Genomic DNA, 57671 nt, shown 5'->3' with positions numbered 1-57671 from the left:
AGATAGAAAAACCATGTCATAAATGACATGCATGATTGTCAAAGATAAACGGCGAGATTAGGTGGGATTTGATAGCTAAATAATTAATTAAGAATAGAAAAGTAAAAAGGCTTAAAAGGATTTTTATTTTAAAATTGACTTGGCTGACATTTGAGTCAGCCAAGTCTTGAAGTGTGCATTGAGTGATTATTGATATTTTTGAATCATACGACGAACATTGGTTTTCGCTTCAATGACGGTCATAAAGGTATATGCACCGATAAATTTACGGCTGATAAACATAAACTCTTTAGGTGGAACTGAGAAGTAGCGAGATGCCATCGATTTTGAAGCTTGTTGCATTACACGGCTATGTAATTGGCTTTTTTTCCAGTCATAGCGTTGTTGTTCGTCCATAACACCAGCAGGGATGTTTGGGTTATTTTCAGTGCTACTAAATGCCTCTGTTGCTAACAGAAAGACTTTGGCCATATCGGGTTTAATACTTTGTGGAATACCATCAAAGAACTCATAACCTGTCATCGCTTTGACCATTTGCTCAGCGCTATGGTGATAACCCGCGGTAATCAAATTACGTGCAACGCCTAATAGATGCTCATCGAACTGACGGATTGCACCAAAGTCGAGGAGTACGATTTTATCTGGTACATCCGCACCATTGCCCAAACGCACCAAATAGTTTCCGAAGTTAGGGTCGGTTTGCATTTCACCCCATTCAAAAATTTCACGTACGGCAATCTCAAGTGATGCTTCACCTAAGGCATTGCGACGCTCTTGAGGAAGTGACAGCATTACTGGGCTGTTAATCGGTACACCACGTTCAAAAGTCATACACAGCACTTGAGGTGTTGAATAACCATCAATGATTTGCGGCACGATATAGCGCGGGTCTTCTTTTAAGCGTGCAGCAAAACGGCGAGTGGTATCTGCTTCGATTTTATAATTTACTTCACGATGCATCATTTCACGAACTTCATCAAACCACTGATCAAATTCACGCGTTTGAGGAACCATTCGTGTCAGTTTGAGCATGTTTTTGAATAGATTCATATCCGAATCGATTGCATCTGCCACACCCGGATACTGGATTTTTAAAACCAGTTCTAAACCATCAGATTTGCGTTTTGCACGGTGAACCTGTGCCAGAGATGCTGTGCCAAGTGGCTCATGATCAATCACGAGATCATCAAGCTTTGAGCCAAGTTGATTTTGTAATTGGACTTTGATGGCTGGCCATGCCAATGCAACTGTTTGATTGTTCAGCGTGTTGAGGGCTTGGGTGATTTCTTCAGGCAGAAAATGTTCACCATACAACGCCATCATTTGCCCAATTTTTACAATTGAACCTTTTAATTTACCAATTTCTGCGACGAGATATTCAGCCTGATCTTTCATGGCTTTTTTACGCTTTTTCTCTTTTTCTTCTTCACTCGAAAAAATAGAAGTGGCGTTTGATGCTGCCCAACGAGTTCCCGCAAGTAGCGATGCCTTTGCGATAGATAAGCGTCGATCCATAGAAGACGTTTTCAAGTGTTTGAGCTTATCGTTCTGATCTGACATGTAAATTAAATCCTTTAATCAGCAATTCGCAGAAAAATACATTGTAGCTAATTTTAACGTTTCTTAACGTATTAAAATAGTTCAACTTACTGAATATGCAGTAAGCATTTGCAAACTTAAGCAAGATGCCACGTAGACAGGCACATTGGAAAAGAAAACTATAAACGATATTTGATTTTTACCGTATCGTTTTGCATCAATGCCGCTTTATGTTCTTCAATATGTTGATGAATAAGGTGTTGGACAGATTCGTCTTTAAATCCGGCAGCATAACCTTTGACAATAATAATGCTCGGTAAGCTAAAAAATAGGGTACGAGCGTTTTCTAAACTCGGATCAGGGAAAACTTGATGTTCGATCAGTAGTTGCTGAAAAAATGCCTTTTCATTTTGCACGTTTAAAGACTGAGTGTCTTCCCAATAGCTTTGACGCATAGCCATGAGGTTATTGTGCTTATAGCTCATTGGAGCCCCGCATTTAAAATTTAACTGTTTGTATGGGGATGATTTTAAGAAATTAAAGCTTAGGATCAAGTACAAATTGCTAAACAATTGAGCTTGAATTGGTTTTTATTCGTAATTTTTATCTATTAGGTTTTATAGCATGCTGAAGAAAAGCCTAAATTACACATTTCATTTCAGCGAATGTATCAGACCTCATATATACGGTTATGAAATGCTTTCAAGCGGTGAATAATGCCGTATTTTTATTATAAATAGCATTAAAACAAGGTATCATAGGGCGTTTAAAAAATTATGAACTGGAGACGCCTTAAGTGGATCGACCGACTATTAGCCCTGAACATTTACAGGAAGCAGCTGAAAACCTATCTACAATTCGTGATTATATCCGCTTTGGGGTAACAGCTTTACGTCAATATGATGCCCACTTAGGACAAGGTACAGAAGACTATTTTGCTGAAAGCTCAGCATTGGTTTTACAAACGTTATCTTTAGATTGGAATGCAGATGCAGAAATCTTAGATGCAAAATTATTGCCAAGTGAAGTTGCAGAATTTTTAGCATTGTTAGAACGTCGTATTAATGAAAAAGTGCCGACGTCTTATTTACTAAACTTGTCATATTTCTTTGGTAAGCCATTTTATGTCGATGAACGTGTACTGATTCCACGTTCTCCAATTGCAGAATTGATTGAAAACCGTTTTGCGCCGTATTGCTTAGGTGAAAATGGCGAAATGGGTGCTGCGGTTAATAATCTACCTGAAAATGCCAATCCAAAAACTCCTCAGCGCATTTTAGATATGTGTACGGGTTCGGGTTGTATCGCGATTGCCTTAGCTTATGCATTCCCAGACGCTGAAGTTGATGCAACAGATTTGTCTAAAGATGCACTTGAAGTGGCGCAAATTAACTGTGAACACCACAATAAACAATATCAAGTGGCATTACTCGAGTCTGATTTATTCGCCAAAATTCCAGCAGAAAATCAATATGATTTGATCGTGTCGAATCCGCCATATGTGGATGCTGAAGACATGGCAGATTTACCAGAAGAATTCCACCATGAACCTGAAATGGCGCTTGCTGCGGGTCAAGATGGTTTGGATCTTGTGCGTAAAATGTTGGCACAAGCTGCAGATTACCTGACAGAAGACGGCTTAATTGTGATCGAAGTGGGTAACTCTGAATGGGCAATGCGTCAAAACTTCAATACCGTTGATTTTTACTGGTTACAGTTCCAAAAAGGCGGTACAGGTATCTTTGCATTGACTGCTGCTCAATGCCGCGAATACCGAGATTTATTCATTCAATCTGTTCAAGCATAAGGAGTCGTTTGACATGGCAGGTAATAGTATAGGGCAACTCTTCCGTGTAACGACTTGTGGTGAATCTCATGGCGTTGGTTTGATGGCCATTGTGGATGGGGTTCCACCGGGTATTGAACTGACTGAAGCCGATTTGCAAAAGGATCTGGATCGTCGTAAGCCGGGCACATCTAAGTTTGCAACTCAGCGTAAAGAACCCGATGAAGTTGAAATTATTTCAGGCGTATTTGAAGGCAAAACGACCGGTACATCGATTGGTCTATTGATCCGTAACACAGATCAAAAATCAAAAGATTATGGCAACATCGCGCAAACCTTCCGTCCGGGTCATGCAGACTATACTTATACACATAAGTATGGTTTCCGTGATTATCGTGGTGGTGGTCGCTCGAGTGCTCGTGAAACTGCGATGCGTGTTGCTGCGGGTGCGATTGCTAAAAAATTCTTGTTTGAGAAATTCGGCATAGAAATTCGTGGTCATGTAACCCAAATTGGTACCGAAAAAGCAGAGAAATTGGACTGGAATGAAGTTCCGAATAACCCATTTTTCTGTGGTGATGCAGATGCCGTCCCACGTTTCGAAGCTCTCGTAACGTCACTTCGTGAACAAGGAACGAGCTGTGGCGCCAAACTGGAAATTATTGCGACGCAAGTGCCAGTCGGTTGGGGCGAGCCTGTATTTGATCGTTTAGATGCAGATATTGCACATGCCATGATGTCCATTAATGCTGTAAAAGGTGTGGAAATTGGTGATGGCTTTGGCGTTGCTGAGCAGTTTGGTCATGAAACCCGTGATGAGTTAACTACGGATGGTTTCTTGGCAAACCATGCTGGGGGCATCTTGGGTGGTATTTCGAGTGGTCAGGATATTCGTGTTGCGATCGCCTTGAAACCAACAGCTTCCATTACTACGCCGGGTAAAACCATTACGATTAATCGTGAAGATACTGATGTGTTGACCAAAGGTCGCCATGATCCTTGTGTTGGTGTTCGTGCAACACCAATTGCAGAGGCGATGTTGGCAATTGTGCTCATGGATCACTTCATGCGTAACCGTGCACAAAATGCAGACGTTGTTGCACCATTTGCCCCAATTGAACCCAAGTGAGGAAACAAAGCGCTGCTTTGTTTCGAACGCGGTTGGTGAGTAGCGTTAGCGAGTCACAGTGGATAAATAACAAAGCGCTGCTTTGTTCCGAACGCGGTTGGTGAGTAGCGTTAGCGAGTCACAGTGGATAAATAACAAAGCGTTGCTTTGTTTCGAACGCGGTTAGTGAATAGCTTTAGCAAGTCACAGTGGATAAATAACAAAGCGCTGCTTTGTTCCGAACGCGATTTGGTGAGTAACGTTAGCGAGTCACAGAGGATAAATAACAAAGCACTGCTTTTTGTTCCGATGCGGTTGGTGAATAGCGCTAGCGAGCTACACTGATGAGCAAATTGCATAAAAAAAGCCAGACAATTGTCTGGCTTTTTTATTTCAGTAAAATAAGCCTATGAAAATAAATAGCTAAAAAATATGAATATAAGACATGCTTTACTTGGTGATATTCAGCAGCTTGAAAGCTTAATGAATAAAGCCTATCGGGAGAATCATCCCAAGAGTTGGACCACGGAACATCATATCGTTCGAGGAAATCGAATAAATGTGTCTCAACTCAGCCAACTTTTACAAAAAAAAGATTTTCATCTATATGTGATGGAATCGGAAAATACACAGATCATGGGGTGTATTGGTATTCAAATACAGGGGATGAGCTGTGAAATTGGTCATTTTGCAATTCATCCAGATGAGCAAACTCAGGGCTTAGGAAAAAAATTATTGCAATTTGCAGAACAGCAAGCGACGTTGATTGAACCCAATGTTGAAGAATTTGTCTTGTATGTGATTGATCAGCGTTTAGAATTAATAAAATATTATCAACGACGTGGCTATAAGCTAACAGATGAAAATCAAGCCTATCCTCTTCATCTAGAGGTAGGTCAACCGATTTGTGAACTCACAATTAAGCAATTAATTAAACGAATAAAATAAAGACCATGTGATGCATTTGATCAATTAATAAAGCGAAATGAATAAAAAATCCCAAAAGAAAACATACACTAACTTTTGGGATTTTTATTTTAGACTATTTGGGTTTAAGAGTAAGCACGTAAAAATAGTCGATAGGCATCTGAAGATTTTTGGTTTTTTAACATATAGTGTGCGATTTCACCTTGGTTGGTATTCATAATCACAGCAATATTTTTTGCGTCACGGAATTGTTTAAGTACAGTATCTGGAACCATGATGGTATTGGACGAATCAATCACATTTGAATTATCTAAGCGACGATAATTTGTTTGACCTATTGCAGGATAAGACAATACTTTGCCGTCGATCACAAAAGATATTTCATTCATATCAAGCTGCTGTTGATCATAAGAATGCAGTGAAAGTGCATACTCACCTTTATTCTTTTGCTAATCAATTGCAAGTTCAGGACATTTTTGTCCAGTACAGTAATTGACCTCGAGTAATGGTTCGTTGGATTACGTTACTGTTTTCAACGGTATTCACACCTTTTAGCTTCAAGGTTCTTGTTTCAGGTTTATTTTTAGGTACGGTAATACAACCTGTGAGTAGTAGGAGTGTAAATCCTAGAACTAAATAATTTTTCATGTGTTTTTCCATGTTAGCGTTATTTTTATAAGCAATATTTATTTTGGCGCATATTCACACAGAAAAAACAAAAAAGTAAAATACATCACACTTTTCTAGTTTTGTTTGAGCACTGCTTTGATATAAGTGGTCGATATTCAAATAAAAAATATTATTAAGTGATGTAAATCTTATTTCATTGAAATTTAGATAACTTAAGTAAGATCTGTGATTTTGCGCTATCAATCTGCTCGGGATTGGTTTGTCGAGACAATTGGTCACGTGGTTTTTCGCCTAAAAAATATTTGATCCGTTCAGCATTCGCACCCGATGGATGGGGAAGTCCTGCTAAAATCTGCTGATCTTTTAAATAGCCTAAGCTGCTTACATAATTTAAAACCTCATCTACACCTTTGCCTAGCGGAATATAAATTGCGTTCGGAAGCTGTTGAATCATAGGAATAAAATAATCATCAATATGTTGTTTTAATAATTCATTTTTCAACATTGCGGGCGTTGAGCCTGCATAATTTTTTCCATTGACCAAAATACATTGCTGTAAAACCGAACACATTTGCACCATATCTTGATGATTGCTAAATAGCTCTGCAGTGGTCTGTATGCCTAATTGATTCTGTAATCCAATATGATCTAGCAGTTGAGTTAAATTTTTACGAATAGGACCACTAAAAGCACCACTATTCTTGGCAAGTTTAAGTATGTTTTCCTCAGATAATTGCTGCTCTACGCCGTCCTTCGCTGCAATTAATGCATTACGCCATTGTTGTTGGCCTGGGCAGATGCCGACGATGACCACTTTTGTATCATGATTTATGGCCTCGAATGGTGCATAAAAGCTTTGAATAGTTCCCAGAGTTTTAAGACGGAGTAAATCACTTTGAGTTAATTCTTCAATAGAATGTGTTTTGATCACAGATGCAAAGCAAGAGAAAAGGGTAGAATCCGACATAAAACTTCAATCTTTCTAGATATAAATTTCATTCAGTATTTTAAACCTTTATTTTAAAGATGAAGTATTTAGGTATAAAAAAATTGATTTTAAATTTATAACCTAATAACTTAAATCGATATAAAAATATTATTTAACAATATTGACCCAAATAGGACTTGAGATTTGGTACAAATATTGCTCATATCTAACTAAGGCAATACCAAGATGAATGCCGAATAAAAAAACGAATGGATGATTGCAGGAGAGAAGCACAGATCGTGCTCGCCGAAGGAGCAAGTTCCCCCAGGAAACTCTCAGGCAAAAGGACTGTAATCATATAAAAATCTGGAGAGAAGTAGGCTAGACCTACTCACCGAAGGGGAAGGTTCACATTGCTTCGCAAGGAACCAAAGCTCTCAGGTAACAATGACAGATGGGGCGAACATAGGAAATATAATTTCCAAGGAGCCTATATGTGTCATATTGTTGTGATTGGTGCAGGTATTACTGGGGTAACGACAGCTTACGAACTCGGATTACTCGGTTATCGTGTCACTGTGGTCGATAAACATCTTTATCCTGCGATGGAAACGTCGTTTGCCAATGGTGGACAATTATCAGCGTGTAATGCTGAAGTCTGGAACCAAAAAGCAACGGTGGTGAAAGGCATTAAATGGATGTCACAAAAAACCGCGCCATTATTATTAAATCCAAGTTTTAATCTACACAAATATTCATGGCTCTTTGAGTTTATGGGGCATATTAAAGATTACCGTGAAAATACTCACGAGACCGTCCGTCTCGCCTTGATGGCACGTCAGCGTTTATTTGAAATAGCTGAGCATGAAAACTTACAGTTTGATTTAGAAAAACGCGGCATTTTACATTTCTTTCATAATCAACATGATTATGAGGTGGCGACTCAAGTTAATCATATGCTCTGTGAGGGTGGCTTAGAGCGTCATCCTGTGACATTAGCTGAAATCCGTGACATTGAGCCTAGTCTGACAGGTGAATACTATGGTGGATTTTATTGCCCAGGGGATGCCACGGGCGACATCCATAAATTTACGACGCAGCTTGCCAAAGCAACAGAACGCTTTGATGTGAAATATATGTGGGGTTTTGAGGTGACTGACTTTGAGCATCATACAAAAGGTGTCAATGTTCGATTAAAAGCCAGTGATGAAAATATGGAAAATCCTGATGCAGATAGCATACTTGAGGCAGATGCTGTAGTGGTCTGTGGTGGCGTAGGTAGTTATGAACTTGCACATAAACTCGGTGATCGCGTAAATGTCTATCCAGTCAAAGGATATTCAATCACCATTAATTTAAATGATGAACAAAGTCAGGCCAATGCGCCTTGGGTAAGTCTGTTGGATGAAAGTGCCAAAATTGTGACTTCACGCTTAGGTGCAAATCGACTCCGTGTTGCAGGTACGGCAGAGTTTAATGGCTATAACCGAGATATTCGTGCCGATCGCATTCAGCCTTTAATTGATTGGTCAAATCGTAACTTTAATCTCTCTACAGAACATGTGGTGCCATGGGCGGGTTTACGACCAATGATGCCCAATATGATGCCTGTAGTGCATGCAGGTAAGCGTGATCATATATTCTATAATACAGGGCATGGTCACCTTGGATGGACTTTATCTGCGGCAACAGCTGCAATGATCAGCCAGCAAGTGCAGCAAACACATCCGATTTTAACTGACATATTGTAGACATCAAAAAAGCCTCAATGTTGAGGCTTTTTTGTATTTTTCTAAGTCATTCGAATTTGATCTTAATCATATAAACGATAAATCCCTGCAAAACGTTCACAGCCTTTTTGTTCGGTTTTTACTGAGAGTAAGGCCTTACTGTAATTGAACTGATATTTGCAGTCGTGTTCATTATCGGTGATTTGATTTTTTTGTTCGGGTGTTGTGTAAGCTAAAAATGGAATGGTTTGTGTTTCAACTCGATTGTTCGGATTACGATAGGCAATGCCTTCGATTTTGATGCTGTCTTTGCCCAGTTGATGCACTTTTAAATGTACAGGTGATGTCGCAAAATGGCCATTTTCAAATTTAAGATAATGCTGCGTTAAACTTTGGTTCATTGAGGTATAAATATTCAAATCTTCATAGCGAAGCTCGAATTGTTGTTTAAAACACTCCAAGTTTTTGCATTGCTGAACTCGGCTGTACCATAATTTTTGCGTATCTATCAGCAAGCGTATTGGGGCATCGGTAATCAACTGCGCTGTTAAAAAAAGCCCATCTAGCTTTTCACGTTGTTCTTCAAAACCGTTAGAACAGTAATTTTTTTTTGCATGAGTATTGGCATGATCACAGTCTATCTTTTCTGCATGCGTAAACGTCGCTAGGCCAGAACCTATTAGCAGAACCAGTCCGAATTTTTTAATGATATTTATTTCAGTTTTCAACAGCATGATCGCTTATACTTTCACTATGTTGCGCTTGCCCACACTATAGCGAAATAGAAAGCGTGAATACAAGATTTCAATCATTATTTTCTCAAGGAACTCAAGCATGATAGCTCAAATTCGTATCGGTCAGGGCATGGATGTGCATGCATTTGAAGAAGGTGATTTTGTAACGCTTGCTGGTGTTCAAATTCCACACACACATGGACTCAAAGCACATTCAGATGGTGATGTGGTATTGCATGCGCTTTGTGATGCATTATTAGGAGCTTTGGCACTTGGAGATATTGGTCAGCATTTTCCAGATACAGATCCAAAATTTAAAGGTGCCGATAGTCGAGTACTTTTAAAACACGTCTACCAAATGATTTTAGATCGTGGATATGTACTTAATAATGCTGATATTACCGTGGCTTGTGAGCGCCCTAAACTAGCAAAACATAATTTAGAAATGCGTCAAAGTATCGCAAATGTTATGGATGTTGAAGTTACACAAATTAGCATCAAAGCGACCACCACCGAAAAATTAGGGTTTACTGGTCGCCAAGAAGGAATTCTTTCTACCGCAACTGTACTGATTTCTCACGCAAAATGATCTGGATGGATCAGCGCATGTTGTAAATCTTGAGTTGCTTTACGGCCTTGGAGTTGTAAGGCAACCGCATGGATTAAACCTGTCCATGTTTCATTGGGTTCCCAAATTTGATGCATAAATTCTTGAGCCTTTGGCATATCAACATCCATATAGTATTGACGATATAAATACATCAAACTGCTGACACGGAAGTTTTTCGCACAGTGTAGCCAAACCGTTTGACCTTGAACCAAATGGTCAATCATATCAAGTACTAATAGGCATTGATCATCTGAAGGGGTATCCCAAGAGATTGGAACTTGGATATAGTTCAGGCCTAGATCTAGGCAAATGCGGTCTTCATGCTCGATATGATTGGATGCATCAGTCAATGCTAAATTGATAACTGTTGAAACACCATATTCTTTAATCGTTTGAAGCTCAGAAGGAGATGGTTGTCCTGACGTTAATAAGTGTTCATGTATATATTGGAAGTTTTCAATGTGACTTAACGCATTTTCGATTTCATTCATCTGACAAATAATCCTTCAAAGTAAAACGCCATCTCGAAGATGGCGTTTTTCATTCACTTAGCGTGTCGGTAACACGTCTTTAAGTGCTTCATGCATCTCTAACAAGACTTTTTCAGTCGTATCCCAATCGATACAGCCATCAGTCACTGATTTACCATATTCGAGGTCACATAGGTTGGCAGGAATATCCTGACGACCACCTTTTAAGTGACTTTCTACCATAATACCCACGATTGACTTGTTTCCGTCAAGGATTTGTTCAGTAATATTTTTCAGAACAAGGGGTTGTAGGTACGGGTCTTTGTTTGAGTTTGCATGACTGGTATCAATCATGATTTTGCCACTAACTTTTGCTTTGGCTAATGCCGCTTCGGCATCTGCAACTGAACCTGCGTCGTAGTTTGGTTTACCGTTACCGCCACGAAGTACAACGTGTGCATATGGGTTACCACTGGTACGAATAACAGAAACTTGACCTTGGTCGCTTAAGCCCAAGAAGCTATGACCATGTTTAACAGATTGCATGGCATTGGTCGCAACGGTTAAACCGCCATCTGTACCATTTTTAAAGCCCACAGGTGAAGACAGGCCAGAAGACATTTCACGATGTGTTTGGCTTTCAGTGGTGCGCGCACCAATTGCTGACCAAGAGATAAGATCTTGGTAGTACTGTGGTGAGTTTGGATCGAGCGCTTCGGTTGCACAAGGCAAACCTTTTTCATTCAATTCAAGTAAAAGTTTACGACCAATACGTAAGCCTTTTTCGATGTTGAAAGAATCGTTCATGTCAGGGTCATTAATTAGACCTTTCCAACCCACAGTGGTACGTGGTTTTTCAAAATACACACGCATCACGACATAAATCGTATCTTGGATTTTGTCACTTAAAACTTTTAAACGGTCAGCATAATCATGTGCAGCGACTGTGTCGTGAATTGAACATGGACCAATGACAACAAAAAGACGTTTGTCATTTCCATCTAAAATATTACGTACAGTTTCACGGCCCTTAAGGACTGTTTGATAGGCAGTTTCAGTCAGAGGTAGCTCTTTTTTTAGTTCTGCAGGAGTAACAAGAGGCTGAATGCTTTTTACATTCACGTCATCAATGTCGTTTTGGGTAATAGAATTTGACTGTAAAGTATTCATTGCCGTCACTGGTTTGATTATACAAAAGGTTGTTTCGTGAGCCGAATATAACATGAATATAGCATTCAAATGTTATAAAAAAGATCAATAAGTCTCTGAAAAAAAAGTGATGAATCGGGCAGTTAATTTAAACCTGCTGACTATTCACCGTCGGTGCGATCAACATTGCAGTTGTTGGTTTTTCAACAGGTTTTGATTTTACTGGATTAATGATGAAATTCATGCCTAAAACAAACAAGGTAATGCCTAAGACTTTACGAATCACTTTTTCTGGTAAACGTGAGCTGATCAAAGTTCCGACAACAATCGCTGGAATAGAACCCACCAATAACCAACCCAATAAATGAAAATCGACATTACCTGAGCTCATATGACCCAAGCCTGCAACCAGTGTAAGAAGCACGGCATGTACGACGTCAGAGCCGATAATACGAATCATCGGTAAGTTCGGGAACATAAGCACCAAAGCCATAATACCGAAGGCACCTGCACCAACAGACGATAGGGTAACGAATACGCCTAAAATAATCCCCATGATGATGATATATGCACGCTTATTTTTAGCTTGGAAATTGATACGTTCAAGATCCGCACTCATATCATCCAACTGATCAGTTTTTCGAAATTTATTAAAGAATTTTTCGATATGACCACGGAAAATAATTGAGATCCCAGTAATCGTCAGCATAAAACCCAAAAACATGGTTAATACGGTTTTGTAATGTGTCGATTGGCTTAAATAGTTTTCAAGTACCCAATGGGTCGCAAAAGACGCAGGGATACTGCCGACTGCAAGCCAAATGACAATGGTCCAAACGATATTCATTTTACGGGCATGGACTAAAGAACCACAAAATTTTGAAATTGCGGCATACAGTAGATCTGTACCGATCGCAATGTGGGGTTCAATTTTATATAGGCTAATCAGGATCGGGGTCATCAATGAACCACCACCAACACCGGTAATACCTACGCAGAAACCTACAATTACACCTGCCAGAATGAACTCTAAAGGACCGACCATCGCTGAATGCCAAATATCAAAAAACGTGCATATCTTATGACTAATTAATATAAGTCGTTGTCTCGATTAGTGATTTACTTGTGAAAAAAATAGATAAAGAATGATTTTAATTTGGAAATTAATGGATTTTATATAACTGATGTTACGCACGTAAAAGTAATTTTGCATTTTTAGAATGATTTTTAAGCCTATTCGACGGAGTCTTGCATCTAGGGTTTAAATAAAGGGATTAGCCTTCGGCTGGAGGTACTCTTACGAAACGTTGTTTCTCATTTGGCAAAATGAGAAGCATGCTTCGTAAGGAAACAATCTTGCGGAGCAATGCTCCTCACCGCAAAACTCGTTCACTCGCGTCTACTTATTCAAAGTATCGCAAAAACATTTTTGATTAGACGTAGTCCTGTCTCAAACACTTGCGGATGACGTTACCGCGTATCGTCCTTTTATTTGAATCAAATTGCACTTCTGGTGTTACTGAGTAACATCAGTTAAAAAGATAAAGTTTCGCCATCTAAAGGAATCAACACTTTATCCTGAATATTTTGGGCTTTTACATAGGCTGCCAGTTGTTCACGCGTTAACGACATGTGGTTTATGGCGTCCATATGTACAGCAATAATTTTAGCTTTTGGCGCCTGTTGTACAGCACGTAAGGTGTCTTCTTTGCCCATAATAATGGATTCTTTAAACCCAGCGACTAAGGCATTGCCTGTATTCAAAATAATGACATCAGGTTGGGAGCTTTGAATGGCTTGCTCCACTTCAGGGCGCCAAATCGTGTCACCCGCCAAATAAATGGTTTCATGTCCTGAGGCTTCAAAAATGATCCCCATGGCTTCACCCAAGCTTTTTTTAGTTCAGGGACTCGATACATGGCATCCGTACCGTGTTGTCCACCGGTTTTGGTTAACTTCACGCCTTCAAATGTGGTCTGCGTTAATACACGTACATCTTTAAAGCCTTGGGATTGGATAGTCTTTTGATCTTGACTGTTTTGGACAAAGATCGGCAGTGTTTTAGGGATCGCTGCTTGCGCAGCATCATCCCAATGGTCGAGATGAGTATGGGTAATGATCACGGCATCGACATTCGCCAAAATGGTTTCAGTTTTAAGCGGTAAATCCACCAATGGATTGCGTAAATAACTCCGATGTGTATTTGGAAACCCTTCATAGAACCCTTTGGGTGCAAACATCGGGTCTATTAAAAAGGTCGTGTCTGCATAGCTGATTTTGACCGTCGCATTGCGTATTTCTTGAACTTGAGTGATTTTAGAAATATCACGGACTTTGTCTTGATTTGCCCATGCCGAAGCAGAGCCGATAACCAAAGCGGTCGCTAAAACCGTATAGCCTAAAAATGTTTTCATAAAAAGCATTCGTATAAAAAGATGACTTTATTATTGGGAAATAAGCACTTTAAATATATTGTCCTCAAAGACATAAATAGAAACTATTAGGCCAAATGTTATAATGGATTTATTTATGAATAGCCGCGTGATGTCTATACCTAAAATTGCGTTGTTTATATATCCAAATATTCCGCTGTTTCATTTTTCAGTCCCGCAAACCATATTTAATATTGAAATAGAGGGACAGAAATTATTTGAAGTAACGACGTTTTCGGTTGATGGAATGCCCGTCCGTACTGAAAAGACGGTCATGATTCAGGCTGATGGCGGCTTAGAGCAGATGCTTGATGCTGACCTTGTAATTATTCCGGGGTGGAATGATATCCATCAAAAGCCAGATCATGAGCTGATAACAGCCTTACAAAAGGTACATGAAAAAGGAATCAAGATCGCAGGCCTGTGCTATGGCGCATATCCATTGGCGTATGCTGGGTTACTTGATCACAAACAGGTCACGACACATTGGGCTGGCAGTGCCGATTTTAAGCAAAAATTTCCATGTGTGAACTTAGATAAAGATGCTTTATATATTGAAGATACAGGCCTCATTACTTCCGCAGGTACGGGGGCTGCTTTAGATTGTTGTTTATACATTGTCGGGGAAATCTACGGGGCAAAAATTGCCAATAAAATATCGAGATTGATGGTAATTCCAACCCATCGTGAAGGCGGACAGGCGCAATTTATTGAGCAGCCAATTTCTACGATGACTTACGATACGGAGATCAATCGTTTACTCGATTATTTACGGCATAACCTGTCGAAACCGCACACTATTGAAGAACTTGCCGATTATTCCAATATGAGTAGAAGGACACTGACCAGACATTTTAAACATGCGACAGGACTACCTATTGTCACTTGGTTAAACAATGAAAGACTGCGATATGCGGCTGAATTGCTTGAAGTGACAGATTATTCGATTGATAAAATTGCGGAAAGCGCAGGTTTTAATACCGCAGTGCTATTTCGTAAATTGTTTAAGAATAAATACGGTACAAATCCGAATCATTGGCGGAAAAATTTTAATCAGCAGCTAAATAGCAGTGATGAATATTCCTAAAATGTTGAATTAAAGACGTGCAGCTTTTTTTTGGAAATCTATTAACTTTGTGAAGGACTCGTATAGAATCTATAGCTAAAGAACATTGAGTTAAAAGGACAGACTTTTGCAAAATCGGAAACTGAAAATTGGCATCGTGGTTGGGGAAGTATCCGGGGATACATTAGGCGCCAAGCTTATCCGCAGTTTTCGAGAGCAAGGGATTGATGCGGAATTTGAAGGCATCGGCGGTCCGCAAATGATTGCAGAAGGTTTTAATAGCTATTATCCGATGGATATTTTATCGGTAATGGGGATTGTTGAGGTCTTAAAAGATATTAAAAAACTCTTTGCTGTACGCGATGGTCTGGTTGAAAAATGGACTGAAAATCCTGTCGATGTTTTTGTGGGGATTGATGCGCCGGATTTTAATTTGCGTTTATCTAAGAGCTTAAAGCAAAAACAGCTACCAATTAAAACAGTACAATATGTTAGCCCTTCAGTGTGGGCGTGGCGTCAAGGGCGTGTACATGGCATTAAAGCAAGTATTGATTTAGTCCTTTGCTTATTTCCATTTGAAAAAGCGTTTTTCCAAAAATGGCAAGTTCCGGCTGCATTTGTCGGACACCCATTGGCAAGTCAGTTGCCTTTAGATAATCCACTCGTTGCGGCTAAACACGAGTTAGGCTTAGATGAGCATCAAAAACACATTGCATTACTTCCGGGCAGCCGTCGCGGGGAAATTGAGCGCTTAGGGCCTTTGGTGCTGTCTGCCGCACAGATTTTGACGGAGCAGCATCCAGACTATGTATTCCTGATTCCTGCAATTAATGATGCACGTAAACAGCAAATCGAAGTGTTGCTCAAGCAGTTTCCTGAAGCATTACAAGCCAAAGTTCGCTTGATGGAAAACACCGATACCGAATCTAAAATTGGCCGTCTGGTGATGAACGCATCGAATATTGTCGCTTTGGCTTCGGGTACAGCGACTTTAGAAGCGATGCTTTTACACCGTCCAATGGTGACCTTTTATAAGTTAAATTGGCTGACCTATCATGTGGTGAAATTGTTGATCAAAATTCCGTATTATTCATTGCCAAATATTATTGCGGGCAAAAAGGTGATTCAGGAACTCATCCAACATGATGCAACGCCTGAAAAATTAGCAGCAGAAATTGAAAGCTTGATGGATGTTGAAAAATCGCAAATTCAAGTGATGCAGCACATCACCATGCATAAACAACTGCTTTCAGGCAACAGTGAAAATCCTGTGGAAGCGATTTTAAAGCTTTTAAATTAAATAAAAGTATGATACACGGTAACGTCATCCGCAACTGTTCGACGCAGGACTACTTCTAATCAAAAAAGTTTTTGCGATACTTTGAGTAATTTGACGCTATTGAACGAGTTTTGTCGGTGAGGTGCATTGCACCGTAAGATGGTTTCCTTGCGAGGCTTCGCTTCTCATTTTGCCGAATGAGAAACAACGTTTCGTAAGAGTACCTCCAGCCGAAGGCTAATCCCTTTATTCAATCCCTAGATGTAAGACTCCGTCGAATAAAATTAAAAATCATTTTAAAAATGCAAAATTACTTTTATGTGCGTAACGTCAGTTAAATAAACCTCTAAGGTGACTCAGCTTTTGAGAGCTGATGATGCTGTCGATACTGGCTCGGTGTTTGATCATAAAACTTTTTAAAAGTTTGGCTAAATGCTGTTTCAGATGAGTAACCGATACGATGGGCAATTTGCTGAATAGTCAGTTGCCCCATTTGTAAGTGCTGTGTCGCCAGTCGCAAACGATGTTGCTGCAAATAGGCGAGTGGAGATTCACCGAGCATTTGAGTGAATAAACTGGCAAATTTAGAACGTGACATGCAACATTGTTCTGCCAAGCTTTCGACGGTCCAAGCATGCTGTGGTTGTTCATGAATCGCGGCCAAAGCGTTGGATAATTCAGGATGACTCAAGGCATGCAACCAACTGCTTGAATCTGACAAGGCTGCAATATAATCACGCACACATTCGATAAATAAAATACTCACCAAATGATCCAAAATTTTGTCGCGGCCTGGACGGATCTGATGCGCTTCAACGGCCAGAAAATGTAAGCCAATTTGCAACCATTCCGGTGCGGTACTGCTCATAATGTGTGGTGTATGTAACAGCGTGGGGAGGGCATTCACTAAAGGCTTTGCCATAATGCTGTCGACATGTCCACGGATCGCTAGTACAAATAATTCTTCTGCTTCATGAGATTCGGCAGAATTTAATTCAATGGTTTTATTTCGTTGCTCTTGAAACAGTGGTGTGATGTTCACTGATTCGACCAAGATATCAGACTGTATAGATTTGCAGTGGTGGTTTTGCCCTGACGGAATAAGGCAAAGATCGCCAGCTTCAAGTAAGACCTGCTCTTGATCTATATGTACAACACACTGACCTTGAATCACTACATACGCAACCATGGCATTGTGATCTTGAAAATGAAAAGCCCAAGGATGCTGTGATTTCAAATAAATATATTCAGATCGATGGAGATGAATATCATCAAAAATTTTACTTAAAGCATCCATATTTCAAATATTTACTCATATTAATTTTGTATTTATAGATGGTCACTATGTGCTTAAAGGTCAACATTTATCCTTAAATGCCAAAGACGATAGCATAGTTTTTTTGGACGCTTAAAACTGTTCTGGCTGCCCATATTTTACGAATATAAACACAGAAGAAGTAATTAAGGAAGTCTAGCGCATGAATGCACCAGTAAAATTAAATGAACAGCAGCTCGCTCAGTTAGAAAGTAAAATCGGTAGTGTTTTAGATAAAAAACGTTATGGTTGGCTATTGAGTCCAGGTTTACCAGTCATTGGTATGGGGATCTTGGCGGGTTATCATTTTGGTCCAAAACCGACAAAAAAACTATTTGCCATGGGCGGGCCGCTTCTACTGCATGTCATTATTCCTGCACTGGATGCACTGATCGGTGATGATGCCAATAACCCGACAGATGATGACATTAAAGTTTTAGTAAATGATCCTTATTATGATCGTATCGTCAAATTATTTATTCCACTGCAAATGGCAGCGAACGCTTTTGCTGGCTATGTGGTTACCCGTAAAGATGTTTCATTATTAGATCAAGTTCTACTTGGGATTTCGATGGGTGCCATCAATGGAGTCGGTGTAAATACAGCACATGAACTTTGCCATCGACCACATAAAAAAGACCATTATTGGGCACATGCGACGCTCGCGCCTTTGGGTTATAGCCATTTCCGCATTGAACATCCTTATGGACACCATAAACGTGCGGCAACGCCTGAAGATCCTGCATCTTCAAAAATGGGCGAAACCTTTTATGAGTTTTGGCCACGCACTGTATTTGGTGGAATTAAATCGGCGGTACAGATTGAAAAACAACGTTTAAAACGTAAAGGTTTAAGTTTCTTTTCGAAGGAAAATGAACTGTTTCATGGTTGGGCGATGAGTGCAGGTTTTCATGCCGCGATGCTGAAAATGTTTGGTAAAGGCGTGACACCGTATTTAGTTACACAGGCCTTGTATGGAATCAGCCTTTTTGAAATTATTAATTATATTGAACATTATGGCCTGAAACGTGAGCAAAAAGCGGATGGAAGTTATGCGCGAACCATGCCTGAACATAGTTGGAATAACAATAATATTGTGACCAATCTATTTTTGTATCAATTACAGCGACATTCAGACCATCATGCATATCCGACTCGCCCTTTTCAGGCATTAAGACATTTTGATGAAGCGCCAGAGTTGCCTAGTGGCTATGCCACTATGCTAATTCCTGCTTTAGTACCCTCTATATGGTTTAAGATGATGGATAAACGGGTCTATGATCACTATCAAGGTGATTTAACTAAAGCCAATATTCATCCTAAACGTCGTGCAAGACTTTTTAAAAAGTTTGCGGTTTCAGACGTTTAAATCGAATACCTGATGAGAAGAATCCCAAGCTTGTTTGCTTGGGATTTTTTATTGTGCTTAATTTCAAAATCTAAAAATGATTGTTTTAAATAGAGTCTCTTCTTAAGACCACCAATAGCGCAAAATATGGAAAAAAATCGGTGCAGAAAAGCAGATGGAATCAATTCGGTCGAGCATGCCACCATGGCCTTGGATGAGTTGTCCCCAATCTTTTACACCACGATCGCGTTTAATGGCTGACATGACAAGACCACCAAAGAAACCGAATATACAAACAATAAAACCAATACATGCAGCCTGTAGATAGCTAAAGGGTGTAAGCCATGACATAGCAACACCTAGTGCAGTAGCTAAAGCAATGCCTCCGATTAAACCCTCAACGGTCTTAGATGGTGAAAGTATTGGTGCGACTTTGTGTTTTCCAAATAGCTTGCCACAGATATATTGCAAGACATCGGAGGCTTGTACCACCATGATCAGCCAGATCGCTAGCCAAATTTTTTCACCTTCAAATCCGGGAAGTTTAAGATTTAATAGCGCAGGTACATGCGAAATACAGAATACGCTGATCATCAGTCCCCATTGAATTTTTGAGCTACGCTCCAAAAATCGCGTGGTATCTTCAGCTTTGAGTGTAGCGATAGGGATAAGAAGAAACACATACAGCGGAATAAAAATAGAATATAGCCCATACCAATCGATATACACCAAGTAATACTGGTAAGGAATGACAAAATAAAAAGCGATCAGCAAAGGAAGATAATCACCGCGACGGGTTGGGAGCAAGCTGATAAATTCACGTAAAGCAAAGAGTGAAATCAACGCAAACAGGATCACAAAGGCAATTTTGCCTAATGAAATTGCTACACCAAGTACCAACAACATGACCCACCATGCATTGATCCGCGCATTTAAATTGTCGATGACCGGTGCAGGTGCATAACCCGCTTTAAATTTTAGTATTGAGCCAATGGTTGAGGCAATAATCAAAATAATCGCAAAGATACCAAACAATACATAAGTCATTTGCGCATTGGTGAATTCCATTATTGATACTCCAATGCTTTTAATTTGAGTAATTCTTCCTGAGCGTAGTTTAAAAACGCGGATTTACTCTGTTCATTATGAACTTCTAAAGGCTTACCAAAAATAACGGTAGATAATAATGGCAATGGTATTAGCGCACCTTTAGGCATGACACGTTTTAAATTTGAGATCCACACCGGTACAATTTCAACATCAGGAAATTGATTTTTGAGATGGAATAAACCGCTTTTAAACTCTAATAATTCAACGTCATCATTTAAATTCCGAGTGCCTTCAGGAAAGAAAATAATCGAGTCACCTTGTGCTAATACGGTTTTGATCGGTTCTAATGGATCTTGATTTTGCTCTCGATTTCGCTGAATAGTGACGCCAGTAAACGTATCTTGAATGAGAAAGCGCCGAAAGCCATCTTTTAACCAATAATCCGAAGCCGCTACAGGACGCGTCTTCCGTCTGAGATCTGTCGGCAGTGATGACCAAAGCAAAATAAAGTCGATATGGCTATTATGATTTGCATAATAAATACGCTGTTTCATAACCGGTTTGCACCCGACCCACAGACTCCGCGCGCCCGTGAGCAGCCGCGCACCACGACGAGTGAGAAAGGCAATATAGCGAGCAATTGAACGGCTTAAAAAATTACCTTTCATTGGTGAGTGAGCATTCCTTGAAGTGTCTAATGGATTTGGCATAGCTTCAAATTATTGTGAATTATTTATACAGTAAAAATATGCAGAGGAATGCGATGTATTGCAAGCAAAGCACAAAGATCTGCCATTTAAATAAAGCCAGACAACCTAATTCACGCAGCTCCCATGCGCGACCACATTTATTTGCAGGCATTAATTTTAAGTTGATTAAACTTAAGTCCAGCTCCTTGGTGGTTTGTTCAAGGTTTTGAGTTTGGCTGTATTCAGCGACAGTGGCTAAAAGTGCCGAATCAAATTTGATTCTCAGGCTTAAATAATGTTGTATTCCGAGCAAAACTAGACAAATTAATAAATATAGCAAATCGAATAGCATCACATTACCAAACTGGATAATGAGCCAGAGCGTGAGGATCGCTGCTACATAAGCTGAAATGAGCAATCCAGTGGTGGATTGTAACAACTTTGATAGCACCACAAGTTGTAAATTCATGGTGCAAGTCCTTTAAGTTTTAAACGATAAGTATTTAAATGTTTTATTTGCGGTGTTTTAAGCACAACCCAAGGACGGTTATGGCGAATAATCCGTAAAACATCTTCGACTGAATATTCAGGATGTTGTTTCAATAATAATGCGGCAACTACAGCACTACTTCGTGAATATCCCAAAGCACAGAAGACCAAGATGTTTTGTGCTTCATCATTGTTATTAGATTTCAAGAATAGTTCTAAAGACTCTACAGCATTATGTAGCTGATTGGCCTGTAAAGGAATTAGGTCTAAACTCAAGTTTTGAGCATAGGAGCATTTTGGATAAGAGGGTAATTCTGCGCAACAATCGAGTAAAGCATCATATTGCTGCATGACGTGTTTGGACGGATAGCGACCTAAATAAATATAACTCTGATTGATTTTGATGATTTTAGAATCTTCAGGATGGCGATAAGTCCAGATTCGGCTATTGATCCAAGCAAATACAAAGTAAGGCGCAAACAATATTTTTGCAGCAATGGTCATATCACCATGACTGAGTTTTTGAAAAAAATGGGGTCGATTGAATAAATATGCAAACGCAACTAAAAGCAGACTGCTTGCAGGATAGAGCAGCCAAAGCCACCAACCTTTTGCATGTGCGATTGCGCTACAAAATAAGGCAGCAAACAGATAAAGGATGCCGATTTTAATGTGCTTTAAGCTTAGCCGACTCTGTATATTTTTAGCCCATGGCGCAGAGCCAGCCATCGGGAATAGCCATAAACATAAGGCACCGACCAATAAACCCGTTGGGATATCTATAAAATGGTGCTGCCAAGTGGTTAGAACTGAGAGACCGATCAAAAAGGACCAACCATCTACCAGATATTTTAGTTTCCCTGTGCTATGCCGACGGTAAAAATCCCAAAGAATCACCAGTAGCACAATATGCAGAGAGGGTGCTTGATTAAACGGTTTATCAAAGCCCATCAAGACATCAAACCACAGCCCGAAAAAACCTGTGAGTTCGGGGCGTTCAAAGCTAAAACGTAGCGGGAAAATTAAAAAGCAGCTGATTGAAAGGATTTGTGCCGAAAATAGTCGCAGGACATGTTGTTTTAATTCAAACTTATTCCAACAAAGTAATAAAGACAATCCATAGAACAGATCAATCGACCAATAAGGCACAATACTCCATGGCCAAAGTGGAATATATTTTTCCCATTCAAAGACGATAACAGGTACAGACGCTAAACCCGCAGCGTATTGATTGGCAAAACCATAACTTAAGAAGAAAAAAGGTGCCAGAAATGCCAAACACAGTAGGCCGTATTTCCAAGTTCCTGTTTCCGTATCCAGTTTATGCATAAGATTGACCGTCCAAGCTTAAATTTTTTGTGCAACGGAAACGGTGAAAATACCAAACTCATCAATGACTTGATCGACTTTTTTGAAACCAGCTTGCTCAACCAAGGCATCCATTTCTGCTTGTGAGCGTAAACGCATGACCCATGCATCTCCTTGGCGATGTGAGGTCAGAGCACGGGCGATAAACTCTTGTTGTGGATGCCAAATTTGACCTGTGTAGATGAGATAACCATCTTTCTCAATGGCCTGACTTAAGCCAGATAAGGACTGCTTAAGTAAATCATTATCACTAAATAATTCGTATAAACCTGAGACCACGGCTAAAGTCGGTTTAGGTTCAACACTGGCTAGTGATGTGGTATCAAAGGCATCCGCTTCTACAAATTTGGCAATCTGGCTTAAACCTCTTTGCTCAATCATTGCTTGACCTGCTTGTACATTGATCAGGCTGTAGTCTCTAAGCAGGATGGATTCAGGCTGCTCAGGCAGTTTTTGTACAGCATCTAAAATATAACGGCCATGACCTGCTGCAATATCCATAATCCGTACTGCGTGTTGGGCATCATTTAACTTAGAAGCATATTTCGTTAATAGCGCTTCAATATTTTGTTTTCTAACGCGAATACCACGCCAACCAATCGCATTTAAATATTGTCGATCGATGATTTTACCCAGTGCATTTTGGCTTTCTGATTGATCTCTGTAGACAAAATCTAAGGTACTGCCGGAGTCATATCCTGTCTCTTCACCAATTTTTAAACCCTTGGAAAAGAGACTACCAATTTTAAGATTTTGTTTGGTTAAGCTCCAAAATGCATGTTTTAAAGAATGCTTTGGAAGCGTTGAACTTAAGGTTTCTGCTACAGCACAGCTCGGGCCAATTTTATCGGCATCTAAAAGTTTAGGTGCGGAATAGGGTTGTTTAAAACATTGTTGAATAAAGCGATGGATTTTATCTGTGGCGATTTTGCGATGTTTTTCACCCAAAGTATCATGATAAAAACCATCTAAGACGTGAAATTCCTTCAATGGATGAGGGAGTTTTTGATAAAACGCCAATTGCGGTTTTTGATGCACCACGAAGTCAGATCCTGAACATAAGACTTGAGTAGGAACAAAAATATTTTGTGCATCTTTAACGATTCGATCTGAGGCTGCATATAGACCCAGCAGCATACGGACCGATATGGCCCGAGCGATTTGCGGGTCAGTGTCATAACTCTGCGCACGTGCAGTATCGTGCGTCAGCATTTTGGCTTTGACATAACTATTAATAAAAAAGTTGCCAGCGAATTTATTGAGAAGTGTTAAGCCAGGTTTTGCAAAAGGCACATAGAGTTTGATGTCAAATGCAGGCGAGGCAAGGCATAAAGCACGAATTTTAGGGGCATAATCATGCACCCATGTCGCGGCTAAAACAGCACCAACGCTTTGAGCCACGATCGCTATATTCTCTGATCGAATTTGGTAAGTTTGTTCAATATGCTGAATAAAATATTGAATGTCCTGAACGCATGCAGAAAAGCTAGGTGCATCACCACGTTCACCTGGGGTATTGCCGTGACCTCGCGCATCCCAAGCGAAAAAATCAAAATCAGGCAAATTCAATTCATTGACCAAATGCGCCATTCGTCCCGAATGTTCATGGCCACGATGAAATAAGATCACCGCTTTTTTCTTACGGTTGCTTTTTAAACTGCTATTTTCCCAATGTTGATAAAACAAGGATGTTCCATCATGGCTCGTAAAGGTATGCTGAGTATTGTTATACATTGTGTTGTTCTCAAAATAATGAATCGACTGACGATCTAAACTGAAATTTATTGTGGGTTGATAATGCTATTTTTAATGCGGTTATAAATCGTGATAAATAATAAAAAGATGATAATAATCAAAATACTGTTGCAAATAAGAGACAATGTATTTAAACCGAAGTTAAATATAGAAGAAGTCACGATCACGATACAGATGATGCTAAATACAAAAGCACGGTCACTTTTTCCCATTGGACCATCGTAGCGACGTTCTTGACCCACTAATGGCGCCATCACACCGGTATATTCAGCAAGTATGGCGAGAAAACAGGTCAAAATTAGCAGTTCGGCTTGAATAAAAGCAAAACAAATTAAACTAAAATAGAGTGCTGAGTCAGAAATCACATCACATAATTCATTATAAAAAGCACCGAGTTTGGATTGTTGGTTGAACTCACGTGCCAGCATGCCATCTATGGCATTGAAGCCCATTCGAATAAGCATCCACACGGGGAAAATCAACAGTAAAATGCCAATACCGTTGTGAGAGAAATAGATATAAATAAAAAATGCCACAGCTAGCGAAATGAACATTGCTAGTAGTGTTACTTGATTTGCTGTAATACCAAGATGATGAAGTGATTTAACCAAAGGTCGAAGCAGGTTTTGAAATGCAGGTTTAAGTTGGTAGATCGAAGGCATATTATTGTTATAGCGGTATGATTTGCATGAATTTTATACGCTTGATGCTTCACTTAACAAGAATTTGAATGTTAAAGATTGTCACAAGGCTGACGATTCGCCTGTATAACGCATTAAATTTTCTTGTGTAGTACTTGCGACTAATTTTCCATCTTGCCACATTTGCCCATGACTAAGCCCACGTGATTGGGAGGTTCGGGTGGTATTCATGTCATAGAAAACCCAATCATCCACCCGAAAGGTATGATGAAAATACATCGAATGATCAAGGCTGGTTGCGATGAGTTCAGGAGACAGATAATTTAAACCATGTGTTTTGAGCGCCGCAGAATATAAATTATAGTCTGAATAATATGCTGCAATGGCCTGATGTATATGAAGTTGGTCAAATTGTGCATCCAAGGCATCATGGAGTTTTAAATATTCTGCATATTGATTTTGATTTAAGACAGAAGCTTGACCGGACGGTGGCAAATCTGTCAGCACGTATTCAATTGGTTTAGATATAAGCTGAAAAGGCTGTAAAAATGTGGATAGATATTCAGGTGAAATAGATGATTGGATTTGCGATTTATAGAATTGCTCTTCTTTGAGCATAATTGTGGAAACTGTGGGATCAGATCTGGTTCGGGTATTTGATACTCCATACCCATTTCGTTATTCATATAGGACAACATCACCATATATATTGGTTTGCCATACTGTATGGCGGTCACTTGTCGAGTGGAAAAACTATGGCTATCACGTAAATTTTCGACTTTAAATAATACGGGATGATTTGCAAGGCCCGCAGAAATAAAGTTGGCATGTAAAGAGTGGAGTGGGAGTGTGCAGGTAAAGGATGCACTGACTATGCTCTGAGCAAGTAATTGCCCACCAAAAATATGGTCACCAAACAGAGGTTTGCTCTGTGCCAAAAAGTAGCCCTGATCTTTGGGCACTACAGATAATAATTGGATGAGGTCTTGAGTCAGCGTTGTCATATTTTTTTAAAATTTTTGCTTTGTTTAAATGTATTCAACTCAAACTTATTGCACAAGTAGTGTTCATGAAAAATATAAAAGTCTTCGCCGGTCTTTCGAGAATGGGCTTATAATCGAGTTTTCTTAGTTGTCCGAATGGAATGACGAAAAAGCAATGACACCTGCATGTAAACTCTTAAAATCTAATAAAATCGACTTTACAATTCATGAATATGATCATGACCCAGAAGCAAAAAGTTTTGGTTTAGAAGCTGCGGAAAAACTTGGCTTAACGGTCGAAGAAGTCTTTAAAACCTTGATGGTTACGGACGATAAAAATTACTTTGTTGCCGTATTGCCAGTTGAATATCAGCTAAATTTAAAAAAAGTGGCCACAGCATTTGGCTGTAAAAAACTCAAAATGGCTGACCCAAAAGATGCAGAGCGTTTAACCGGTTATTTGGTTGGTGGTATTAGTCCAGTTGGACAGAAAAAACGCTTAAAAACGGTGATCGATGCTTCTGCACAGAACTTAGCTAAAATCTATGTGAGTGGTGGTAAGCGTGGTTTGGACATTGGTTTAAAACCCGAAGATTTAGCAAAAGTTTTGGGTGCAAACTTTGCTGATGTGATAGATGTCTAAACGGAGTTTATGATTCCCTAAAATCAATTGAATTTTACGGTGTTACTTACAATATTATCCACTATTCCCAAACCACTAAAATAACAAAAGCCGCATTGAGCGGCTTTGTAGTTCGATGACACATCTTAATTAGGGATATTTGAAGGAGAAATCACACATGAATACTCGAACTCTCCGGGTTTAGTCTCTTTAAGTAAGTTTTCCCAAGAACTATTCTTTGTTTTAATCCAACTATAAATATCTTCATAAAATTCAGGATTGAGATTAGCTTTTTGAATATATGATTTATTTAGAAGAAATTTAGTCATCAAACACATTGAATTCAGCTCAATTGGATTTCTATTTTTTTCTAAACTAAAATTATTTTTAGCTTCAACTTCGTATTTTCTCAGCATAGTTGCTTTGAGTAGTGTTGATTTAAATAATTCCATAGTTAAATCGTTAGGAGGTGTTTGATTAGCAAGGGCAAAGAGATTTCCATCAATTCTCAACATAGACGGGAAAAAGTTTGCCTGTATATCTAATTCTTGCTGAGGAGACGGTGAAGATTTACATCCTGTTGTTAAAATACTACTAAAAATGAGAATACTTATAAACTTTAAAATTTTGTTACGCATCTGGGTGAATTCCTTGTTCAGCTAAAACTTTTAACATTTTAGGATTGTAATCTTGGTTAAAAAGCATTTTGTACATATTGCGGTTGATCTTTTCACCACCTCTGAGCATCTGTAGTTTGGCAGCACCAGCTAATACTTCCCCTATATTAAGATCATCTAATGTGCCTTTTAAACCAACTAAATCCTGAATAGCAAACGTTGTACCAAATCTAGTTTTGAACTCATTGCTCTTAAACTCTGCAACGATAAGTGCTGCTTCTTTAACAATGTGTTTTCTTAAATATTTCTGAAATAAGACGTACATTCGAGTGTGGTATCCAGTAGTGGATATTAAGTTTTCAACATCTGAGACATCATTTTCTAATCCGAAACGAATGGCTAAAGCATATTCTAATTTATTTGTATTATATACATGTTCCCACATATGACTTGGCATCATAAAGTTATACGGTTGTACTATCTTTCTATTAAACTCTAATAAACAAAATGGTTGTCTAACCGAACAGCTTTCAACCTTATCAGGAAAGCCGGACCAAGCTTTAGCATTTCCTGGAACTGAATCAGTATTTGGTCCTAATGTATCACTCATAAAATTTACTCAAATGGTTTCATAGGTTTTGATAAATCAAAGGTTTCAATCTGCACTTCAGATGGTTCATAACCGATCTCATGAACTAATGTTTTACCATCACTACCAGTAAAGTTTTCAATCTTTTCACCATTTGGGAGCGTTAATATATAAAAATAATTACTTAATGGATCTCTAGAAGTTTCATTTTTAAATTCAAATTGGGCTGTATAAACTTGTTGACTATCCATAAAGCTGTTGTTAGATGTAGTAGAGTTATAACTTAATATTGAACTATTAATTCCGCCATTTTGTTTTCCAACTAAATTTTGACTAGGTAAAAATGTAGCACCACAGGTAGTTTTATCTCCTGCAACTATCATGGCCTTGCCATTAATAACAACAAGGTTATTGCTTGCTATTGCTGTAACTATTGTTTTGCATTTAGGACAGAAGTGTTTCATGCCCTGAAGATGTGAGGCTTTTCCTTGGATAACAAAAGTATTATCTACTTCGGTTACAATTCCGCCATGAGTAGTTTTATCGCCAATTGTTATTACGGCTTGCATTATGTATGACTCGTTTTTATATCGAAATTAAAAAATAGAAAGTGAATGTTATCTGTTAGATTTAGTTAGTTCTTTTTGGTTTTTGTAAAATTTCGATAAGAGTTGAGCTTGTACAGGGTATCTGCAATAGTGGATGAATTGATACTCATTCATTAAGTTCAAAAGCTCGTCCCAAAAGTGGATTTTTTGTATAAAATATACGATAGAATAATATTAAGCTGGCAACCAGCGTTGCGGATCAGTTTAGCAAGGAAACTTGTGACACTCCCGACTTTAGAAGCGTTGCACATTAGAGCTCAAAGTAATGTGGGCTTTTTTGTTGTTTTCAGATTTAGCTTTGAATAACGAAAATGCATGAAGTTACAGAAGTAAAATTTAGTAAAACTTCATGTTAGAGGTTAATTCATTAACAGTGCTTAATTATATTTAAACGTAAAAAACACCTATAAAAATAGGTATTTAAAATCCGACTAACACAGTTGTATTTTAATTTAAAAGCTGTAATTTGAAAGTGCGATCTAATAAAGAGACAACAAAATGCCTTATTCAAATACTAAAGCGATTATTGAGCAAATCTATAATTTTGTATTAGAAAAACATGGTTTAGCGTCTAAAAGTCGATTTATGCAGTTATCGATTTTCTTTAGAGAATTGCATGAAGGGGATGAGTCAAAATTTACCGCAGATAGGTCTTTTTATTACAAAGGAATCTTTAACAACAGAGAAAAAAGTGTATTTGCGAATGCTGCGCCTGACTTTTTTGATAAGCACAAGTTTTTGGATTGGGTTGTTAAATCAATTGATTGATTTCAACCAAATCGTTGGAGTACATAATTCATGCTGTATAACCAGTCTGAATAGAAGATATAGATCAGAAATCAGTAGATGTTTGTTATGAAATACATGCTAATTGGCAATAAGGATGTATGGCCAGTATGGTGTTAGTAAAGTCTTCAATGATTAAAATTTAACTGCACATTTCGTTCCTTGATTTAAATAAAAGCTTGGTTAAAAGCAGAATATATAAACCCATGTAAAAGACATGGGTTTTTAGTTTAAGTTGCACAATGTGATAATTCGGCTAAAAAATAAGCAATATGATTTATTTGTTCAATGCTAAATGAGAAAATTATCATTTAGTTCCATTTCAGAAAATTGTATAAATAAAAACAGAAAAGTTCATATTAAAAAAATTAATTTTTAAATACATAGAGATAAGACCAAATTTGCAATCCTGTAGCAAATCTTCACAAAAATGCAATTATTAACAATAATGATTATCATTAACATAGTTTCACGCTGGCCAGCGTACTAAGCATGACTTGCACAGTTAAAGAAACATAATTACATGACAAAGCTTGGAAAAGCTTAAAAATAGAGGATATGGTCAGATGAAAGAGCTTGCTAATCGCTTGGCGATGCAGCATCTTGTCAATGCATACTCACAAGAAACCGGTAAAGGTATTTTACTGGAAAAGTATCAACAGAATTCATCACAATTGACGTTTAGCCAAGGCTTGACGTTGTTATGCATCCCTTTAGATTGCATTCAATCACAGTTATTTGTACCACTATCTTATGTCAGCCTTGTTGGTAGACATCGTCTTGCAGATCTCCCACACGTCTTTAACAAGGGACAGAAACAATCATTTAGTATCACCGCGATCGCGAGTTTATTGCTTGAACAGCTCGTACAAGAGTCAGGTCATACACTGGATGCTTCATCATTATTAGAGCGTTGGATCGAAAGTCGTGAAGCGCTTACACAATTTTTGACACTACGTGAACATGATTTAGAGGCCTTGGTCCAAGCGGAACAAAGTTTCATTGAATCAGAACAGGCCTTAATTTTAGGGCACAGCATGCATCCTGCACCGAAAAGTCGGGTTGGTTTTGTGCATGAAGATTGGGAAAGGTATTCGCCAGAAGCCAAAGGTCTCAGCCAACTGCATTATTGGTTGGTAGCTCCAGAATATATTCAAGAAGGTTCTGCTTTAGATCAAGCTGTATCAGCGCAATTGAAAAGCGAATTGCAATGGCATTTATCAGAAACAGATCAAGCACTACTGAATGCTTATTCTCATTATAAGTTATTGCCTTTGCATCCTTGGCAAGCACGTTATTTACAGTCAAAAGCATGGTTTAAAAGTTTAAAAACCAAATTAAAAATTATCGATTTTGGCGAGAAAGCTTGGTCATTTTCCCCAACAACTTCGGTACGGACTATGGCAAGTTTTGCAGCGCCGTGGATGTTAAAACCATCACTATCTGTAATGATCACCAATTCAATCCGAGTCAACCTTGCCAAAGAATGCCACCGTGGTGAAATGACCCATCGACTTTGGCATTCAAGCCTCGGTGAACATATTTTACAACAATGCCCAACGCTCAAAGCGGTGAATGATCCTGCTTGGATGGCATTGAGCATAGATGATGAAATCGTCGATGAAACTATTTGCATCTTCCGTGATCAGCCTTTTAGTGAAAAGCAGCAGGTGAGTTGTATTGCATCATTGTGCCAAGATCATCCTGCACAGCCGATAAGCCGTTTTAATGCACTATTCGAACAAATCGCAAAACAACAACCTGAACTTGATCAAAGCGCCATTGCGATCAATTGGTTTAAACAATTCTTAGCTATCAGTCTAAAACCACTGATGTATTTGTATCACCGATACGGAATGGCTTTTGAATCACATCAGCAAAATGTCTTACTTGAGCTGGAACATGCAATGCCTAAATATCTATGGCTGCGTGACAATCAAGGCTTTTACTATATTGAAGAACTTGCAGGTGATGTCTTAAGCGCGTTTCCAGAGTTGCAAGAAAAAGCGCATGCCGTGGGTTCAAAAGCCTTTGTCGATGAGCGCTTTAGCTATTATTTCTTTGGCAATACTTTATTTGGAATCATCAATGCAATTGGTGCAACTGGATATGTCACAGAGCAAGTGTTGATATCGATATTGCAAAATGAACTGTTGGACTTACATCAGGTTTATCCAGAGAGTTCATTGATTCATTCATTACTGTATCAGCCGACCTTGCCGTATAAGGGTAATCTGTTGACGCGCTTGTATGAGCTGGATGAATTGATTGCCCCAGTCGATCAGCAATCGGTTTATGTACAGTTGCCAAATCCTTTATGTGTGGAACAGAAGGATGTGCAATATGCTTGATTTTATTGGGATAGGCTTAGGGCCATTTAACCTTAGTTTGGCGAGTTTGCTACATAAGCAAAATCATTTACAGTATCAATTTTTTGAAAAGAAACCACAGTTCGACTGGCATGCGGGTATGCAATTGCCCAATACAGTGCTGCAAGTGCCGTTCATGGCTGATCTTGTTTCCATGGTTGATCCAACCAGTCCTTTCAGTTTTTTAAACTATTTAAAGGCACAGCAGCGTTTATACAAATTCTATTTTTTAGAACAAGCTCAGATTCCTAGACGTGAATATAACCATTATTGTCAATGGGTTGCAGACCAACTAGAGCATATTCAATATCAATCAACCGTAAAAGCCATTTATGCCCAAGAGCAAGGCTTTGAAGTCATGGTTGAGCAAGATGGACGTTTTAGACGTTATCAATGCCGAAATTTGGTCATTGGTTCGGGTAATGTTCCGCATTTACCACAGTGTCTAAAAGACATACAACAGCAATATCCAGAGCGTTGCTTACATTCTGCAAATTATTGCAATGCAGCGTTAAATCACTTGAAAGGGAATGTGGTTGTACTGGGATCAGGCCAGTCTTCGGCCGAAGTCTTTATGGATCTGTTTGATCGTCAATATTTGCAGGATCAAACCACAACAGCGCAGTTTAAATTGCATTGGCTGACACGCTCAAATGGGTTTTTCCCGATGGAATATGCACCGCTTGGTTTAGAGCATTTTAGCCCAGATTATACCGCGCATTTTTATCAACTAAGTCCTGAAAATAAAGCCGAACTATTGAAGCAACAAAGCTTGTTATATAAGGGCATCAGTGCAAAAACCATCCGTGATATTTACCAAAAACTATATCACCGGAGCATTGGTCAAAATATTCAACAGACGCATTTACATGCTCAGGTGGGTTTGGTCGATGCCGAGCCTCATGGTGCGGGCATCCGTTTGCAGTTTCAGCATAAAGTCACGGCAGAACAATTCTATCTGGATGCCGACTTTGTCGTGGCTTCAACGGGATATCACAGTCCCGAGTGGCAATATCTCAAATATCTAAAACCACTGATTCAATGTGATGAATTCGGTCGCTGGAAAATTAGTCAGGACTACCGCGTACAGCATGATGCTGTCGGGGAGATCTTTGTTCAAAATCAGGAAATGCACAGTCACGGTGTCGGGACTCCTGATTTAGGGTTGGGTGCTCACCGTGCAGCGATCATTGCCAATCAATTATTGGGTTTTAACTTATACGATTTAGGTGATCAAGCGCAAAGTTTCCAACATTTTTCACCCAGTGAAAATGCTGAAATGCACAGTATGGGCATTGTAAAGAAATCAGCGCCAACCAATATCCAAAGACCATTTTCCGTAAAAAAACCATTGCCAACTATGCAATGAACCGCAATACAACAATGCCGAATAAGCAAGAACAGAATGCGGTTAAACTCGAGAAATTATAATGACATTTGCAAAATTACAGATAAATCAAACGCAGTGGCGCCGTGCAGGGCAAAGACTGATTGAAATGGCGATTGCTGAATTTTTATATGAAGAAATTATTCAAATTCAGCCAGTGGAAAATAACACTTGGCAACTTAAACTAGATGACAAAACGTATCAATTTGAAGCGACTCAGTTTCTGCTTGGGCATTGGCGTATAGTTGAAGGGAGTGTTCGAGATTTAGGTGATTCGACAGCACAGCCCGCATGGAATCTACATGAATTTATTCGTGCCTTTTCAAATCAAGCTGAAGTGAAACCTTTTACCAAGGCCTATTTGATTAAAGAAATGAACAATACATGGTTGGCTGAAGCACATGTTTTTGATGAGCAAAGATTGCTGAGTCAGGCTGTGCTGTCAGCGCCACACTATCAAATTGAAGGCATGTTACGTGGACACCCATGGCTCATTATGAGTAAGGGGCGTATGGGCTTTGGCTATGATGATTATTTAAGCTCAGCACCAGAGATTTCTCCAACAGTCAAAGTCTTGTGGTTAGCTGTTCATCGTAATTTAGCTGAGTTTCGTTCGACCGAGGCTTGGGATGCGAAAAGCTTATATCGCCATGAATTGAATTCTGCGCAATTACACGATTTTCAACAGCAATTGGCGGACAAAGCCGTAGATGCTGCTGAGTATTATTTTATTCCTGTACATGCGTGGCAGTGGCATCAGTGGTTAATCCCGACCTATGCCAATGAAATCGTTGATCAGCGCATTGTTGAATTGGACATTGGACAAGATGACTATGTGCCAATGCAATCAATTCGTACCTTATGCAATACCAGTCATCCTGAACGGCATTATGTGAAGTTACCTGTCAGTATCTTTAATACGGCGGTATATCGAGGTTTGCCTTCAAAACGAAATTTAGCTGCACCTGCGGTGACCGCTTGGCTGAAGGACATTCAACATCATGATGTAGACCTGCAAAAAACACAGGTAGCATTTTTGGGTGAAGTTGCAAGTCTCACTTTGCAACAGCCGTGTTTTGATCAGATAGACGGTGCGCCTTACCAATTTAAAGAATTGTTTGGTTGCCTATGGCGTGAAAGTGTAGAGCCTTGTATCGGTGAACATCAGTTGGCGCTTTCCCAAGCAGCATTGTTACATCGAGACCTAAACGGTCAGTCTATTTTATCCGTGTTGATTCAAGCTTCAGGTTTAACGCCTTTGCAATGGTTGAAACGATTTGCCGAAGTTTGTGTAACACCGCTACTGATTTGCTTATACAAATATGGTTTGGCTTTTTCTCCACACGGTGAAAACACCATGTTAATCCATGAAAATGGTCTACCAAAAAAAATGGTGCTGAAGGACTTTATTGATGATGTCAATTTAGTTGATGAAGATTTTCCAGAACTCGAAAATTTACCACCTGAAGGGCAAATTTTACTGCGTCATCCTGCTGAAGAACTTAGCCACTTTATCTTTACGGGTTTGTTCATGGTGCATTACCGCTATATCTGTAATGTCTTCCTTGAAGATTATCCACAGCATACAGAACTTGAGTTTTGGCAAACCATCTCCACCGTGATTGACGAATTTCATCAGGCACATCCTGAATTGGCAGATCGTATTGAAAAATTCAGTATGTTCCGTCCACGTTTCGAGAAAATTTGTCTGAACCGTGTTCGACTGTTTACCACCAGTTATAACGACGAAGCAGAACGACCAGTACCTGTATTTTTAGATCCTATTGCAAACCCTGTGAGTCCAAGCACTTTAAATCAGTGGGCGAAACAACAGCATACCGCCGAACAGAAAACGACAACTAATCGTATTGCGTCATAAACAGATTTTTGAGCTAAGAACAGAAAAGATTAAACAAATTTAAAGGGCGATATCATGACAACGTTATCACGACAACTACCTGATTTTTATGAATACCATGAGAATGAGACGCAATACTACTTACGACAAATGCAATATCCAGAAGATATGGCTTTGGTTCATAAATGGATGCATGAACCTCATGTTATTCCACAGTGGCAGCTCAATAAGTCAGAAACTGAACTAAAAGTGTATTACGAAAAAATGCTGGCAGATGATCATCACCGAATTTTGATCGTAGGGGTAAATGGTGAAGATGTGGGCTACACAGAGATCTACGAAGGAAAACGGGATCGATTAGGTTTGTACTACGACGGTGATGAGCTTGATCTAGGTTGGCATTTGTTATTTGGTGAAAAGTCCGTTTTTGGTAAAGGCTATTTACGTCCCGTCATGCGTTTATTGAGTTTTTATATCTTTGAAAATGCTGCATCAGCCAAGATTGTGGGAGAGCCTGATCATAGTGTGAAGCCTTATGCCGTCGTAGTTGAAGACATGTGCTATGAAGCGCAGCGCCTAATCCCAATGCCTGAAAAGACCGCCATGTTGTATTACTGCTTTAGAGAAACATTTTATTCAAAATTTGGTCATTACTTAAACGACTCCAAGGCATTTCAGCATCAGCAACTAGCTAAGGCGGTGTCATGAGTTATCGCTGCACCCACATGCACATACTGGACATGCGCTTTTCAGCGCATGTTTCAGTGGAAGAGTTTGAACAATGGTTGACTCAAGTTGAGCGCTTTTTTCTGAAAAGTCAGCCCTTTGTTTTGGTTATGCAAACGGCTGAGGGAACGACTTTTCCCGAAGAATATCGGCAAATACAGGCCGTTTGGTACAAGAAGTTTAAACATCTCTTTTTTCAATATTGTTTGGGTCTGGTGCGTATTGCGCAAGATCCAGATGACTTCAAACGTTTAAATACACCCGCGCTGCATGCAGCGTGGCGTGTGCCTTATTACGTTTCATTAGAACAGTCTGATGCGCTGCAATGGGCAGTGCAGAGGTGGATATGCAACAACACTCAAGAAAATTAAATCATGCAATTTCACCATCTCAAATTTCAGTCCTGAGTTTGAGCGTCGTGATTATTTTGTACTTAGCACATGCATTGCCTTTGTATTTTTACAATGTGGCTTTGCCTGCCATTTTACGACATCAAGGGGTAGATTTACGCTGGATCGGCATGTTATCGCTGCTTTATATTCCATGGGCATTCAAGTTTTTTTGGGCGCCTTGGATCGATCAGCTCTATGTCAAAAAACTCGGTAAACGTAAAACATGGCTGTTGTTTACGCAAATCGCATTGGTACTGGGGGTACTGGTTTTAGCCTTTACGCAGTTTTCTTATGGGCTGACTTTATTTGTCATTGTTGGTTTATGGATTTCAACGTTTGCGGCAACGCAAGATATTGCGATTGATGGTTATACCGTAGAGAAATTTACCGAAGGCAATTACCGTCTGGGCAGTATGGCACAGAGTATTGGGGTGGCCGTCGGTAGCATGCTTGGTGGCGCTGCAACTTTATGGATTTACCAATATTGGGGTTGGCAGTCAGCGCTCACAACTTTAGCGCTGCTGACATTTTTAACCATGTTTGCTGTGTTTTTTATTCAAGAAGAACCACAAACTCAAATTGCCAAAGCCAAACCAAGCCTACGACAAGCGTTTAAACGACCTGCGATTCGTTGGGCCTTGCTGCTCATCGTTTGTTATCGCGTGGTGGAAGCACCCGCTATGGCAATGCTGAATCCCATGTTGATCGATCAAAAATGGTCACTGTCTCAGATCGGGGTGTTGATGTCTGTGGTCGGTGCCGGTGTCGGTCTGATTGCAGCTGTTAGTGCAGCTGTATTGCTGAAAAAAATCAAAGCGACGCAATTGTTGGTCTGGGCAGGATGGTTACGTACATTGCTATATGCCGTCATTGGGGCAGCCGTTGTATTGGAGTGGTTGAATCAATGGCATCTGCTTTTAGGTCTATTTGTCGTGTTGATGCTAGCCATTCGTTATATCGCCATGACATCACTCTATGCCTATTTCATGCAGACCAGTTCTAAAGAACAGGCGGGTACCGATTTCACCATATTAGTGTGCTTTGAATTGCTCGTTTACTTCATTGGCGGTGCATTTTCAGGCTTTCTCGCAAAATCATTAGGCTATGGACATTTTTACTTGGTATTGGCAATTGGCTCAGTAATCAGCGTCTTAATTAGTCAGCGCATTGTTTTAAAAACACAAAATTTTAAAACTCAAACACTTCCGACTCAATCGGAACTCTAAGAAATGGAAAAGAATATGAAACGTTTAGCTCTACCGATGCAACTGACGTGTCTCAGCCTTGCAATTTGCACTCAGCTTTATGCACAAGACGTCACAACGGACACAGCACAAAATACTGCAGTTGAAACACAAACTGCAGTAGCTACTAAAATGGCACCGATTGTTGTGACGGCAACTCGTTCTGCGAAAAGCATTGCAGATATTGCGGGTACGGTGTACAGCATTCCTAAAGAAGAAATTGAAAAACAAGCCAATGCAGGTAAAAGCACAGCTGATATTGTTGGTTTATTGGTGCCATCACTGACTCCATCGAGTGGTACAACGTCTAACTATGGGATGACCATGCGTGGACGTGTGGTGCAATACATGATCGATGGTGTGCCGCAAACGGGATATCGTGATGGATCTCGACAACTGGCGAGTATTAGCCCGTCGATGATTGAACGAATTGAAGTGGTCTCTGGCGCAAGGAGTATTTATGGTTCAGGTGCGACAGGCGGTATTATCAATATCATCACCAAACGAGGTGGATCTGAACCGCTGAGTTTTGAAACGAAAGTCGGTGTTACTTCTGGTAATAACTTTAAGTCTGATGCTCTGGCTTATGAAGCTGCACAAACCATGAACTTTAATCAAGGCAATTTACGCGGAACTTTAGGTGCAAGCTATACCAAACGTGGTGAAATACAAGATAGTCATGGCAACCGTATTGGACCTGAAATTGCACAAACAGACCGTCAAGATACCGACACTTTAGATCTAAATGGTCGTGTCAGTTGGAAAATTGCCGATGGTCAAACGCTGAGTTTTGGCGCGCAATATTATAATGATGAGCAAGATAGTGACTATGGCCCTGACTATGGTCCAAATTTAAATGCGCTGCGCTCACAGCCCGTGGGTGGCAAGCTGCCGTTGTCATTAAATGCGGTAAAAGGCTTACAACTTGCTGAACAACCACAAACTGAACGTTATAGCGTCAACGCACAATATGAAAATCAAGATATTTTAGGCCACCGTCTAAACGCTGAAACCTATTATCGAAATGAAAAAGCACGGTGGTTCCCATCTGCACGTCAAATGGCACCTGAACTCTTCTTGGTGTATCAGTCAGAAACCGATATCGATGTTTTAGGCGCACGTGTTGCTCTACAAAAAGATCTTAACTTAAATGGTCGTGAACTGGGTCTAACCTATGGTGTGGACTATGAAAATGAAAAAGATCAACAAAATATCCAAATGTATGACAGCGCAACGTTTATTCAAAGTAATGGTTTGAGTTATCAACCGTTTAACTACTATGCTTTTGGCCCTGATGTTGAAACAGAAAAACTTGGGGTATTTGCCCAAGCGCAATATGAATTAACTGACCGACTAGGCTTACAAGCAGGCATTCGCCATGAACGTGTAGCAAGCGATGTCGATTCATCTGTGCCTTATATGGAAGCCATTACCGCAGATTTAACCCCAGGTTATGTGGCGAAAACACTGAACGGCGGCAAAGTAAAACATGATGCAACGCTGTTTAATGTTGGCGCGGTGTATCACTTAACAGATGTACAGCAAGTGTTTGCCAATTTCTCACAAGGTTCAAACTTGCCCGATGTGCAACGTATGCTGCGCGATGTGCCGGCAAATTCTGTGATTAATAGCCAAACCATTGACCCAATTAAAGTCAATAACTATGAACTCGGTTGGCGTGTACAAAATGCCGGTGGTTTAAATGCAGGAGTCACGGCTTTTTATAATGACTCAGATAAAAGCCTGAAATTTGGTGCGCCGAATTACACCATTGATGTTATTGATACCGATGAACGTATCTATGGTGTCGAAGCCAATGCCAGTTATGAAGTTCAACCAAATTGGACGGTTGGGGGCACAGTTGCATATACCACGGGCCAATTTAAAAATACCCAAGGTGACTGGCAAGAATTGGATGCCATTCGTGTAGCACCTTTAAAAGGTACAGCATTTTCAGAGTGGCAATTTGATAATGACATGAGCCTACGTGTTCAAGCTTTAGCGATTGGCGGTACAGACAAAGCCCAAAAAGACGCTGTGAAATATGGATCTGCTCCAGCAGCGTCAATTAAAGGCTTTGCAACGATGGACGTGATTGCCAATGCAAAAGTAGGACCGGGTAATGTGGGCTTTGGTGTCTACAACGTGTGGAATACGGATTATAAGTCGGTATACAGTCAGTCGGTTGAAACTGTCTATGGCCCAATTTCTAGCCTAGCGGCTCAAGGTCGCACCTACGGTTTAAGTTATACGGTGAAATACTAATTTAAATCCTGAATCGGGTTTAAAGCACGGTATCGTGACTTACAAAATAGAGGTGGCTTAAGTCACCTCTATTGTTTATAACGTAGCCATTAAAAATGGATAACAAAAATAATGGATCGAAATAATAAACTGTTTATTGCTGCCAGTCTTGCCAATGGTGCAAGTTTCTCGATGATATTGCCGCTGTTGGCGCCATTGGTTCGTGAGTTAAAACTTACTGAGCTACAAGGTGGCGCGATGGTTTCCGTCGGTGCGCTGCTGATGGCTGTCGGTGCCATTTACATTTCAAAAAATCAATCCAAGTTTTCGATTTATCAACTGTTGAGTATCGGTTTTGTGGGCATGGCTGTGACATGGGGGCTATTTACTGCAGTGTTGATGTATGGCCTTTCTGTTCAGATAGGGATGTTGTTGCTGTTTAGTTTACTAATGCTTTCACGTGCAGCCACTGGGGTATTTATGGCGATGCCACAGATTGCCTTGCAAACTTATGTGATGACCCGTTTTAGCAATGAGCAGCAGCGTTCACAAGCAATGTCAAAATTCGGTGCATTAAATAGTGCAGGCGTGATCATTGGTCCATTTCTAACCACCTTGCTGTTAGGCTTTGGTGGAATCATGACGCCGCTTTGGGCAGCAATCATTATTTTAGCGTTGATTTCTGTGGTCTTGGTGTTCAGCTTTGACCGACATACCGAACAGCATAGCGTTGAAAAGCCAGTGACAGAAAAGCATGAGTCACCATCTACGGATTTGAGCATTCAGCAATGCTATCCATGGTTAATGTTGGGATTCAGTCTCTATCTTGCCATCGTGACAGTGAATTTAACGGCAGGGTTTTATATTCAAGACCGCTTTAATATGACTGCTGCAGAGGGTGCAGTGCATTTTGCAGAGTGTTCTCTCGTCGTGGGTATTGCTTTGGTGATTATGCAAACGCTGATTTCTAAGTATTTAAATTGGTCCGTATATCGCTTACTGTGGGTTGGGCTGTTTAGCATGGCAGTAGCCTTGCTGATTTCGGTTTTCACCAATGAATTACGGGTATTTCAAGCCACGTACCTGTTATATGGTATATCGGTAGCATGTTTAATCCCTGCATTTACAACGGGTGCAGCGCAAACGGCGCCCAGTGCGTTACAGACTAAGGTGGCAAGTTGGTGTACAGCCACTCAGGCTTTGAGTTTTGTTGTCGGGCCACTGATTAGTACGGGTTTATACCAGTGGCACAAAGAATTTCCGTATTATTTTTTATTTTTAGTGATGCTTGGTTTAATCGTATTCTTTTTATTTCAAACCAAAACTCAAACCGTGAAGCGAGTAACTGAGTGAAATATGCAGAGACTTGTATACTTACTTCAATAGGTCGGTGTGAAGATAGGCCTATCCTGACAACAGTGGGTTTTGATTACATGATGTTACTTGATCAGCGATTGATTTTACAAAATAGATTTTAAAAGCAAGCTTTTTGATTAAAAAATAACCACAATTGTTTCATTAATTCTCAAAGTACTGAATCAATAGTTTTCTCCGTTATTCTTTTCACATAAAAAATAACGGAGGTTAAATGCTTAAATTTAATAATGATTTGGTTCTGGGCGCCATTTTTGATATGGATGGAACAATGTTTGATACTGAACGTTTACGGTTTCAAACATTGAAACAGGCATCTCTTGAATTGATCGGTGTTGAGTTTTCCGAATCATATCTGATGAATTGTTTGGGGTTAAGTGCACAAAGCGCGCATCGATTGGCCCAAGCTGAATATGATGAAAACATTCCATACGCAGATATTCGCAAACGTGCAGATGAATTAGAGTTGGAGCATGTTCGTCAGTTTGGTGTACCGATCAAAAAAGGCTTGGTTCAAGTATTAGAACGCTTACGTAAGTCAGGACTGAGGATGGCCGTGGCAACATCGAGTCGCCGTGCAATCGCAGAAGAATATCTCATCAATGCCAATGTGTATAAGTTCTTTGATGTCTTAGTCTGTGGCGATGAAGTTGAAAATGGTAAGCCACATCCTGAAATATTTATGCGTGCTGCCGCAAAGCTGAATTTAAATCCTGCTGATTGTTTGATGTTTGAAGACTCGGAAAATGGTGTGACTTCGGCCTTTGAGGCTGGCGGTATTACCGTACTGTTTAAAGATATTAAATCGCCCAATCAAAACATGCTGTCCAAAGCCAAATATTATTATGAATGTATGTATGACTGTTTGACGGAACTTGACCCGTTCACTGCGCATTTAGAGATGCCGCATGTGCAAGAGGCTTTTCCACAAACCCTTAATCAGCTCACTGTTGGTATTCATGGTTTTGGGGCGATTGGTGGTGGTTATTTAGCACAAATTTTGTCGCATTGGGATGGTTATACACGCCCGAAAAAAATTTATGCATCGACTCGTAACCCTTTATATCGTTCTGCGGTCAATGCATTTGGTACCTATTGTATTCGCTATGGTCAATTGTCTTATGACGAACGCATTGAAAACATGGCAGTCATTGATGCTGAAAATATTCAGCAGATGCAAGAGATGTACACAGAGTCAAGTTTGGTTGCCATCTGTTTGCCTGAAAAAGCGATTGCAGAAGAGGCCAAAACCATTGCACAAGGCCTGTATGCACGACATATTGCACATGATGAGAAAGCCATCGAACCTCTAACGATGCTGATCATTTTGAACAAAGTCGGAGCAAAACAATTATTAATGTCACATTTAAAACAGGCTTTAACTGAGCTTGCTGGAGCGGTTGTTGCAGAGAAAATCATGCAACAACACTATTTTTGCGATACCGTGGTCAACCGCATGGTATCTAAGTTAAGTGACCAAAACTTATATCGTCAGCTCCGTATAAAATATAATATCTTCAAACAATTTCAATTAGATGAAGTTGAAGTGAATGCTCAATTAGACTTAGAAGATGCGACGAAATTAAATCCTGATCAGGAACGTCAAGCCACTTTATATGTTGAGGATATGCGCCGAAATTTCCACCCAAGTCATATATTGCAAAGCATGGATTTAATTTTATTTAACGCAGAATCTGACATGCCGATCTATGTAGAAAATAACAGTCCTTTGTTAGAAAAAATGCGTCAAATGATTTTGGTCGATCATATTGAAGATATTCAATTAATTAAAAATCGCTTATGGAATGGCGTACATGCCATGTTGGCTTGGCAATCAGCACTGTTCAATCATCAAACCATAGGTGTGGCACTTGCAGATCATCGGGTTGATCAATTTATGCATGAACTTATTGACGAGGTGCAGGCTGGTTTAGCACGACGCTTACCAAATCGTGCTTTTGATCTAACACGACTGGCAGAAAGCTTTATAAACTCTTGTGAACATGCGTATAAAGATCCATGTGCGCGTGTGGCACGAGATCCTTTACGTAAACTTGCAATTAATGAACGAGTGTTGGGCTCGTTGGCGACCAATGTGAAATATGGACTGGAGACAACGCACCTACAGCAAGGTATTGTCTATGGTTTGATGTATGCCGTGAGTGTTAATCAATGTTCGATGGATCAGGCTATCAACTTTATCCAGTTGCAATTTTCAGAACTGAAAAAGACAAACGAGCTTGAACAACTGGAACGTATTGAACAGATTGAGGCCAATGTAATGATACAGTTGCAGCATTTTTCTGATCAGTTCACAGAGCAGTTTACATCTTGGAAAAACCATGCTGTAACGCAAGATCAGAAAGATACTGCGAAATTTGCCTAAAAATATAATGCTTATCTGTGCGCAATATATATTGAATCAAAATGCTGAGTATGACTCGGCATTTTTTTTCTTAAATAGAGGTCTTAGATGAATGAATTTCAGTTCTAACTGAATATTACTAAATCAAAATTGGGTAAAGTCTGTTTTGATTCATGCTTTAATAAAGCAGATTGAATTTAAAGTGATTTATCTGTGTTTCTAAAACCTTCAACGCAAGTCGTACCGACGCTCAATCAGGATTATCCCGATTGGCATCAAGGTCGTCAGCACTATGCTTTGTGGTATCTAGAAATACAGGATCCTAAATTATTGGAATATCTCACAGCACTTCGAGCGCAGTTTTCAGATCTTTTATACACACCGAATACGCGCCAATTTCATATCACCGTGTTTATTTGTGGTTTTTTTCAAGAGCTGAATAAAACCCAATTAATCGATCATTCTGAACAACGATGGAATGATAATTTCTCAGCAGATGAATTGGCACTGCACCAACAACAACTTCGACAGTTATCGCTATCTAATATTCGGTTACGTACAGGTCAGATCAATAGCTTTCAAAGCGCGTTGTTTATTGAAATTGTGGATTTAGAGCGTAAGTTTGATCATCTACGTCAAGCTTTCAATGTAAGCTCGAATGAAATTGCACCGATCGAATATTGTCCGCATATTACATTGGGCTTGTATAAACAGGCATGGAATAGCGATGATATTTTTGAAAGAATCCAACAAGTTGAACAGCACAGCTTTGATTTTGAAAGCAAGCAACTGACTTTTGGTCATTATCAGGCTCAAGTATTACAAGGGGCATTGAGTGCTTATTATCAACATCAGTTCAGACAAAATATAGAGATGGCACAATCATGATTCATTTTATTTTGGGTGGGGCACGTTCAGGTAAGAGCCGACTTGCAGAACAAAAAGCCAAAGAAAGTGCTCAAGCCGTCATCTATGTGGCTACAGCACAAGCCTATGATGAGGAAATGCAGGAGCGAATTCAGCATCATCAAGCCGACCGTCCTGAGCATTGGGGCCTGATTGAAGAACCTTTGTATTTAGCCGACTGCTTATTTGAAATAGACCAAGCGCATCAAACCATTCTTATCGATTGTTTAACGCTGTGGATGAGTAATTTATTGCTGCATGAACAAGCAGACTTTCAACAGCATCAATGCCAAAAATTACTTAAGGTGCTGCCAACATTAAAGTCAGACATTATTTTAGTCAGTAACGAAACTGGACTGGGCGTTGTTCCCATGGGGCAAATCAGTCGAAAATTCGTCGATGAATCTGGGCGCTTACATCAACAAATTGGTCAAATTGCTGACCATGTGGTGTTTTGTGTTGCAGGTTTTCCAATGATCTTAAAAGGAGATAAAGCATGAACTGGTGGCAAGAACCCTGTCAAAATCCGAGTATCGAAGCTAAGCAACAGGCGGTAAATCACCAGTTACAGCTAACTAAACCTACGGGCTCGCTTTCAGAACTTGAAAATGTAGCGGTGCAACTTGCATCATTACAAAACACGGATCAGCCTAATATCGATTTCCCATGGATTACCATCTTTGCAGGTGATCATGGCGTGATGGAAGAAAATATTTCGGCCTACCCACAAGCTGTCACACGCCAAATGCTACAAAACTTCACGACCGGTGGTGCATGTATTAGTGTCATTGCACGTGAGTATCAAGCCAAACTACAAGTGATTGACTGTGGTTCGGTAGGTGAAGCTTATGAATATGCAGGGGTAGAGCGCTACTGTATTGCAGCGGGTACAGCAAATTTTGCTAAAACTGTTGCGATGAGCGAATCACAATGTATTGAAGCGATGAATCTTGGCCGTAAAAGTGTTGAAGATGCTATCGCTGCAGGTGCGTCAATTTATGTCGCAGGGGAAATGGGCATTGGCAATACCTGTTCTGCTTCTGCTGTTGCATGTTTTTTATTTAATGAGCCGGCCGAAAAATTAACAGGTGTTGGTACAGGTATTCGTGCTGAACAATTGGCACATAAGAAACACGTGATTGATCAGGCCTTGGCTTTACATCACGACTATGTTGGCCAAGATGTCTTTAAAGCCCTATGTGCTGTTGGTGGCTTAGAAATTGCCGCGATGGTTGGAGCATACATTCGCTGTGCGCAATTGGGACTAGCAATGGTCGTGGATGGATTTATTAGTACGGTTTCTGCCTTGGTCGCTGTTCGTTTAAATCCTGCTGTACGTGAATGGATGCTTTTTGGTCATCAATCGGCTGAATATGGGCACCAACGTTTACTTCAAGCCCTTGAAGCTGATCCACTTTTGAAGTTGAATTTACGTTTAGGTGAAGGCAGCGGTGCCGGTGCGGCATTGGGTTTAATTCGTTTGGCATGTCGTTTACATAACAACATGGCGACTTTTGCACAAGCTGCTGTGATTGGTGAAAAAGTTTAAATGGAACATTTCCGTTTAGATATATTGCGTCATGGTGAGACTGAACTAAGCCATACCTTACGTGGCTCTACAGATGATGCTTTGACGCAAAAAGGTTGGCAGCAGATGCAGCAGACCATAGATGATGTATTGAACGTCATACATACACACGGTTTAGCGAGCTGGGATGTCATCATCACTTCTGACTTACAGCGCTGCCGTTTATTTGCTTTAGATTTGTCTCAACAACTTAAATGTCCAATGTTTGAAAATGCGAAGTTTCAAGAAATGCATTTTGGCGACTGGGAAGCGGTATCAACCAAGCATATCTATGAAAACACTCCAGAGTTACTCGCACAGTTTTGGCAAAGTCCCAGCACATTTACGCCACCGAATGCAGAAAGTCTTCAGCAATTTCAACATCGGATATTAAGCGGTCTAGATGAGTTAGTCTTGCAGGCTCAACAGCATCATTGGCACCGCGTTTTATTGGTTTCCCATGGCGGCGTGATTAAATTATTGAAATGTATGGCACAGCAAAGTCACTTAGATGATTTATTAAAAATGACTGCCGAATTGGGACAATTAAATTCATTCATTGTGCAAAATCGTACAAATATTCGTCTTTTGGAGCAAAGTGAATGACACCTTTTTGGATTGCTCTACAGTTTCTCACGACTTTCCCTATTCAACTTAAAGCGATGCCATCGAAACAGCAAAATGGACAGTCTTTACTGTTTTATCCTGCGGTGGGATTGCTGATCGGTGGCATTCTCGCCTTGCTTGCTTTTATATTTCACAGCCTGCCGATTATCTTACTCAGCAGTATTTTGCTGGTAGTTTGGATTTGGCTCACAGGTGGATTACATCTAGATGGTTTAGCTGATACGGCAGATGCGTGGATCGGTGGCTTTGGTGATGCCGAGCGTACACTAAAAATCATGAAAGACCCTGCATGTGGGCCGATTGGTGTTTTGAGCCTCGTCGTGATTTGCTTACTCAAATGGTCGGCGCTTTATGTTTTGCTACAACAGCAAATGTATTTGGCATTAATTGTATTTCCAGTATTGGGTCGTTTAGCCCCTTTATTTTTGTTTTTAACAACTCAATATGTCCGTGCAAAAGGCTTAGGCTCATCGATAGCAGCAACTATTCCACGAAAGTCGGCATACATGATATTTACACTCTGCCTAAGTGCATGTTTGTATTTTAGCTGGACTGGAGTGGTCAGTATTCTTACATTTATTTGTACTTTATTGTATTTACGATGGAAATTTATTCAGCGTATAGGTGGTGTGACAGGAGATACAATTGGTGCCGCGATTGAAATCACAGAAGTGTCGAGTCTTTTAACGTTTGTCATAGCAATACATTATTTAGCTGTATAGTTTTACAGATGAAACAGTTTAAATCATCATTTAAAAAGCCCAGAGACTGCACTGGGCTTTTTATTTATCCCAATAGATAAATGACTAAATGAATAAGCGATGGCCCAAGCAATACCATAAATACTCCAGCAAGTACCATGCTCAAGCAGGCTGCAACACCTTCTTCTTTATGACGTGATAATGCTTTACTTGTACCAAATCCGTGTGCAGCATTGCCAAGAGCCGCACCTTGTGCAAAGCGTGAATGCAATTTAAGCCCAGCCAAAACTAGGTCAGCCATAGCCACGCCGGCAATCCCAGTAATCATGGTAAATAGAATCACCAATTCTACTGAACCTCCAATATTCGAGGTAAGTTCCATGGCAAAGGGCGTAGAAATGGAACGTGCCATTAAGCTATAAGACGTTTCTTGGTCAAACTGAAACAACTGTGCCAAATAAAAAGCACTAATAATCCCAGCTAACATGCCAATCACGATGCCTAAACTAATGCTCAGCGCATGCTGACGGATAATTTGTCGATATTCATAGATGGGAATAGCAAAGGCCACAGTGGCAGGGCCGAGCATCCATACAATCCATTGGCTTTCTTGCATATAGGTGTCATATGAAATATGAAAGCAAAGCATGAGTATAATCAGCACAAACGGGACGAATAGCGCAGGGGAAAGAACCATATACGGTAACTTACGATGTAGCTTTTTCGCCAAAATATAACCGATTAGGGTCAGGACGAAAAACAATACAGAGATGCTGTTCAACCCAAAATCGTTCATAAGGTTTTTCCTGCTGTGTTGACATCATGATCTGTCGCAGTTTGGTGTTTAGCTTTAAGTTTTGCCTCGAGTTTAAAGCCCCAATAAACCGTAAATGCTGTAAACACCATGACACAGACAGTACCCAGTACCACGGCTAAAATTAACTGCCAGCCAGAGCTGAGTAATAAATCTTGATATTTAATTAACCCAACCACACAGGGGATAAAGAATAAAACCAGTTCAGCCAAAATAAAATCTGAGCCTTGTTTGACCCATTGCATTTTAAATAAACCACTCAATAATGCGGCTAATAGCAGCAATAAACCAATTACGCCAGCAGAGATCGGCAAGTTAAACCAAGATTGAATGCAAGATCCAATCCACCAGATCAATATCAATAAACTTAGCTGCGCTAAGGTCTTGAGAAACTGGGTAAATTTGGAAGAAGATTGTGGAAGCGTATCCATGAGACAACAGCAGAATAGGAGATGACGCTATTTTAAAAGTGCATACCCTGTATAATTATGAATAATTAATTATTAATTATGCCTATATGGAATAATAATGGACATTAAAAGCCTAAAAGTCTTTGTGACCATCGTACAAAAACAGAGTTTTAGTCATGCAGCAGAAGCGCTTTTTGTCACTCAGCCGACCATTAGTAAATTAATTCGTCAGTTAGAAGACGAGATCGGAGTGCCTTTATTTCATAAAGGAGAAGCAGGTCGAAAAAGGGAAGCACAGCTCACCTATATGGGAGAGCAGATTTATCAGCATGCTTTAGTGATTTTGAATGAACAACAACGGATGCTTGATACTGTCACCCAAGTTCGCGCCTTAAAACAAGGTAAATTGACCCTAGGTTTACCGCCATTGGCATCGGTGCTGTTTAGTCAGTTAATTGCATTGTTTCATCGAAAATATCCGAATATTGAATTGAGCTTTTTTGAGGTTGGGGCGACGGGTATTGAAAGTGCCATTTTAAAAAAACAGGTCGATGTCGGAATTATTTTGGGGCACTTGAAACCGGTATTAAGCGGTATACCAGTCATGGAATCACCTTTGTGCTTATTATCCAAAAAAAACTCACAATGGCGAAAGCGAAAAACCGTTTCGTTGATTGAATTAAAAGAAGAGTCATTTTTATTGTATGACGATACCTTCACACTCAATGACATCATCATACAGGCGGCAAATTACGTCGGATTTGAGCCCAATGTGGTATGTAAAAGCAGCCAGTGGGACTTCATCGCCAAAATGGTGGATTCAAATGTTGGGATTGCACTCCTGCCTAAAATTTATTGTGAACAACTTGATGCGGTAAAATACCATGTGGCTGAATTAGAAAATCCGAACTTAGACTGGAAACTCAGCATGGCCTGGAATACCACTGTTGCCATGAGTCCCGCAACGCGTGCATGGCTAGAAATCATTGAAGACAATAAAGACAAAATACATTTTTAGTTCATTCACAGATCAAGTCGATGAAATAAAAGATTGGAAATGGAGGTGGATTTACGATTTGTACATCAAAGATTATTGAAAAGGATTTTGCAAAATCAACATGCATGAATTAAATTGGGTGTTGGTCGTTATTTTTGATGGTTCATAAAATGAAATGGGATGATATTGGTCAACAACCGTGTTCAATCGCTCGTGCGCTTTCTGTGCTAGGGGACCGTTGGACCATGTTGATTATCCGTAATGCATTTATGGGCATCCGACGTTTTGATGATTTTCAACAAAATTTGGGTGTGACTCGACATGTGTTATCTGACCGCCTAAAGCGTTTGGTCGAAGAAGGTATTTTGACCAAAGTTGCTTATGTCGAGCGTCAGGAACGTTTTGAATATCGACTGACTCAAAAAGGCTTAGACTTGTATCCAATTCTTCTAGCCATGACGCATTGGGCCGATCAATATATGGATCAGGGCTTGGGATCACCTGTTGAATATGTCCATCAGACATGTGGTGAAAAGTTTAAACCCGTTTTAGTGTGTTCATGTTGTGCAGAACCGATCCAAGCCAAACAGGTCAAACCAGTTTTTACCCAAGCCTATTACATCGCTCTCAATCAATTAAAACCTGCCTAAGCTGTTTTATGGCTTTCTTCAAGATCCTGATTTGCATCCATATAGCCAAAATAGCCTAAGCAGTATTTAGATTACTTTAAAATTACAAACAATTTGCAGGTTTAGGAATTCCCGCTAAACGACTTAAATGTCGAGCGACCAAGCCCGTATTAAATTTGTCTTGTAATACTGCATTATTAATATCTGCACTCACGGTTTTCATTAAAAATTTAATGAGTGGGCGAGTTGCCGGCGAGTGACCAAACTGTTGATAAAACTGTCGCACAGCTTGTAAAACTTCAAAATGCCAAGGGCTTAACTCAAGTTCTAAACTTTTAGCCAGTTCTTGGGCAACAGCTTCATTCCAAATAGTGTAATCCACCAAATGGCCATCTTGGTCTAATTCAAGATTCATATTCGTTCCAAAAGAGAAGATTGTAGAAATGGATCGCTTTCACTCAAATTATTTGAGTGAAATACATCTTTTAAATCTGAGGCATAGATCAGCAAAAGCGGCATAGTCGATCACTTTCATATGACTATAATTCATACTTTTACCTAAAATTTCAGCATCATTTTCAAGTACATAACATGTGCCAAATTGCTGAATTTGTTCATCTGCAATATGTAAGACTGCTTCACCCATCAGGATGATTGCATCTTCAGGGTTGATTAAACTGGCTAACTGCTGGATGTGCTGTAGGGTATTGGCATAGCTGGCTTGGACTAAATACAGCGTAGAATTTGACATCATCATTCCTCTTTTACCAATACAACACATGATCAAATTGTTGAATTAATTCAGTATTGAATTGAACAAACTCAAGTTCTTGTTCACTATTGATCACAAATGGATGCTGTGAATTTTTTTGTTCAATATAAATCGGGGTGAGATCATAAAACTCAAAGCTATCAACCATGTTGGATGCGAGTTTAAATGCATGCTTGAGTTGACTAAACTCTTGTTCGGCTTGAAGTAGGCTCAGCGCAGCATCTTTGAGCAACACTTTAACGTCACAACCGAAGGTTGCAAGCACCATGGTCGCAGAAAGACTTTCATGTACTTGTAAGCTTGCAAGATTTGCATGGGTTAAAACAACCAGTACAGATTTCACGTAATTTTCCTTTTCAATGCTACAAATGCGCGGCAATCAAAATACTTAGAATTGCAATAAACGGTCAGCAGCTTGTACGGCATCGGCAAGTTCACCTAAGCCCACAAGTTCAAATTGCTCAGCTAGATTATGTTGCTGAATATTGTGACGGTGTGCATTTTCCTGATCTGTGATCCCACGTGCGAGAGCTGCACTTACACAAACAGGTAAACGAATGCCGAGTTTTTGCCATTCACTGCTGAGTTTGCGTTGATCATCTGGCACCCATTGCAGAGCATTTGCGACATTTACAGCATCTTGATAGAAAAAAACCCGAAAGTTTTCGCCTTTCTGCTTCAGCGCTTGGGCAAGACCCAAAGCATGCCAAGCCAATATCGAAGTGGGTGAGGAGGTAATTAGTAATAGAGTACTCATCGAAATTCACTAAATGAATAAACGGTCTAGATCGACAGTTTGTTCTGAGTTCAGAAGAAAAAGCTAGTATACAATGATTTACTCAATGATCTGAATATTTGCACAGTTTTGCTTATTTAGGCGGCGAAGTCATTGCCAATTTTTCTTCAAATATAACTTTGGGTTTATTTTGGATTCAGCCTCAAGCCGTCAGTTTTTCATAAATAAACTGTGCGGTTACATACTGAAAAATCTTTATATGAATAAAACGCAATTTTTGATTTTGCAGAGTGCTATGATCTTTTCATTTTTTAAACCATCTCATGAATATAGAGAAATTTAACTTAAGTTTATTTAATTCAATCAATGCTTCGGACAATGCTTTAGATTTCACCATTTCTTTCGCTATATTTATAGCCAATGATCTATTTTATATCGTGATTCTTTTGATGTTTTTGGCTTGGTTTAAAGGCAGTTTTGACACCAAAAAACAAATCGTTAAAGCCACTGTATTTACTATCGTCGCATTTCTAATCAGCCAAGTGATTTCAAGTTTCTTTTACTATCCTAGACCCTTTGTCTTGGACGTTGGACGCACGATTATAGAACATTCACCGAATGGATCATTCCCGAGTGATCACATGCTGTTTTTTAGTACGATTGCATTTTCTTATATTTTTTCAAAGCAAAAAGCTGTCGGCTATGTATTTCTAGCTTTCGCTTTTCTTGTGGCGTGGTCGAGAGTCTATTTAGGTGTGCATTATCCAATGGATATGGCGGGAGCGCTGATCATTGCGGTTTTACTGAATTTTGTTGGACTGTCTTTATGGCGAAAATATGGGTCTTATTTGGTGAGCATGATCTTAAAAGTTTACGAGTTCCTATTCTCAGCCATGATTAAAAAAGGCTATATCCGCTAAATTAAGTTTGCTAGATATTTGCGATTTCAAACTTTTGCTGCTGTTACAGTTACATTGCCAACATCCTGCCAGATGAATATTTCTGATGATTCATCTGGCTTTCACATCCTGCTTCTCGACCTCAAAAATAGTCAGACTGCTCAATTCAATTTGCTCATTCGATAAGATCATTTCTAATATTTTGTTGCTGTGTAATATGTTTGCAGTGCGACTATTTTTAATATCTTCTTCTAAACGCGTTCACTCAAATGCCACGAATAATTGTGATGTCTTCAAATTGGATCGCTAGCGAGGTCATTTGTCGTAAATCAAATACAGTTAATATCCATAACTGCAACACAGTCAAAATTCTAAAGCAGTAAGATAAAACTAGAATGCTCTTGCAGATTGTTCGGCTCATGAAAAATGCTGAGGCGAAGTTTCAAAATTTAGATCTGTAGATAAGTTGGTGACGACACCAAGATGATGCCAAAGATTTGTAAAAGCTTGATAACTATAAGGAGTATCTAAACAATGATTTTAGTGACTGGTGGTTTAGGCTTTATAGGCTCACATATAGCCTTGAGTTTAATGGCTCAAGGTCAAGAAGTCATTATTGTGGATAATTTATCCAATGCAAATTTACAAACACTTGAACGACTAGAATTTATTTCAGGCATGTATGTACCTTTTGTCAAACTCGATATTCGAAATACTCCCGCACTCAATAAAGTATTTGAACAATATACCGTCGATGCTGTCATTCATACGGCAGGCTTTAAGTCATTGGAAGAATCCGTCCTTAAACCACTTGAATACTATAATGATAATGTCAGCTGTATCATGAGTTTGCTGCGTGCCATGCAGCGAACAGGTGTACGAACACTGATCCATTTATCAAGTTTGGCGGTATATGGTCAGTCTTCGGCAGAATTAACAGAAGACACAGAAATCAATTTTACCTATCCAAATCCCTATGTGAAATCTCAACAAATGGTGGAAGAAATTATACGGGATACGGCACGTACCGATAATGAGTGGAAAATTGCGATTTTGCGTTTAGGAAACGTCGCAGGTGCTTTCGAACATGCAGTTTTAGGTGAGTTTGTTGCGCCATTGCCAAAAAATATCGTGCCACTTGCGATGCAAGTCGGTGCTTTACAACGAGATTTTATTGAACTTCGCAAACAAGCCAAAACTGAAGATGGTACTGTGGAACGGAGTTTCTTGCATGTACTCGACTGTTGTAAGGCGGTGTGGCAATGTTTGCAATGGTTGTCGCAGCAACAATTTACTTGCGAGGCCTTTAATATTTCAGGTGAATTGGTTTCGATACAGCAACTGTTGGATACGCTTTCAGAAGTGACACAGGCGGAGATTAAGACGGTCGATTCTAGTTTTTACCCAAGCCATGAATATGACCAGCTTGGGGCAAGTACACAGAAAGCGAAAAGTACTTTTGATTGGCAGCCTGAACAAGATTTAAAGAAAATGCTAGAAGATGAATGGCGTTTCTATCAACAAACATTAAGAGGGAATTAACTCGTCTTGTTTTCGGTAAGTTTAATCATCGTGCATGATTTTCTTTATAAAATCACGATAAAGATTATCAAATAAACCGCTCATAATTGATAATGGTTATTATTTACAAATCTAAGCAAGTTACCTAAACTGTATTTATCAGCAGAGTTTGATTCTGCACAGACGTTCAAGTTTTATAAATAAGGATATGAGGTCATTTATGCAAACACGTATTGAACATGACACAATGGGTGATGTTGAAGTACCTAGCGATGCGATGTGGGGTGCACAAACACAGCGTAGTTTGCAAAACTTTAAAATTGGTGGTGAACGTTTACCGCGTCCAATGATTCGTGCAATGGGACTCGTCAAAAAATCAGCAGCGATTACCAACGCAGCTTTGGGTCAAATCCCTCAGGAACTTTCTGGATATATCGTCAATGCAGCCGAAGAAGTGATCTCCGGTCAATGGGATGTACAATTTCCACTGGTAGTTTGGCAAACTGGTTCAGGCACGCAAAGTAACATGAACTGTAATGAGGTCATTGCCAATATTGCCAATCAAAAACTGGGTAATCCATTGGGTTCACAAAAACCTGTGCATCCTAATGATCATGTCAATCGTGCTCAATCGACCAATGATTCGTTCCCAACCGCAATCCATGTGGCTGCAAGTCTACAAATCAATGAGCTTTTAATTCCTGCAGTAACGAAACTGCGTAATACCTTAGAAGCTAAATCTAACGATTTTAAAGATATTGTTAAAATTGGCCGTACACATTTACAGGACGCAACGCCTTTAACATTAGGCCAAGAGTTTAGCGGCTATGTTTCACAGCTCGATCATGGATTGAAGCGTTTAAATCAAGCTTTAGAAGGGCTGTATGAATTACCACTAGGCGGTACAGCGGTGGGTACAGGTTTGAATGCACATCCTGAATATGCTGTAAAAGCAGCAGCAGAACTTGCGAAGCAAACGGGTCTGCCATTTGTAACTGCGCCCAATAAATTTGAAGCACTTGCAGGACGTGATGCAGCTGTATTTGCGTCGGGTGCTTTAAAAACACTTGCTGCAAGTTTAAATAAAATCGCCAATGACGTGCGCTGGTTAGCCAGTGGTCCACGCTGTGGTTTTGGTGAGCTACGCATTCCAGAAAATGAACCAGGCTCAAGCATCATGCCAGGTAAGGTCAATCCAACTCAAAGTGAAGCCATGACGATGGTGGTTGCTCAAGTACTTGGAAATGACACAACCATTAATGTTGCCGGTGCATCAGGTAACTTTGAATTAAACGTGTTTATGCCTGTTATTGCCTTTAACTTATTGCAATCTATTCAACTCCTTGGCGATGCATGTAATAGCTTCAATGACCACTGCGCAGTCGGAATTGAGCTAAACCGTGAAAAAATCGATCATTTCTTACATGATTCATTAATGTTAGTTACGGCACTCAACCCTGTGATTGGTTATGAAAATGCTGCGAAAGTTGCTAAAACTGCATATAAAGAAGGTAAAACTCTAAAACAAGTTGCGGTAGAACTCGGTTTAGTCACTGCAGAGCAATTTGATGAAGTGGTTCGTCCTGAGCAAATGGTTTCACCAAATACCAAATAAATTGTTTTGAGATCATTCATCTAGAGTGTTGGAAAATAATTAGAGAGGCTGATTCATATTCAGCCTCTCTTTTTATTGGATATATGATTGAATTATTTTTCAACTAGTTATTGCCTAACACAGATTCTTTGGATTCATATTCATCTTGAAATGTATGTATAGAAACCAGACGATTTATTAAAAATAGGGGAACGAACAAAATGAAGAAAGGCCTGATGATGAAGCGAGTAATTCATTGGATTGGGCTTTGAATTCATTGGCACACTTGTTAAAATGCCTTTCTTTTTCTGTTTTCGTTGCTATTTGACATTTGTTTGAATAAATATTTGCAAGACAGTGTTTTATTTAAGGATTTCCCCCAATGCTCACCATCTATTTGACAGATGTCCAAAAGAACGTTCAATTTAAAGACTATCCGGGCGAGCATCCTGTTAAATTTGTATTGAATTTTAAAAAGATTTTCCCAAGTGTTATGGAGCTTTTGCTACCAGTTTTGCCTGAGAATGAAAATCTAGAAGAAATGAGCTGGGAATCAACAACGACAGATTTTGAAAAATTTAAATTACTACTCAGTGGGTGGGGCGTAATTGAGCTACGTTTGAATGCTATTGCCCAATATAAAGACCGTGCTTATGCAGATAACTTGGTAAAAAAAGCACAGCAAAAACGTAAAGAATATAAAAAAGCACAGTCAAAATTACAAACCGTTGAACTTGATTATTTATTCATGCACGAAGTTCATGGTTTGATTGATGCAGAGTTGGTCGAGCTAGGTGAAAAATTCTATCTACCGACTTTACGTGAGCTTTGGAAAAACCAAGTGTCAGCGAATGTATTAGAAGCAAAATTCTAAACTGCACACAGTTTTAGTCGAAAAATCCTCCGCTTAGGAGGATTTTTTATATGCACAGCAGAACTTCAGATTTACTGCGGCAAGTGACTGTTTCATAGTGACCCATCAAGCAAGTGAAGCATTGATCCTAAACAATATCGTGAACGGTCATCCCTTCTAAATACTTAAAATATTTCTGCTTAAAGGCTTTTAGACTTAACCAGTCATTTGTAGAAGGTCGTCTAATTCGATGGTAGTAAACTTTGAGAATAATACAGCATCGGTTTCTTTTCTAGTAGTAAACACTACCGTGAATCACATGGTCTTTTAATGTGGGAGACAAGCTTCGCTTACTGCATTATCCCATGAGCAGCATACTGTGTAAGGTCGCGACGGTTGTATACTAGAATACCGTTATTCATCAATAAATAGCCCCTACAATCATGATTACAGTACTTCGAGTCTGTGAAGTATTGCTTTGCAAGGAAATGTACCATGCACCTGTTTGGATAACCTTGATGAGCTACTGCTTAATTAAATGCATTACACGCATATCAATTGATGGTCTGATTTTACTTGACCATTACAATGGCTAGTTTGCCAACAGACAGTACAACGACTAAATAAACTTAGCATCCACATAAATACAACCCATCTTGCTTGGTACTGATATAAGTAATATCCGTTGTATGCTTATATTTGCGTGCAACTTTATTCAGTAAACTTAGCTTTTTAAATATTCTTAGATTCTACAGACAGAACATTCATTCATACGATAATCAAGATCATGTATGTCATGGACATGATTGTGCGCCTAAATGAGTATGATGCTGCCAATGGATAGCTTTCAAATCATCATACATAAATAAATCTAACATTTTTCATGCATAGAAGCGTGAAGTGCTGACACCTAGATATTTGCAGGCAGAAGAGACTGCAGTGATTATTTTTAACTGATCGGTGATAGATTTAAGTAAGTACATCGTTGCTTTGAATACTTTCTTAGCTTTACGAGTATAGGGCTATGCTGGCAGCATGTCGAAAGACACAGCAAACTATTAGCGAAAGAGTCTCTCAAAGATGCTAAAACTTGAAAATCATAAATGCGGACATTAAAAAGCCCCATGGTTAGGGGCTAGTCGTATCACTCGCGTGATACTCATATAAGGCTCATCTCATACTGCATGTATTAAAACATAAAATCGAAAAAATTGCTGAGCAAATTAGGCGGGTAAAACTAGGTTATTTTAGAAAAAAGCGATCGCTATACTTTGCCCTGAACATTTGTTCATTTCACTATAACCATAAAGAACTAGGGTGTGTTGACATTTACAGCCGATAAATTGAGCTAAAGAGGCAACCATATAAATATACAAGCTAAAGCAACAGCGCTTTGATAGTTACGTTTTAGCTTATCGTATCTTGTGGCAATTCCTCT

Annotated in this window: 55 protein-coding genes, 4 pseudogenes and 1 riboswitch; of the genes and pseudogenes, 30 read left to right on the top strand and 29 right to left on the bottom strand. The window is 39.6% G+C overall.

Annotated features, from left to right (window positions below; all coding sequences use genetic code 11):
- Positions 1-186 precede the first annotated feature (186 nt).
- Together FTV04_RS13550 and FTV04_RS13545 are read right to left on the bottom strand one after the other, a co-directional pair.
- Positions 187-1560 (bottom strand): AarF/ABC1/UbiB kinase family protein, encoded by a 1374-nt coding sequence (locus tag FTV04_RS13550; RefSeq protein ID WP_180089955.1) that lies wholly within the window; start codon positions 1558-1560, stop codon positions 187-189.
- 158 nt (positions 1561-1718) lie between these two features.
- Positions 1719-2024 carry a hypothetical protein gene (locus FTV04_RS13545; RefSeq protein ID WP_078193872.1) on the bottom strand — a complete coding sequence of 102 codons (306 nt, stop codon included), beginning with the start codon at positions 2022-2024 and terminating at the stop codon, positions 1719-1721.
- A gap of 311 nt (positions 2025-2335) precedes the next feature.
- Between FTV04_RS13545 and prmB the strand changes: the two genes are divergently transcribed.
- From prmB to FTV04_RS13530, 3 genes are all read left to right on the top strand, one after another.
- Positions 2336-3346, top strand: a complete 1011-nt coding sequence (gene prmB / locus FTV04_RS13540) for a 50S ribosomal protein L3 N(5)-glutamine methyltransferase (RefSeq protein WP_078193871.1) — start codon at positions 2336-2338, stop codon at positions 3344-3346.
- 13 nt (positions 3347-3359) lie between these two features.
- Entirely contained in the window at positions 3360-4454 is a 1095-nt protein-coding gene (aroC, locus tag FTV04_RS13535; RefSeq protein ID WP_168378684.1) for a chorismate synthase, read from the top strand.
- 411 nt (positions 4455-4865) lie between these two features.
- The gene (locus tag FTV04_RS13530) at positions 4866-5381 is read left to right on the top strand and encodes a GNAT family N-acetyltransferase (protein ID WP_180089953.1); all 516 of its coding nucleotides are present in this window, start codon (positions 4866-4868) and stop codon (positions 5379-5381) included.
- A gap of 104 nt (positions 5382-5485) precedes the next feature.
- Here the strand turns inward: FTV04_RS13530 and FTV04_RS16860 are convergent, their stop codons facing one another.
- Entirely contained in the window at positions 5486-5749 is a 264-nt protein-coding gene (locus FTV04_RS16860) for a hypothetical protein (protein ID WP_257221051.1), read from the bottom strand.
- A gap of 434 nt (positions 5750-6183) precedes the next feature.
- Positions 6184-6957, bottom strand: a complete 774-nt coding sequence (locus tag FTV04_RS13520; protein ID WP_180089951.1) for a hypothetical protein — start codon at positions 6955-6957, stop codon at positions 6184-6186.
- Between the two features lie 231 nt (positions 6958-7188).
- Positions 7189-7279, top strand: a riboswitch (glycine riboswitch).
- Between the two features lie 133 nt (positions 7280-7412).
- Here FTV04_RS13520 and FTV04_RS13515 point away from each other — a divergent pair.
- On the top strand, positions 7413-8669 hold the full coding sequence (locus tag FTV04_RS13515; RefSeq protein WP_180089949.1) for a D-amino acid dehydrogenase: 1257 nt from the start codon (positions 7413-7415) through the stop codon (positions 8667-8669).
- Positions 8670-8731: 62 nt separating this feature from the next.
- Here the strand turns inward: FTV04_RS13515 and FTV04_RS13510 are convergent, their stop codons facing one another.
- Positions 8732-9382: a hypothetical protein gene (locus FTV04_RS13510; protein ID WP_180003787.1), complete on the bottom strand. Its 651-nt coding sequence runs from the start codon at positions 9380-9382 to the stop codon at positions 8732-8734.
- Positions 9383-9482: 100 nt separating this feature from the next.
- Between FTV04_RS13510 and ispF the strand changes: the two genes are divergently transcribed.
- On the top strand, positions 9483-9971 hold the full coding sequence (ispF, locus tag FTV04_RS13505) for a 2-C-methyl-D-erythritol 2,4-cyclodiphosphate synthase (protein WP_078193864.1): 489 nt from the start codon (positions 9483-9485) through the stop codon (positions 9969-9971).
- On the opposite strand, the gene FTV04_RS13500 is transcribed toward ispF, so the two are convergent.
- The 4 genes and pseudogenes from FTV04_RS13500 to FTV04_RS13485 all read right to left on the bottom strand — a co-directional run bounded on the left by FTV04_RS13500 (position 9959) and on the right by FTV04_RS13485 (position 14025).
- Positions 9959-10483, bottom strand: a complete 525-nt coding sequence (locus FTV04_RS13500; protein WP_180003786.1) for a protein tyrosine phosphatase family protein — start codon at positions 10481-10483, stop codon at positions 9959-9961. The genes ispF and FTV04_RS13500 overlap by 13 nt on opposite strands.
- Before the next feature lie 57 nt (positions 10484-10540).
- Complete coding sequence (locus tag FTV04_RS13495) at positions 10541-11632, bottom strand: 3-deoxy-7-phosphoheptulonate synthase (RefSeq protein ID WP_143221612.1); 1092 nt, start codon at positions 11630-11632, stop codon at positions 10541-10543.
- A gap of 127 nt (positions 11633-11759) precedes the next feature.
- Positions 11760-12656 carry a sulfite exporter TauE/SafE family protein gene (locus FTV04_RS13490; RefSeq protein ID WP_078193863.1) on the bottom strand — a complete coding sequence of 299 codons (897 nt, stop codon included), beginning with the start codon at positions 12654-12656 and terminating at the stop codon, positions 11760-11762.
- A 488-nt stretch (positions 12657-13144) separates the two neighbouring features.
- Positions 13145-14025, bottom strand: a pseudogene (locus FTV04_RS13485) (MBL fold metallo-hydrolase).
- Between the two features lie 130 nt (positions 14026-14155).
- Here FTV04_RS13485 and FTV04_RS13480 point away from each other — a divergent pair.
- Both FTV04_RS13480 and lpxB read left to right on the top strand, forming a co-directional pair.
- The gene (locus FTV04_RS13480) at positions 14156-15130 is read left to right on the top strand and encodes a GlxA family transcriptional regulator (protein WP_180089963.1); all 975 of its coding nucleotides are present in this window, start codon (positions 14156-14158) and stop codon (positions 15128-15130) included.
- Between the two features lie 106 nt (positions 15131-15236).
- Complete coding sequence (lpxB, locus tag FTV04_RS13475) at positions 15237-16409, top strand: lipid-A-disaccharide synthase (RefSeq protein WP_180089947.1); 1173 nt, start codon at positions 15237-15239, stop codon at positions 16407-16409.
- A gap of 325 nt (positions 16410-16734) precedes the next feature.
- Here the strand turns inward: lpxB and FTV04_RS13470 are convergent, their stop codons facing one another.
- Positions 16735-17685 carry an AraC family transcriptional regulator gene (locus FTV04_RS13470; RefSeq protein ID WP_180089945.1) on the bottom strand — a complete coding sequence of 317 codons (951 nt, stop codon included), beginning with the start codon at positions 17683-17685 and terminating at the stop codon, positions 16735-16737.
- Positions 17686-17866: 181 nt separating this feature from the next.
- Between FTV04_RS13470 and FTV04_RS13465 the strand changes: the two genes are divergently transcribed.
- Positions 17867-19072, top strand: coding sequence for an alkane 1-monooxygenase (locus tag FTV04_RS13465; RefSeq protein ID WP_180065102.1), 1206 nt, complete (start codon positions 17867-17869; stop codon positions 19070-19072).
- 102 nt (positions 19073-19174) lie between these two features.
- Here the strand turns inward: FTV04_RS13465 and FTV04_RS13460 are convergent, their stop codons facing one another.
- The 8 genes from FTV04_RS13460 to FTV04_RS17025 form a co-directional block, all read right to left on the bottom strand.
- Positions 19175-20119 (bottom strand): phosphatidate cytidylyltransferase, encoded by a 945-nt coding sequence (locus FTV04_RS13460; protein ID WP_180089943.1) that lies wholly within the window; start codon positions 20117-20119, stop codon positions 19175-19177.
- Positions 20119-20769, bottom strand: a complete 651-nt coding sequence (locus FTV04_RS13455) for a 1-acyl-sn-glycerol-3-phosphate acyltransferase (protein WP_180089941.1) — start codon at positions 20767-20769, stop codon at positions 20119-20121. Before FTV04_RS13455 ends, FTV04_RS13460 begins: the two co-directional genes overlap by 1 nt.
- 61 nt (positions 20770-20830) lie before the next feature.
- Positions 20831-21259 (bottom strand): hypothetical protein, encoded by a 429-nt coding sequence (locus FTV04_RS13450; protein WP_180003781.1) that lies wholly within the window; start codon positions 21257-21259, stop codon positions 20831-20833.
- Positions 21256-22608 (bottom strand): phosphatase PAP2/dual specificity phosphatase family protein, encoded by a 1353-nt coding sequence (locus FTV04_RS13445; RefSeq protein ID WP_180089939.1) that lies wholly within the window; start codon positions 22606-22608, stop codon positions 21256-21258. Before FTV04_RS13445 ends, FTV04_RS13450 begins: the two co-directional genes overlap by 4 nt.
- A gap of 18 nt (positions 22609-22626) precedes the next feature.
- Entirely contained in the window at positions 22627-24381 is a 1755-nt protein-coding gene (locus FTV04_RS13440) for a bifunctional alpha/beta hydrolase/class I SAM-dependent methyltransferase (RefSeq protein WP_180089937.1), read from the bottom strand.
- A gap of 47 nt (positions 24382-24428) precedes the next feature.
- Complete coding sequence (locus FTV04_RS13435) at positions 24429-25064, bottom strand: CDP-alcohol phosphatidyltransferase family protein (protein ID WP_180089935.1); 636 nt, start codon at positions 25062-25064, stop codon at positions 24429-24431.
- A gap of 81 nt (positions 25065-25145) precedes the next feature.
- Entirely contained in the window at positions 25146-25661 is a 516-nt protein-coding gene (locus FTV04_RS13430; RefSeq protein ID WP_257221050.1) for an acyl-CoA thioesterase domain-containing protein, read from the bottom strand.
- Positions 25544-26047, bottom strand: a complete 504-nt coding sequence (locus FTV04_RS17025) for an acyl-CoA thioesterase domain-containing protein (protein WP_180089931.1) — start codon at positions 26045-26047, stop codon at positions 25544-25546. The genes FTV04_RS13430 and FTV04_RS17025 overlap by 118 nt, the downstream gene beginning before the upstream one ends.
- A gap of 154 nt (positions 26048-26201) precedes the next feature.
- On the opposite strand from FTV04_RS17025, the gene ybaK reads away from it, so the two are divergent.
- Positions 26202-26669 carry a Cys-tRNA(Pro) deacylase gene (ybaK, locus tag FTV04_RS13420; protein WP_180022788.1) on the top strand — a complete coding sequence of 156 codons (468 nt, stop codon included), beginning with the start codon at positions 26202-26204 and terminating at the stop codon, positions 26667-26669.
- Between the two features lie 125 nt (positions 26670-26794).
- Here ybaK and FTV04_RS13415 read toward each other — a convergent pair whose 3' ends face one another.
- The 3 genes from FTV04_RS13415 to FTV04_RS13405 are packed head-to-tail and all read right to left on the bottom strand — an operon-like array spanning position 26795 to position 28423.
- A complete protein-coding gene (locus tag FTV04_RS13415; RefSeq protein WP_168378665.1) occupies positions 26795-27286 on the bottom strand; it encodes a hypothetical protein in 492 nt (163 codons plus the stop codon).
- Positions 27279-27875, bottom strand: a complete 597-nt coding sequence (locus FTV04_RS13410) for a hypothetical protein (protein ID WP_168378664.1) — start codon at positions 27873-27875, stop codon at positions 27279-27281. Before FTV04_RS13410 ends, FTV04_RS13415 begins: the two co-directional genes overlap by 8 nt.
- 5 nt (positions 27876-27880) lie before the next feature.
- Entirely contained in the window at positions 27881-28423 is a 543-nt protein-coding gene (locus FTV04_RS13405) for a PAAR domain-containing protein (protein WP_171525891.1), read from the bottom strand.
- Positions 28424-28960: 537 nt separating this feature from the next.
- On the opposite strand from FTV04_RS13405, the gene FTV04_RS13400 reads away from it, so the two are divergent.
- From FTV04_RS13400 to FTV04_RS13330, 15 genes and pseudogenes are all read left to right on the top strand, one after another.
- Entirely contained in the window at positions 28961-29230 is a 270-nt protein-coding gene (locus FTV04_RS13400; RefSeq protein ID WP_180089929.1) for a hypothetical protein, read from the top strand.
- A 584-nt stretch (positions 29231-29814) separates the two neighbouring features.
- Positions 29815-31599: an IucA/IucC family siderophore biosynthesis protein gene (locus FTV04_RS13395; RefSeq protein WP_180089927.1), complete on the top strand. Its 1785-nt coding sequence runs from the start codon at positions 29815-29817 to the stop codon at positions 31597-31599.
- Positions 31592-32986 carry a lysine N(6)-hydroxylase/L-ornithine N(5)-oxygenase family protein gene (locus FTV04_RS13390; RefSeq protein WP_180089925.1) on the top strand — a complete coding sequence of 465 codons (1395 nt, stop codon included), beginning with the start codon at positions 31592-31594 and terminating at the stop codon, positions 32984-32986. The genes FTV04_RS13395 and FTV04_RS13390 overlap by 8 nt, the downstream gene beginning before the upstream one ends.
- 238 nt (positions 32987-33224) lie before the next feature.
- Positions 33225-34883, top strand: a pseudogene (locus FTV04_RS13385) (IucA/IucC family siderophore biosynthesis protein); the annotation flags it as partial.
- A gap of 54 nt (positions 34884-34937) precedes the next feature.
- Complete coding sequence (locus tag FTV04_RS13380; protein ID WP_168378659.1) at positions 34938-35570, top strand: GNAT family N-acetyltransferase; 633 nt, start codon at positions 34938-34940, stop codon at positions 35568-35570.
- Positions 35567-35959 (top strand): hypothetical protein, encoded by a 393-nt coding sequence (locus tag FTV04_RS13375; protein WP_078190999.1) that lies wholly within the window; start codon positions 35567-35569, stop codon positions 35957-35959. The genes FTV04_RS13380 and FTV04_RS13375 overlap by 4 nt, the downstream gene beginning before the upstream one ends.
- Positions 35935-37206: an MFS transporter gene (locus FTV04_RS13370; protein ID WP_257221052.1), complete on the top strand. Its 1272-nt coding sequence runs from the start codon at positions 35935-35937 to the stop codon at positions 37204-37206. Before FTV04_RS13375 ends, FTV04_RS13370 begins: the two co-directional genes overlap by 25 nt.
- Positions 37207-37221: 15 nt before the next feature.
- Positions 37222-39489: a TonB-dependent receptor gene (locus FTV04_RS13365; protein WP_180089921.1), complete on the top strand. Its 2268-nt coding sequence runs from the start codon at positions 37222-37224 to the stop codon at positions 39487-39489.
- Positions 39490-39600: 111 nt separating this feature from the next.
- Complete coding sequence (locus tag FTV04_RS13360; protein WP_180089920.1) at positions 39601-40821, top strand: MFS transporter; 1221 nt, start codon at positions 39601-39603, stop codon at positions 40819-40821.
- Positions 40822-41056: 235 nt separating this feature from the next.
- Positions 41057-43228 carry a bifunctional mannitol-1-phosphate dehydrogenase/phosphatase gene (gene mtlD / locus FTV04_RS13355; RefSeq protein ID WP_180089918.1) on the top strand — a complete coding sequence of 724 codons (2172 nt, stop codon included), beginning with the start codon at positions 41057-41059 and terminating at the stop codon, positions 43226-43228.
- Between the two features lie 192 nt (positions 43229-43420).
- The gene (locus FTV04_RS13350) at positions 43421-44095 is read left to right on the top strand and encodes a 2'-5' RNA ligase family protein (RefSeq protein WP_180089916.1); all 675 of its coding nucleotides are present in this window, start codon (positions 43421-43423) and stop codon (positions 44093-44095) included.
- Entirely contained in the window at positions 44092-44613 is a 522-nt protein-coding gene (cobU, locus tag FTV04_RS13345; protein ID WP_180089914.1) for a bifunctional adenosylcobinamide kinase/adenosylcobinamide-phosphate guanylyltransferase, read from the top strand. Before FTV04_RS13350 ends, cobU begins: the two co-directional genes overlap by 4 nt.
- Positions 44610-45662, top strand: a complete 1053-nt coding sequence (gene cobT / locus FTV04_RS13340; protein ID WP_180089912.1) for a nicotinate-nucleotide--dimethylbenzimidazole phosphoribosyltransferase — start codon at positions 44610-44612, stop codon at positions 45660-45662. Before cobU ends, cobT begins: the two co-directional genes overlap by 4 nt.
- Positions 45663-46286, top strand: coding sequence for a histidine phosphatase family protein (locus tag FTV04_RS13335; protein WP_180089910.1), 624 nt, complete (start codon positions 45663-45665; stop codon positions 46284-46286).
- On the top strand, positions 46283-47029 hold the full coding sequence (locus FTV04_RS13330; RefSeq protein ID WP_180089908.1) for an adenosylcobinamide-GDP ribazoletransferase: 747 nt from the start codon (positions 46283-46285) through the stop codon (positions 47027-47029). Before FTV04_RS13335 ends, FTV04_RS13330 begins: the two co-directional genes overlap by 4 nt.
- Before the next feature lie 64 nt (positions 47030-47093).
- Here the strand turns inward: FTV04_RS13330 and FTV04_RS13325 are convergent, their stop codons facing one another.
- Positions 47094-47804, bottom strand: a complete 711-nt coding sequence (locus tag FTV04_RS13325; RefSeq protein WP_180026276.1) for an LrgB family protein — start codon at positions 47802-47804, stop codon at positions 47094-47096.
- Entirely contained in the window at positions 47801-48253 is a 453-nt protein-coding gene (locus FTV04_RS13320) for a CidA/LrgA family protein (RefSeq protein ID WP_180011411.1), read from the bottom strand. The genes FTV04_RS13325 and FTV04_RS13320 overlap by 4 nt, the downstream gene beginning before the upstream one ends.
- 97 nt (positions 48254-48350) lie before the next feature.
- Here FTV04_RS13320 and FTV04_RS13315 point away from each other — a divergent pair, with 97 nt between their 5' ends.
- Together FTV04_RS13315 and FTV04_RS13310 are read left to right on the top strand one after the other, a co-directional pair.
- Entirely contained in the window at positions 48351-49250 is a 900-nt protein-coding gene (locus FTV04_RS13315; protein WP_168378649.1) for a LysR family transcriptional regulator, read from the top strand.
- A 149-nt stretch (positions 49251-49399) separates the two neighbouring features.
- Positions 49400-49879 carry a helix-turn-helix domain-containing protein gene (locus tag FTV04_RS13310; RefSeq protein ID WP_180007850.1) on the top strand — a complete coding sequence of 160 codons (480 nt, stop codon included), beginning with the start codon at positions 49400-49402 and terminating at the stop codon, positions 49877-49879.
- A gap of 82 nt (positions 49880-49961) precedes the next feature.
- Here the strand turns inward: FTV04_RS13310 and FTV04_RS13305 are convergent, their stop codons facing one another.
- The 4 genes from FTV04_RS13305 to tusD are packed head-to-tail and all read right to left on the bottom strand — an operon-like array spanning position 49962 to position 51387.
- Entirely contained in the window at positions 49962-50273 is a 312-nt protein-coding gene (locus FTV04_RS13305; protein ID WP_111884335.1) for a TusE/DsrC/DsvC family sulfur relay protein, read from the bottom strand.
- Between the two features lie 48 nt (positions 50274-50321).
- On the bottom strand, positions 50322-50609 hold the full coding sequence (locus FTV04_RS13300) for a DsrH/TusB family sulfur metabolism protein (RefSeq protein WP_078190986.1): 288 nt from the start codon (positions 50607-50609) through the stop codon (positions 50322-50324).
- 13 nt (positions 50610-50622) lie between these two features.
- Positions 50623-50973, bottom strand: coding sequence for a hypothetical protein (locus tag FTV04_RS13295; protein ID WP_078193833.1), 351 nt, complete (start codon positions 50971-50973; stop codon positions 50623-50625).
- A 45-nt stretch (positions 50974-51018) separates the two neighbouring features.
- The gene (gene tusD / locus FTV04_RS13290; RefSeq protein ID WP_180089906.1) at positions 51019-51387 is read right to left on the bottom strand and encodes a sulfurtransferase complex subunit TusD; all 369 of its coding nucleotides are present in this window, start codon (positions 51385-51387) and stop codon (positions 51019-51021) included.
- Positions 51388-51689: 302 nt separating this feature from the next.
- On the opposite strand from tusD, the gene FTV04_RS13285 reads away from it, so the two are divergent.
- The 4 genes from FTV04_RS13285 to FTV04_RS13270 all read left to right on the top strand — a co-directional run bounded on the left by FTV04_RS13285 (position 51690) and on the right by FTV04_RS13270 (position 56254).
- Positions 51690-52286: a phosphatase PAP2 family protein gene (locus FTV04_RS13285; RefSeq protein WP_078193832.1), complete on the top strand. Its 597-nt coding sequence runs from the start codon at positions 51690-51692 to the stop codon at positions 52284-52286.
- A 513-nt stretch (positions 52287-52799) separates the two neighbouring features.
- Positions 52800-53807, top strand: coding sequence for an SDR family NAD(P)-dependent oxidoreductase (locus tag FTV04_RS13280; protein ID WP_180089904.1), 1008 nt, complete (start codon positions 52800-52802; stop codon positions 53805-53807).
- 199 nt (positions 53808-54006) lie between these two features.
- A complete protein-coding gene (gene fumC, locus FTV04_RS13275) occupies positions 54007-55401 on the top strand; it encodes a class II fumarate hydratase (protein WP_180089902.1) in 1395 nt (464 codons plus the stop codon).
- Positions 55402-55762: 361 nt separating this feature from the next.
- On the top strand, positions 55763-56254 hold the full coding sequence (locus FTV04_RS13270) for a hypothetical protein (RefSeq protein WP_078193829.1): 492 nt from the start codon (positions 55763-55765) through the stop codon (positions 56252-56254).
- Positions 56255-56381: 127 nt separating this feature from the next.
- Here FTV04_RS13270 and FTV04_RS17020 read toward each other — a convergent pair.
- Together FTV04_RS17020 and FTV04_RS13265 are read right to left on the bottom strand one after the other, a co-directional pair.
- Positions 56382-57168: pseudogene (locus FTV04_RS17020) on the bottom strand (IS3 family transposase); the annotation flags it as partial.
- Positions 57169-57581: 413 nt separating this feature from the next.
- A pseudogene (locus FTV04_RS13265) lies at positions 57582-57671 on the bottom strand (IS5/IS1182 family transposase); the annotation flags it as partial.

The sequence above is a fragment of the Acinetobacter sp. YH12219 genome (assembly GCF_013417875.1).
Taxonomy (GTDB): Bacteria; Pseudomonadota; Gammaproteobacteria; order Pseudomonadales; family Moraxellaceae; genus Acinetobacter; species Acinetobacter amyesii.
The sequence above is the reverse complement of the archived record's forward strand: the minus strand, read 5'-3'. Positions and strand labels throughout refer to the sequence as shown.

What these genes read in the sequence shown, in the direction of transcription:
- FTV04_RS13550 (WP_180089955.1), bottom strand. Translation starts at nt 1,560, where the DNA reads ATGTCAGATCAGAACGATAAGCTCAAACACTTGAAAACGTCTTCTATG.
- FTV04_RS13545 (WP_078193872.1), bottom strand. Translation starts at nt 2,024, where the DNA reads ATGAGCTATAAGCACAATAACCTCATGGCTATGCGTCAAAGCTATTGG.
- aroC (WP_168378684.1), top strand. Translation starts at nt 3,360, where the DNA reads ATGGCAGGTAATAGTATAGGGCAACTCTTCCGTGTAACGACTTGTGGT.
- FTV04_RS13530 (WP_180089953.1), top strand. Translation starts at nt 4,866, where the DNA reads ATGAATATAAGACATGCTTTACTTGGTGATATTCAGCAGCTTGAAAGC.
- FTV04_RS16860 (WP_257221051.1), bottom strand. Translation starts at nt 5,749, where the DNA reads ATGAATGAAATATCTTTTGTGATCGACGGCAAAGTATTGTCTTATCCT.
- FTV04_RS13520 (WP_180089951.1), bottom strand. Translation starts at nt 6,957, where the DNA reads ATGTCGGATTCTACCCTTTTCTCTTGCTTTGCATCTGTGATCAAAACA.
- FTV04_RS13515 (WP_180089949.1), top strand. Translation starts at nt 7,413, where the DNA reads ATGTGTCATATTGTTGTGATTGGTGCAGGTATTACTGGGGTAACGACA.
- FTV04_RS13510 (WP_180003787.1), bottom strand. Translation starts at nt 9,382, where the DNA reads ATGCTGTTGAAAACTGAAATAAATATCATTAAAAAATTCGGACTGGTT.
- ispF (WP_078193864.1), top strand. Translation starts at nt 9,483, where the DNA reads ATGATAGCTCAAATTCGTATCGGTCAGGGCATGGATGTGCATGCATTT.
- FTV04_RS13500 (WP_180003786.1), bottom strand. Translation starts at nt 10,483, where the DNA reads ATGAATGAAATCGAAAATGCGTTAAGTCACATTGAAAACTTCCAATAT.
- FTV04_RS13495 (WP_143221612.1), bottom strand. Translation starts at nt 11,632, where the DNA reads ATGAATACTTTACAGTCAAATTCTATTACCCAAAACGACATTGATGAC.
- FTV04_RS13490 (WP_078193863.1), bottom strand. Translation starts at nt 12,656, where the DNA reads ATGGTCGGTCCTTTAGAGTTCATTCTGGCAGGTGTAATTGTAGGTTTC.
- FTV04_RS13480 (WP_180089963.1), top strand. Translation starts at nt 14,156, where the DNA reads ATGTCTATACCTAAAATTGCGTTGTTTATATATCCAAATATTCCGCTG.
- FTV04_RS13470 (WP_180089945.1), bottom strand. Translation starts at nt 17,685, where the DNA reads ATGGATGCTTTAAGTAAAATTTTTGATGATATTCATCTCCATCGATCT.
- FTV04_RS13465 (WP_180065102.1), top strand. Translation starts at nt 17,867, where the DNA reads ATGAATGCACCAGTAAAATTAAATGAACAGCAGCTCGCTCAGTTAGAA.
- FTV04_RS13460 (WP_180089943.1), bottom strand. Translation starts at nt 20,119, where the DNA reads ATGGAATTCACCAATGCGCAAATGACTTATGTATTGTTTGGTATCTTT.
- FTV04_RS13455 (WP_180089941.1), bottom strand. Translation starts at nt 20,769, where the DNA reads ATGAAAGGTAATTTTTTAAGCCGTTCAATTGCTCGCTATATTGCCTTT.
- FTV04_RS13450 (WP_180003781.1), bottom strand. Translation starts at nt 21,259, where the DNA reads ATGAATTTACAACTTGTGGTGCTATCAAAGTTGTTACAATCCACCACT.
- FTV04_RS13445 (WP_180089939.1), bottom strand. Translation starts at nt 22,608, where the DNA reads ATGCATAAACTGGATACGGAAACAGGAACTTGGAAATACGGCCTACTG.
- FTV04_RS13440 (WP_180089937.1), bottom strand. Translation starts at nt 24,381, where the DNA reads ATGTATAACAATACTCAGCATACCTTTACGAGCCATGATGGAACATCC.
- FTV04_RS13435 (WP_180089935.1), bottom strand. Translation starts at nt 25,064, where the DNA reads ATGCCTTCGATCTACCAACTTAAACCTGCATTTCAAAACCTGCTTCGA.
- FTV04_RS13430 (WP_257221050.1), bottom strand. Translation starts at nt 25,661, where the DNA reads ATGCTCAAAGAAGAGCAATTCTATAAATCGCAAATCCAATCATCTATT.
- FTV04_RS17025 (WP_180089931.1), bottom strand. Translation starts at nt 26,047, where the DNA reads ATGACAACGCTGACTCAAGACCTCATCCAATTATTATCTGTAGTGCCC.
- ybaK (WP_180022788.1), top strand. Translation starts at nt 26,202, where the DNA reads ATGACACCTGCATGTAAACTCTTAAAATCTAATAAAATCGACTTTACA.
- FTV04_RS13415 (WP_168378665.1), bottom strand. Translation starts at nt 27,286, where the DNA reads ATGCGTAACAAAATTTTAAAGTTTATAAGTATTCTCATTTTTAGTAGT.
- FTV04_RS13410 (WP_168378664.1), bottom strand. Translation starts at nt 27,875, where the DNA reads ATGAGTGATACATTAGGACCAAATACTGATTCAGTTCCAGGAAATGCT.
- FTV04_RS13405 (WP_171525891.1), bottom strand. Translation starts at nt 28,423, where the DNA reads ATGCAAGCCGTAATAACAATTGGCGATAAAACTACTCATGGCGGAATT.
- FTV04_RS13400 (WP_180089929.1), top strand. Translation starts at nt 28,961, where the DNA reads ATGCCTTATTCAAATACTAAAGCGATTATTGAGCAAATCTATAATTTT.
- FTV04_RS13395 (WP_180089927.1), top strand. Translation starts at nt 29,815, where the DNA reads ATGAAAGAGCTTGCTAATCGCTTGGCGATGCAGCATCTTGTCAATGCA.
- FTV04_RS13390 (WP_180089925.1), top strand. Translation starts at nt 31,592, where the DNA reads ATGCTTGATTTTATTGGGATAGGCTTAGGGCCATTTAACCTTAGTTTG.
- FTV04_RS13380 (WP_168378659.1), top strand. Translation starts at nt 34,938, where the DNA reads ATGACAACGTTATCACGACAACTACCTGATTTTTATGAATACCATGAG.
- FTV04_RS13375 (WP_078190999.1), top strand. Translation starts at nt 35,567, where the DNA reads ATGAGTTATCGCTGCACCCACATGCACATACTGGACATGCGCTTTTCA.
- FTV04_RS13370 (WP_257221052.1), top strand. Translation starts at nt 35,935, where the DNA reads ATGCAACAACACTCAAGAAAATTAAATCATGCAATTTCACCATCTCAA.
- FTV04_RS13365 (WP_180089921.1), top strand. Translation starts at nt 37,222, where the DNA reads ATGAAACGTTTAGCTCTACCGATGCAACTGACGTGTCTCAGCCTTGCA.
- FTV04_RS13360 (WP_180089920.1), top strand. Translation starts at nt 39,601, where the DNA reads ATGGATCGAAATAATAAACTGTTTATTGCTGCCAGTCTTGCCAATGGT.
- mtlD (WP_180089918.1), top strand. Translation starts at nt 41,057, where the DNA reads ATGCTTAAATTTAATAATGATTTGGTTCTGGGCGCCATTTTTGATATG.
- cobU (WP_180089914.1), top strand. Translation starts at nt 44,092, where the DNA reads ATGATTCATTTTATTTTGGGTGGGGCACGTTCAGGTAAGAGCCGACTT.
- cobT (WP_180089912.1), top strand. Translation starts at nt 44,610, where the DNA reads ATGAACTGGTGGCAAGAACCCTGTCAAAATCCGAGTATCGAAGCTAAG.
- FTV04_RS13335 (WP_180089910.1), top strand. Translation starts at nt 45,663, where the DNA reads ATGGAACATTTCCGTTTAGATATATTGCGTCATGGTGAGACTGAACTA.
- FTV04_RS13330 (WP_180089908.1), top strand. Translation starts at nt 46,283, where the DNA reads ATGACACCTTTTTGGATTGCTCTACAGTTTCTCACGACTTTCCCTATT.
- FTV04_RS13325 (WP_180026276.1), bottom strand. Translation starts at nt 47,804, where the DNA reads ATGAACGATTTTGGGTTGAACAGCATCTCTGTATTGTTTTTCGTCCTG.
- FTV04_RS13320 (WP_180011411.1), bottom strand. Translation starts at nt 48,253, where the DNA reads ATGGATACGCTTCCACAATCTTCTTCCAAATTTACCCAGTTTCTCAAG.
- FTV04_RS13315 (WP_168378649.1), top strand. Translation starts at nt 48,351, where the DNA reads ATGGACATTAAAAGCCTAAAAGTCTTTGTGACCATCGTACAAAAACAG.
- FTV04_RS13310 (WP_180007850.1), top strand. Translation starts at nt 49,400, where the DNA reads ATGAAATGGGATGATATTGGTCAACAACCGTGTTCAATCGCTCGTGCG.
- FTV04_RS13305 (WP_111884335.1), bottom strand. Translation starts at nt 50,273, where the DNA reads ATGAATCTTGAATTAGACCAAGATGGCCATTTGGTGGATTACACTATT.
- FTV04_RS13300 (WP_078190986.1), bottom strand. Translation starts at nt 50,609, where the DNA reads ATGTCAAATTCTACGCTGTATTTAGTCCAAGCCAGCTATGCCAATACC.
- tusD (WP_180089906.1), bottom strand. Translation starts at nt 51,387, where the DNA reads ATGAGTACTCTATTACTAATTACCTCCTCACCCACTTCGATATTGGCT.
- FTV04_RS13285 (WP_078193832.1), top strand. Translation starts at nt 51,690, where the DNA reads ATGAATATAGAGAAATTTAACTTAAGTTTATTTAATTCAATCAATGCT.
- FTV04_RS13280 (WP_180089904.1), top strand. Translation starts at nt 52,800, where the DNA reads ATGATTTTAGTGACTGGTGGTTTAGGCTTTATAGGCTCACATATAGCC.
- fumC (WP_180089902.1), top strand. Translation starts at nt 54,007, where the DNA reads ATGCAAACACGTATTGAACATGACACAATGGGTGATGTTGAAGTACCT.
- FTV04_RS13270 (WP_078193829.1), top strand. Translation starts at nt 55,763, where the DNA reads ATGCTCACCATCTATTTGACAGATGTCCAAAAGAACGTTCAATTTAAA.